Here is a 56,581-nt window from a genome sequence, read left to right as displayed (position 1 = left end):
CCGGCGACGTGGTCGCCGTCACCGGCTGGCTGGGGTGGTCGGCGGCCGGGCACGCGGTGCTCTCCCGCGGCTTCCGCTCGCCGCGCGCGTTCGTCGAGGCGCATCGCAGACCGGAGCCCCCGTACCATGCGGGTCCCGCGGCCGCCGGGCTGGGCGCGACCGCGATGTGCGACGTCAGCGACGGGCTCATCGCCGACCTCGGGCACATCGCGGAGGCGAGCAAGGTACGGATCGACATCCGCTCCGGGGCCATCGACATCCCGTCCCAGATGAACGACATCGGGCAGGCCGTGGGCGTCGACCCCATCCAGTGGGTGCTCACGGGCGGCGAGGACCACGCGATCGTGGCGACCTTCCCGCCGGACGTGAAGCTGCCGGCCCGCTGGAAGGTGATCGGCGAGGTGCTCAACCCGTCGGCGCTGCCCCAGGTGACGGTCGACGGTGCGCCGTGGACCAGCAAGGGAGGCTGGGACCACTTCGGGGACATCGAGTCCTAGGGCCCGGGCCCTTCTGACGGGTCGCCGCTCCTTGTCCCACGGAGATCCGTCAGAAGCGCCGTGGCCAGGGCCCCGGGGCGGATCCCGCCCGCGGAGCCCGCCGGGACTCTCACACGGGGTGGCGGGGCGGCTCGACGGCCGTCGCCGCCTTCTCCGTCAGTCGCTTGAAGAAGCCGGCCGGACGGCGCGAGCCGAGCAGCGGCGCATCCCGGCAGGCCATGGGTGTGTGGGGACAGCAGAAAGCCGGTCCACGATCGTGGACCGGCTCCTTGCAGCGAACCAGCGGTGGCCGCGCGCTTAACTGGGCGTCAGCGCGAGACCTTGCCGGCCTTGATGCACGAGGTGCAAGCGTTCACGCGCTTCGGCGTCCCGCCCACCACGGTACGCACACGCTGGATGTTCGGGTTCCAGCGGCGGGACGTACGGCGGTGCGAGTGCGAGATGTTGTTGCCGAAGCCCGGCCCCTTGCCGCAGACGTCGCAGTTGGCAGCCACGGGTCACTCCAAAGACTTCAGATGCACTTACGGTTGATCCCGGCATGCCGGGATCGAGATCGTAGGATCTGAGTGGCGCTGCCAGGGGGAAGGCCCGACCTGGATCGGGCAACCGGAGCAGCATACAACGGCTGCGTCCGTAGAACGAAATTACCACGGCCGTCCCCGTCCTCCTCCCGCCTCCGGGGTGGCCCACCGGGCGCCCCGTGCCGGGAGCGCCCGAGCGCCTGTCCCGGGGGTCCGCCCGGCCCTCTTCCGGGCCGTACCCCCTCTGGGTCTACGCTGCGTCCCACGTCCAGCAGCTCAAGGAGGCGCAGGTGGCGCAGGTGCCGCAGCCATTGGATGCTCTCGCGGTGCGCACCTGGTGCGGTCTCGCGCTTCAGGCGCTGGGCCGGGCACGCGAGGAGATCGACGCGATCAACGTCTATCCCGTGGCCGACGGGGACACCGGCACGAACCTGTATCTGACCGTGGAGTCGGCCGCCGCGGCCGTCGAGGCGGTCTTCGCCGGATACGAGGCGGGCGGCGCCGACCGGCCGACGCTCGCCGCCACCGTGCGGGCCATGGCGCACGGCGCACTCATCGGGGCCCGTGGGAACTCCGGGACGATCCTCGCCCAGCTGCTGCGGGGCATGGCGCAGGTGCTCGCCGCCGACGGTGAGACCGCCGACACCGACGCACAGGGACTGCGGCTCGCCCTCCGGCAGGCGGCCGACGCCGCCCGGGACGCCGTCGAACATCCTGTGGAGGGCACCGTCCTCAGCGTCGCCTCCGCCGCCGCCGACGCGGTCACCGGCGCCGAGGGCGACTGCGGCGGGGTCGCGCGGGCGGCGTACGAGGCTGCCCGTACGGCCCTGGCGGCGACGCCGGGTCAGCTGCCGGTTCTACGGCGCGCCGGTGTGGTCGACGCGGGCGGCCGGGGGCTGGTGACGGTGCTCGCGGCCCTGGTGGAGACGCTCACCGGAGAGGCGCCGCGAACGACCGTGGAGGCGCCTGCCCCCTCCGAGGGCCCGGCGAGGATCCGCCACGCGCGCGTGCCCGACGGCCCGGGAGACGAGTGGTTCGCCGCACGGGAGTGCGCGGACGCCGCGCCGGCCCCGAGCGGGCCGGCCTACGAGGTGATCTATCTCCTGGAGGCCGACGACGCGGCCGTGGCGCGACTGCGGGAGCGACTCGACGCGCTCGGCGACTCGCTCGTGGTGGTCGGCGGGGACGGGCTGTGGAACGTCCACGTGCACGTCGACGACGCGGGCGCCGCCGTCGAGGCGGGGGTCGAGGCCGGGCGGCCGCACCGGATCCGGATCACCCACTTCGCCGCCGGGGACGTGCACACCACGGGCGCCGCACGGCCGCCGCGGGAGCGGGTCCAGCGCGCTGTGGTGGCCGTGGTGCCGGGGGAGGGCCTGGCCGGGCTGTACCAGGAGGCGGGGGCCACCACGGTGCTCGCCCGGGCCGGGGAGCCACCGGCGAGCGGGGAACTGGTGGAGGCGGTGCGGCGGGCGCACGCACGCGAGGTGGTGCTGCTGCCGAACGACGCGGACCTGCGCCACACCGCGGCCGCCGCGGCCGAGCAGGCGCGGACGGAGGGCGTGCGGGTGGCGCTGATCCCGACCCGCTCCGCAGTGCAGGGAATCGCGGCGCTGGCCGTGCACGAGCCGGAGCGGCGCTTCGACGAGGACGTCGTGGCGATGACGTCGGCGGCCGGGGCGACCCGGTACGCCGAGGTGGCCGTCGCGGAGCGGCAGTCCTGGACGATGGCCGGCATCTGCCAGGCCGGGGACGTCCTCGGACTGATCGACGGCGACGTCGCGGTCATCGGCTCCGACGTCACGGCCACGGCGGAGACGGTCCTGGACCGTATGCTCGCGGCGGGCGGCGAGATGGTCACCCTGGTCCTGGGCGACGAGGCCCCGGAGTCCATCGCGGCGCACCTGGAGTCCCGAGTGCGTGAGTCGTACCTGGCGGTCGACACGGTGGTGTACCGGGGCGGCCGTCAGGGGTCGCTGCTGCTCATCGGCGTGGAGTGAGCCGGAACCGGGCGGTGTGCCGCCGGGTGCCCGCCCGCGGCGGCGGGCACCCGGTGTGCCGTCAGCCTTCCCGGCGCGCCCCCAGCCGCTCCAGCAACCGTTCCGCCTCCGCCCGCCGCGCCCGGGCCGCCTCCGCGCCGCCCGCCGTGTCCCCGTCGTAGCCCTCGTACGCCGACAGCACCGCACGCGCGCGTGCCGACGCCGCGTCCGGGCGGCCGAGGTCGGCCTCCAGCCGGCCCGCCGTCAGCTCCGCTCCGGTGCGCGGGTCGAGTGCGTCCGCGCCGAGGGACTCGAAGGTGGCGATCGCCTCCGTGAGGTGCGTCAGCGCCTCCTCGAAGGCAGTGCGCATCGCCTCCTCGTCCGGGTCGTCACCGGCCGACCGGGCGACCAGCTCGCCGAACTGGCAGTGCGTCTGGCCGAGTTCGGCGATCAGCTGGCTCCGCGCCTCGGTGTCCTCCGAAGAGGCCGCCGCCGAGGCGCACTCCCGTGCCGCCTGCGCCATCAGCTCCCGCGCGGCGTCCAGACCCGTCCCACCGTCCGCCGCCAGCCACGCGCGCGCCCGCAGGGAGCGCACCAGCCCGTGCGTGTTGCCCAGCTCGCGCCACAGGTCACCGGCGCGGGCGTACGCCCGGTCCGCCTCCTCGGGCAGGTCCGCGTGGCCCAGTGCCTCGGCGGCCAGGTGGGCCAGCATGGCGTGGTCGCGCTGCTCCGGCCAGTGCCGGGCGATCTCAGCCGCCCGCAGCCACCGCTCGGCCGCCGCCCGGTGCTCGCCCAGCTGTGTGTGGCAGTCGCCGAGCCACCACTGGGTCTGCACGATCGCCCCGTCGCCGTGTGTCTCGGCGGTCAGATCCGGCAGCGCCGACTCCAGCACCTCGGCCGCCTCGGCGAAGCGCCTCTGCTGGAGCAGCAGACCGCCCAGCTGGTGCCGCGCCCACGCGCCCAGCGTCGGGCCCTCACCCGCCTCGTCGGCCCAGTGCGCCGCCTCCAGGGCGTGCTCGGCCGCCTCCGGGAACCGTCCCGACGCGGCCAGCACCTCCACCAGCTGCAGGTGCAGCTGTGCCTGTCCGACGGGCTCCAGATGCCCCTGGCCGTGCTCCAGCGCCGCCCGGGCCGCCCGGTGCGCCGTCTCCGTGTCGCCGAGCTGCCGCGCGATCCGGGCCAGCCGCACCTCGTGCTCCACCGCGAACCACGCGAGGCCCGCCGTCCCGTACTCCTCGGCCGCCCGCGCCAGCAGTTCCGCACCGGCCTCCGCGTCCCCGGCGTGCACCGCCAGCTCCCCGAGCATGGCCGTCGCCTCGGCGGCCCGGGCGGCCAGGCGCACCTCGGCCGTGTGCGGCCCGGCCAACGCCAGCAGCTCCCGTACGGCCTCCTCGGCGGCCTGAGCCGGGCTCTCGCCCTCCTGCAGCCGGTGTATCAGGATCCGGGCCCGCCCGACGAGCACGGACGCCGTCTGCCGTACCCCCGTCCCGCCCTCCTCGTAGAGGGCGAGCACCTGCGCGCGCAGCCCGTCGATCGTCTGCAGAGCCTCCTCGGAGTGGCCCGTCAGGGCGCGTACGAACGCTCCACGCGCGCGTGCCGCCAGCGCCTCACCGGGGTCGCCCGCCGCCGCGTACAGCTCGGCCGCGCGCTCGAAGAACGAAGCGCCCTCCGGGCCCCGGCTCAGCGCCTCGTGGTCGGCGAGGTCCGCACGGTCCCGGGGGTCCAGTTCCTCCTCGTGCGTGGCGCGCGCCACCGCGGCCCACGCGTCCATGGCGTCGGGGTGCAGGGCGTCCGACAGGCGCCGCGCCTCGGCGAGCAGAGCCGGAAGGTCGCGCGGTGCGGGCTCCTCGACCACCGTGGGGCGCGGCACCACCGGAGCCGGGCGGGCCGCCGAGCGCACACCCAGCGGCAGCCGGTCCACCAGCGGGCGGCGGTCCATCCGCTCCCGGGTGCGCTCACCGACGTACGACGTCCCGTTGCGCGCGTCGAAGCGGGCGGCGAGCGCGAGTGCCTCCTCGCGCGCGTGGCGGGCCAGTTCGCGCGCGGTCCACTCCCGGCCGTCCGGTCCCGGCACGGGTCGGTCGCCGTGCCCCAGGGCCACCAGCCGGTCCGTCAGCAGCGCCACCACCGCCAGGAAGTCCAGCTTGCTGCGCGGGTCCCCGGAGTCCGTGAAGTACGTCGGCCGCTCGGCCAGGAGTTCGAGGCCGCGCGCCTCGTTCCCGGTCAGCGCGCAGAACTCCACGTGGTCCGCGTACGAGCCGCGCATGCTCTCCATGGCCCGTACCAGCCGGAAGCCGCGCAGGTGGTGCGCCCGGGCCTGGTCCAGCCGCCCCAGACGCAGCAGCGGCAACAAGGAGGAGGCCAGTACGGCGTGCGGCTCGTGCGCACAGACGTACTCACCCTCCAGGACCGGACGCCACAGCTCCAGCGCCCGCTCGTCCTCGCCCTTGCGGGCCTGCCACCACCCCTGGTCGTGCAGTTCGCACGCATGGCAGTCGGCCATCTCGTCGCGGTCGGCGGCCAGCCACGCGGCATACGCCCGCTCGGCGCGCGCCAGGTCGCCGATGTGCGCGGCGACGCTGAACTCGGCGCTGCGCACGGCGCGTTCGGAGTGCCCGGCCAGCCGGTAGCGGTGTTCCATCTCGCCGAGCCACTTGTCCATGGAGGCGAGCGGGATGTGCGGCTGGCCCAGCATGCCCGCCGACATCCACTTGAAGACCCAGTGCAGCGAGTGGGTCTCGTACTCGTCGAAGTCCTCGGGGTGTTCGTCCCACATGCGCAGCAGACGCGCGAAGGGGACGAACATCTTGTCCTTCTCGGAGCTGTAGTTGTAGACCTTCAGCTGGTGCCCGAGGGCCTCGATCACGGCCAGCGGGATGTTCAGCCTCTCCGCTTCCACGAGCAACTGCTCCGCGCGCGCGTTGCGCGCCGGACCCTCCGGCTGCTCGTAGTTGTCCGCCATCGCCCGGCGCAGCGAGTCGAAGTCCATCACCCGGCTCATCGCGGGCCGTCCTCGGGGGAGTTGGTATGGGTGGCCCATTCGAGGAGGCCGATGAACGCGCGGTTCAGGAGTGCCGAGTCGGCGGGCCGCAGCGGGCGCTGGGCCATCAGCAGGGCCTGCCCGTAGAGGGACTCCGTGGCGGTGCCGATCAGCGTCGGATCGTTCAGCGAACCGATCCTGCGGATCAGCGGGTTGAGGTGGTTGAGGACCAGCCGCGCGCGGGGAGCGCTGCCCCGCAGCGAGCCCAGGATCCCCGCCCACAGGTCGTCGGCCTCCTCCTCGGCCTCCGCGCGGGCCTGCTCGTGGCGGGCCGCCCGGTCGTCCAGGTGCAGGGCGGGCACGGAGAGGGGATGGAAGGCGCGCAGCACGACATCGCAGCCCAGGGGGTCGAGCGCGGCGCGGGCGGCTCCGAGGAAGGCCGACAGGGCGAGCTCCTGCGCCGGGTCGACCGCGTCCAGGTGCGCGGTCACGGTGTCGGCGTCCAGCTCGGCGACCACCGTCCCCGGCCGCACCGACGGCAACGCCTCCACCAGTTCGCTGTCGTACATATAGCCGCCGTTGACCACACCGACGCCCTGCGCGGAGGCGATCGGCGCGACCTGCCGGTACTCCTCCACGGTCCGCGTGAAGTGCACCACCGGGTGCCGCTGCGCGAACTCCTCCAGGGACAGCCGTCCGTCCGTCGTCTCGAAGGGGAGCCACGGCAGCATCGTGCGCAGCATCTCCTTGTCGTGCCGCGCCAGCGACTTCACGCCCAGGTGGTGCACGGACAGGAAGGCGGCGAGGCGCTCGGGGTCACCGGCCGCGAGGCTTGTCAGCCAGGACCGTACGCGCTCGCCCAGGGCCTCGCGCACGGCGGCCAGGGTCTCGTCCTCGTACAGCGACTCGCGTGATGCCGTGGGCCGCAGGCTGTCCGTGTCCAGCACGCAGCGCACGAAGAACGCCCAGTCCGGCAGCAGCTGTTCGGCCCGCTCGGTCAGCAGCATGCCCTTCAGGTGCACGCGATGGCTCGCCCGCTGGGCCGGGCTGACCGCGGTCGGCAGCACGTACGCCACACCGCGGACCCCGGCGAGCGGCACGTCCAGGTCGATCGTGTCCAGCGGAGTGAATCCGAACAGGTCGTGGCAGTGGCGCGCCAGGGCCATCCTGCGGGTCGTGGGCGAGGGGTACGCCCGCTCCCAGGGCGCCGGCAGATCCGTGATCGCCTCGTCGCCGACCCGGACGTCGTACGGCAGCAGCGACCCGAAGTCCCGTGCGAGGGACCGTACGCGGTCGGCGCGGAGCCAGTCGGCGGCGCCCGGACGCGCCACCAGGTGCACGGTGGTGCCGGGCTCGGGCCGGGCGTCATGCGGCAGCGTGCGTACGGCGTACGACCCGTCGTCGGTGGCCGTCCACTCCACCGGCGCCGCGTCCGGCGTACGGGCGCTGCGGCTGACGACCCGGATGCGCTCGGCGACGACGAAACAGGCCAGCAGACCTATGCCGAACTGGCCCAGGAAGTCGGAGCGGGCCGCCTGGAGTCCGTCGCCGCGCTTGGAGCTGCGGCCGATGGTGGCCAGCAGGCTGTGCACATCGGACTCGGTGAGCCCGATGCCCGAGTCCTCGACGCGCAGGGTGCCGCCGTCCGCGAACAACCGGACCGTGGCGGGCGCCTCCGGCTGCTCGGCACGGCGTGCGGTGATCGCGTCCACGGCGTTCTGCAGCAGCTCGCGCAGATAGACCTTGGGGCTGGAGTAGAGGTGATGGGAGAGCAGGTCCACCAAACCGCGCAGGTCGACCTGGAACGTATGAGGTGACTGAGGTGACTGAGGTGCCTGGGATGACTGCGAGGTCTGGGAATCCATCGTCACGGCGCCGTCGGTGGGGGACGGTCGACGGCGCGGGGTCGGGCGGTCCCGGTGGGGCGGTGACCGCGGGGCGATCCGGGGGTGCGCCATCGTAGGCCCGGAGCCACCCTCCTGACCAGCGGCTTTGCAAGACGTATACGGCATTGTCAGTGGGGTGGTGTGCAATGGATCTCGTGCCCGCACTGAAAGAACCGCTGAAGAAGGTGCTCGGCCCCGCCACCGCGAAGGTGATGGCCGAGCACCTCGGCCTGCACACCGTCGGAGACCTCCTCCACCACTACCCGCGCAGATACGAGGAGCGCGGTCAGCTCACCCACCTCGCCGACCTCCCCATGGACGAACACGTGACGGTGGTCGCCCAGGTCGCCGACGCCCGGCTGCACACCTTCGCCTCGGCCAAGGCGCCCCGCGGCAAGGGGCAGCGGCTCGAGGTCACCATCACCGACGGCAGCGGCCGTCTCCAGCTGGTCTTCTTCGGCAACGGCGTGCACAAGCCCCACAAGGAACTCCTGCCGGGCACCCGGGCCTTGTTCGCGGGCAAGGTCTCGGTCTTCAACCACAGGCTCCAACTGGCCCATCCGGCCTATGAGCTGCTGCGCGGCGACGACGTGTCCGAGACGGTGGACAGCTGGGCGGGCGCCCTCATCCCGATCTACCCGGCCACGGCCAAGCTGGAGTCCTGGAAGATCGCCAAGTCGGTGCAGACGGTCCTGCCGAGCGCCCAGCAGGCGATCGACCCGCTGCCGGACTCGCTCCGCGACGGCAGGGGCCTGATCCCCCTGCCCGAGGCCCTCCTGAAGATCCACCGCCCGCACACCAAGGCGGACATCGCCGACGCCCGCTCCCGCCTCAAGTGGGACGAGGCCTTCGTCCTCCAGGTCGCCCTCGCCCGCCGCCGCCACGCCGACGCCCAGCTCCCGGCGGCACCCCGGGTCCCCGGTCCGGACGGCCTGCTGGCGGCCTTCGACGCCAGGCTCCCCTTCACCCTCACCGAGGGCCAGCGGAAGGTCTCCAAGGAGATCTTCGACGACCTGGCGACCGAACACCCGATGCACCGGCTGCTCCAGGGAGAGGTGGGCAGCGGGAAGACGATGGTGGCGCTGCGCGCCATGCTCGCCGTCGTCGACGCGGGCGGTCAGGCCGTCATGCTCGCGCCCACCGAAGTGCTCGCCCAGCAGCACCACCGTTCGATCGTCGAGATGATGGGGGAGCTGGCCGAGGGCGGGATGCTGGGCGGGGCCGACCAGGCCACCAAGGTGGTGCTCCTGACGGGGTCAATGGGAGCGGCCGCGCGGCGCCAGGCGCTGCTCGATCTGGCGACCGGCGAGGCCGGGATCGTCATAGGCACGCATGCGCTGATCGAGGACAAGGTGCAGTTCCACGACCTCGGTCTCGTCGTGGTCGACGAGCAGCACCGGTTCGGGGTGGAGCAGCGGGACGCTCTGCGCGGCAAGGGCAAGCAGCCGCCCCATCTGCTGGTGATGACCGCCACGCCGATTCCCCGGACCGTCGCCATGACCGTCTTCGGCGACCTGGAGACCTCCGTCCTCGACCAGCTCCCGGCCGGGCGCTCGCCGATCGCCAGCCATGTGGTGCCCGCCGCCGACAAGCCCCACTTCCTGGCGCGCGCCTGGGAACGGGTGCGCGAGGAGGTCGAGGGCGGCCATCAGGCGTACGTCGTGTGCCCCCGGATCGGTGACGACGACGAGCCCGCCGATGCGAGGAAGAAGAAGTCGCCGGAGGACGAGGCGGAGAAGCGGCCCCCGCTCGCCGTGGTCGACGTGGCCGACCAGCTCGCCCAGGGGCCCCTGAAGGGGCTCAGGGTCGAGGTGCTGCACGGGCGCATGCCGCCCGACGACAAGGACGCGGTGATGCGCCGGTTCGCCGCCGGCGAGACCGACGTCCTGGTCGCGACGACGGTCATCGAGGTCGGCGTCAACGTCCCGAACGCCACGGCGATGGTGATCATGGACGCCGACCGCTTCGGGGTCTCGCAGCTCCACCAGCTGCGCGGCCGCGTCGGCCGGGGCTCGGCGCCCGGGCTCTGCCTCCTGGTCACCGAGATGCCCGAGGCGAGCGCGGCCCGCCAGCGGCTGAACGCCGTGGCCTCCACCCTGGACGGCTTCGAGCTCTCCCGCATCGACCTCGAACAGCGCCGCGAGGGTGACGTGCTCGGCCAGGCCCAGTCCGGCGCCCGCTCCTCGCTGCGCATGCTCGCCGTCATCGAGGACGAGGAGATCATCGCCGAGGCCCGCGAGGAGGCCGCCGCGGTGGTCGCAGCCGACCCGGACCTGGAGCACCTGCCGGGCCTGCGCACGGCTCTGGACGCCCTGCTGGACGAGGAGCGGGAGCAGTACCTGGACAAGGGGTGAGCGCGGACGGCACGCCGACTGAGAGACTGGAGGCGCACACCGGCCCCACCGGGGGCGCCGCCCGCACACCGACAAGGACCGAAGAGATGACCCGCGTGATCGCCGGCCGGGCCGGCGGACGCCGCTTGGCCGTCCCGCCGGGGAACGGCACCCGCCCCACCTCCGACCGGGCGCGCGAGGGACTCTTCTCCACCTGGCAGTCCCTCCTCGGCGGCCCGCTGGACGGCGAGCGGGTCCTCGACCTGTACGCGGGCTCGGGCGCCGTCGGGCTGGAGGCCCTGTCCCGCGGGGCCGGCCACACCCTGCTGGTCGAGGCCGACGCCCGGGCCGCCCGGACCGTCCGCGAGAACGTCAGGGGGCTCGGCCTGCCCGGCGCCGAGGTCCGGGCGGGCAAAGCGGAACAGATCATCCAATCCCCGGCGCCGGCGCAGCCGTACGACATCGTCTTCCTCGACCCGCCGTACGCGGTCTCGGACGACGATCTTCGCGAGATTCTGCTCACACTCCGCTCGGGGGGCTGGCTCGCGGCCGACGCCCTCGTCACCGTGGAGCGGAGCACCAGAGGCGGAGACTTCCGTTGGCCGGACGGCTTCGACGCGATCCGGGCCCGCCGCTACGGCGAGGGGACGTTTTGGTACGGTCGCGCCGCCTCTACGTGCGAAGACGCACGATGACCGGACCGGAGAGCGAGGGATCACAAGTGCGCCGCGCCGTCTGTCCCGGGTCGTTCGACCCGATCACCAACGGACACCTAGACATCATCGCCCGTGCCTCCAAGCTGTACGACGAGGTGTACGTCGCGGTGATGATCAACAAGGCCAAGAAGGGCCTGTTCGAGATCGACGAGCGGATCGACCTCATCCGACAGGTCACCGCCGAGTTCGGCAACGTCGAGGTGGAAGCCTTCCACGGCCTCCTCGTCGACTTCTGCAAGCAGCGCGACATCCCCGCCATCGTCAAGGGTCTGCGCGCCGTCAGCGACTTCGACTACGAGCTGCAGATGGCCCAGATGAACAACGGCCTCTCCGGTGTGGAGACCCTCTTCGTCCCCACCAACCCCACGTACAGCTTCTTGTCCTCCTCGCTCGTCAAGGAGGTGGCGGCCTGGGGCGGGGACGTCTCCCACCTGGTGCCGCCGGTCGTCCTGGAGGCCCTCAACAAGCGCCTCAGGAGGGACTGAGCGGGTCCGCCGCGGCCCCTCGGAAGCTGACGGCCTGTCATCCGGTGTCGGTCGGGGCAGGAGTGGTCGTACAGTCGACTCGTCCGTCTCCAACACAGCTGTAGAGAGTGGCGAGCACACGGTGGACGTGCAGAAGAAGCTCGACGAGATCGTCGCGATGGTCACCAGCGCCCGGTCGATGCCCATGTCGGCCTCGTGCGTGATCAACCGCGCCGAGCTGCTCTCGATGCTGGAAGAGGTACGCGCGGCGCTGCCCGACTCCCTGGCCCAGGCCCAGGAGCTGATCGTCGACCGTGAGCAGATGGTCGAACGGGCCCGCCAGGAGGCCGAGCGGATCATCGAGCACGCGCACGCCGAGCGCGGCTCGCTGGTCTCCGGCACGGAGGTCGCCCGCCGTTCCCAGGACGAGGCCGACCGCATCCTCACCGAGGCCCGGCAGGAGGCCGAGGACATCCGCGCCGAGGCCGACGACTACGTCGACTCCAAGCTCGCCAACTTCGAGGTCGTCCTCACCAAGACCCTCGGCTCGGTGGGCCGCGGCCGCGAGAAGCTCCTCGGTACCGGTCCCGGCCTCGACGAGCACGGCTACGAGGACGAGGACGCCCCCGAGCGCAGTCACGACCCGCAGACGCTGCGCCGTGACGCCGACGCGTACGTGGACGCCAAGCTCGGCGCCTTCGAGGCCGTCCTCGCCAAGACCCTGGAGGCCGTCGGCAAGGGCCGCCAGAAGCTGCACGGCCGGATCGCCAGCGACGACCTCGGCGCTCTGGCCGGCGACCCGACGACCGTCCAGCACTCCAGCGACGCCGACTACCTCGCCGACCTCGCGGCCCTGGCCGACACCCCGGATCCCCGGCCCGCGGCATCCCAGCCCCCCGCCGTCCCCGACCAGCAGACCCAGCCGGCCTACGCGCAGCAGCAGGACCCGTACGGGTACCAGCAGACGGACCAGTACGGCTATCAGCAGGCGTACGTCCAGCCCGACGCGTACGGCTACCAGGGGGCCGACCCGTACGCCGCCTACCAGCAGGCGGGGACCTACGACCAGCAGGCGGTCTACGACCAGGGGCATGGAGGGCACTACCCCCAGGACAACGCCCTCGACGAGACCAGCCTCTTCGACACGAGCATGATCAGCGCCGAGCAGCTGAGGGCGTACGAACAGGGGCGCGGCGGTCACTGAGCGTTTCCGCGCGCGGACCCCGGGGTGTCCCGGGCGCACCGGATTGGGCCGAGAGCGAAAGGTCCAGTATCCTGGCTCTTCGGTCGCGCGTACCCTCCGCGATCAGCGCTGCCCGGAACCCCACCGGACGGCGTCCCCCTCTGAGCTTCCAAGACCGAAAGCAGGAACGGCTCTGAACGCCCGCCTCGACCATCGCAACCCCCTCGTGTTCGACACGCACGAGCTGGGTCGGCGTCCTGGTGCGCTGCAGCGCCTGACCCGCACGGTCGACACGCCGGGGGACTTCGGTATCCAGGGCGTCATCGGAGTGCCGGAAGGCGCGCCGATGGAGCTCGAACTCCGGCTCGAGTCGGTCATGGAAGGGGTGCTCGTCACTGGCACCGCCCGTGCATCGGCCGAGGGGGAGTGCGTAAGGTGTCTGGAGCCGCTCGGGCTGGAGCTCGAAGCGGACTTCCAGGAGATGTTCTCGTACCCTGACGCCGACGACCGGGGCCGTGCCATCACGGAACCCGGCGACGACGCCGAGGACGACGAGGACAGGCTCTTCCTCGAGGACGGCCTGTTCGACCTCGAACCTTTGCTGCGTGATGCGGTGGTGCTCGCACTGCCGATGCAGCCGGTGTGCCAGGAAGACTGCCCGGGCCTGTGCTCCGAGTGCGGAGCGCGGCTCGCGGACGACCCGGACCACCACCACGACGCCGTCGACATCCGTTGGGCGGCACTGCAGGGACTCGCCGATTCACTCGAACCCGGCGATAAGGACGAGAAGAGCGGCGCCGAAGCGGGCGTCGACGAGAAGCAGGAGAAGTAGCCGTGGCTGTTCCGAAGCGGAAGATGTCGCGCAGCAACACGCGCCACCGCCGGTCGCAGTGGAAGGCTGCGGTCCCCACCCTGGTTGCGTGCGAGCGCTGCCACGAGCCCAAGCAGCAGCACATCGCGTGCCCGTCGTGCGGCACCTACAACAAGCGCCAGGTCCTCGAGGTCTGAGCGGCTGGTGAGAGGTCTGATGTCTGACGCCAAGGCGGATCCACACGCCAGGAAGAAGGCGGACAACACAGCCTCGTCCCACACGCTTCTGGAAGGGCGGCTCGGCTACAAGGTCGAGTCCGCCCTTCTGGTGCGTGCGCTGACCCACCGTTCGTACGCGTACGAGAACGGCGGTCTGCCGACGAACGAGCGCCTGGAGTTCCTCGGGGACTCCGTCCTGGGCCTCGTCGTGACGGACACGCTGTACCGCATCCACCCCGACCTGCCCGAGGGCCAGCTGGCCAAGCTGCGGGCCGCGGTGGTGAACTCGCGTGCGCTGGCGGAGGTGGGCCGCGGGCTCGACCTGGGCTCCTTCATCCGGCTGGGCCGGGGCGAAGAGGGCACGGGCGGCCGGGACAAGGCGTCCATCCTCGCCGACACCCTTGAAGCGGTGATCGGCGCTGTCTATCTCGATCAGGGCCTGGACTCGGCGGCGGAGCTGGTGCACCGCCTGTTCGACCCGCTGATCGAGAAGTCCTCGAATCTCGGTGCCGGCCTGGACTGGAAGACCAGCCTCCAGGAGCTGACCGCGACCGAGGGGCTCGGCGTGCCCGAGTACCTGGTCACGGAGACCGGCCCGGACCACGAGAAGACCTTTACTGCTGCCGCCCGCGTCGGAGGCGTCTCGTACGGCACCGGCACCGGCCGCAGCAAGAAGGAGGCGGAGCAGCAGGCCGCGGAGTCGGCCTGGCGCTCCATCCGCGCCGCCGCGGACGAGCGCGCGAAGGCGGTGGCCGAAGCGGGTTCCGCCGACATCGCTTCGGCCCCGGCGAGCGGCACGGCCACGGCCTGAATCCTTCACCCGGACCGCGCCCCGGCGACTGCGCCGCGGCGGGGTCCGTCGCATGGCAGACCACCGGGGTGGGTGGCGCGGGCCTGCGCCGGCCGTATCGCCGGCCCACCATGATCACGAGGTACCCTGCGGACGTCACCGCCGTCACCCTTCCGGAGGAGTCCGTGCCCGAGCTGCCCGAGGTCGAGGTCGTGCGGCGGGGCCTGGAGCGCTGGGTCGCCCACCGGACCGTCGCCGACGTCGAGGTGCTGCATCCGCGCGCCGTCCGCCGGCACACCGCGGGCGGCGAGGACTTCGCACACCGCCTGAAGGGGCAGCTCCTGGGCGCCCCGAGCCGTCGCGGCAAGTACCTCTGGATCCCGGTCGAGACCACCGGCACGGCGATCCTCGCCCACCTCGGGATGAGCGGCCAGCTCCTCCTCCAGCCGCAGGGTGCACCCGACGAGAAGCACCTCCGCATCCGTCTGCGCTTCGACGACGCCCTCGCCACGGAGCTCCGCTTCGTCGACCAGCGCACCTTCGGCGGTCTCTCGCTGCACGACACCAGCCCCGACGGACTGCCCGACGTCATCGCGCACATCGCCCGGGACCCCCTCGATCCGCTCTTCGACGACGAGGCGTTCCACCAGGCGCTGCGTGGCAGGCGCACGACCATCAAACGGGCCCTGCTCGATCAGTCGTTGATCAGCGGTGTCGGCAACATCTACGCGGACGAGGCGCTCTGGCGCGCCCGTATCCACTACGAGCGCCCCACCGCGAACTTCACACGTCCGCGCAGCGCCGAACTCCTCGGCCATGTACGGGAGGTGATGAACGCCGCGCTCGCCGTCGGGGGCACCAGCTTCGACAGCCTCTATGTCAACGTCAACGGGGAGTCGGGCTACTTCGACCGGTCGCTGGACGCCTACGGTCGCGAGGGACTGCCCTGCCGACGCTGCGCCGCGCCCATGCGCCGCCGCCCCTGGATGAACCGGTCCAGCTACTACTGCCCGAAGTGCCAGCGAGCGCCTCGCATCCACCCGTGACAGCCCACCTCCGGCCCCCACGCCGTCCTCTGGGAGACACCTGGTCGGCGCGTCCTGGGCTGGGAGGCCTGTGCCCAGCGGGGCCCGTGGCGGGGCCGGCTGTCTCGCCCGTCCTGTCCTGGGCGGAACGGCCGGTTGGGGCGCCCCGTCGTGAGGGGAGCCGCTAGCTTGCGCGTCCCGTGGCCGGGGACGGGCCGCTCGCGCGTGCCTCGTCGTAGCGGCTGCGGGCTTCCAGGACGTCGTCCATACGGCCCTCCACGAAGTGGATGAGGGCCAGCAGCCGCTCGGCGACCTCGCGGCCCAGCGGGGTCAGTTCGTAGTCCACGCGGGGCGGGTTCGTGGGCTGTGCCTCGCGGAGCACCAGGCCGTCGCGCTCCAGCGCGTGCAGGGTCTGGGACAGCATCTTCTCGCTCACGCCGTCGACACGGCGCCGCAGCTCGTTGAAACGGAACGAGCCCTGGTACAGCGCGCCGAGCGTGAGCGCACCCCAGCGTCCCGTCACGTGCTCCAGCGTGACCCGCGACGGGCACGCCTTGGAGAACACGTCGTAGGGGAGGTCCTGCTCGGGCGCGGTGGTCATACCAGAAGCGTACGTGACCATGGCGCTCACCGACAGATTGCACTAACCATGAGTAAGCACCATCTGTCGGCAGCCCCTCCCTCTAGCCCCTCCCACCAGGCCCTCTCAGCGCCCTGGTCAGTAGCCGAAGAAGTGAAGGCCAGGGTCTCTGACCTGCGACCGCGTGATTGGCCAACGCTGCGACCTGCGACTTAGCCGTGGGCGGTTGTCAGCGTTGGTCGTTGTTGAGCGCCCCCGCACGGCCCAGGGGCGGCCCAAGCGGGGGCGTCGCGTGTTGCTGAGGCGTGCCGGGCATGTCAGACGATCTACTCAGGGCGGTGACGGCTCAGGGCCTGTCCGACGGATCGCGTCACCGACCCCGCACCCGACAGCCCTGTCACCCGAATGGCGCAACATCACGTGCCACCCACATGGGTGAGGATCAAGCTGGCTAGTGCCCCAACCGAGGCAATCCGCGAAAGGGGAACCACATGCGCAGTCGACGAATCCTCGCCGCCGTCATCGCCACGGCAGCCCTCGCCGGACTCGGCCTCGCCGGCGCCGCCACCGCCACTGCCGCCCCCGCACAGGTCAGCCCTAGCCAGTGCCGGGACGGCGGCGGAACGCCCCGGATCGACTTGCCGGGCAACCCCTGCGTGGGCGGTGAGTACAACGGGCAGTCGGTCGACTAAACCCCCCAAGGCGCCCCGCAGCCACGCGCCGCGGGGCGCTCCCGCGCGAGCGTAGCCGGGAGAGTCGCAAGGACTGTGCCGACCCGTCGGCACGCTGCACGGGGGGACTATCGACTAGGCCGTTTCTGATGGCTCTTGCTGGGCTGGGTGGATCAGCTCTTGGGCTGGGCAGGTGCGTGTCATGGTGCGGCGACATGAGCTCACGGACGCGCAGTCGCAGAAGATCTTGTTTCTGCCCGCGAACGGCAAGCCTGGCGGGCAGTGGTCCGATCACTGCACGCTCGCGCGGGAGCGCCCCGCGGCGCGTGGCTGCGGGGCGCCTTGTGAGGTCTAGTCGATGAGATACCGCCCGTTGTATGTACCGCCCTTGCAGGTGAAGTCCTGAAAATCGGGCGTTCCGCCGCCCTGCCTGCACTGAGCAGGGCTGATTGCGCCACTCTGTGCGGTGGCGGCGGTGGCGCCTGTGAGGCCGAGTCCGGCGAGGGCTGCCGTGGCGATGACGGCGGCGAGGATTCGTCGACTGCGCATGTGGTTCCCCTTTCGCGGATTGCCTCGGTTGGGGCACTAGCCAGCTTGATCCTCACCCATGTGGGTGGCACGTGATGTTGCGCCATTCGGGTGACAGGGCTGTCGGGTGCGGGGTCGGTGACGCGACCCGTCCTAGAGCCTGTGCGTGGGCACGCGGTCGGCGTAGCGGCTTTGGGGTGGCGCTGCTTTGGCGCGAGTGATCATGGCCCCGTAAGCTTCCGGCGCGTCGGGCAGTCTGTGGACCTGCCCGGTAAAGCACGACGTTGGGGCCATGATCTGCGAGGCTCGCGCCAAAGTGGCTCCGTAAAGCCGTGGAGCCGACCGCCCCAGCCACGACGTGTTCTGACCTCATGCTCCGTGTGCCTGCCTCTTGGGCGGGAGTGGGCGGCCGGCGGTGCCGAGCGGGGCGGAGACATGAGCGCGGGCGCCGCCGGCCGCCCGCGCCCGCCCGGAGGAGCGAAGCGACGACGGGTGCTTGATGAGGTAGAGAAACCTGTAACCGGCGCCCTAGCACGGAGCGCTCTTACTGCGTGGACTCCTGCCAGAAGCCCGGGGTATAGACGTCCTCCCAGAGTTCAATGGGGCCGTCTTCGTCGTAGAACGTGGTGTGAAGGACAAGGACGGGCACGGCCGCGTTGGGAGGAGCAGGTACCTCTAGGGCTTCGAGTTCGTAGCCTGCGGCAAGGCGTGCGGTCCGCCGTTCGGGGGAGCGAGTGATCTCTTTGCCGGTGCGCTCCGTGTAGGTCTTCTGCCAGAACGGTTGCAAGGGACCGCTCTGGGCGATCTCCGGCACGTCCCGCAGCGCACGCGGATGGATGAACGACAGCCCCAATGCATAGGGAACGTCGTTGCGTCGAAAGGTTCGCCGACGGATCACGATCTCTTCGTACGGCTCGATGCGAAGCTGCTCGATGATGTCGTTGTCGTTGCAGCCCCGGATCATGGCCATGTGATCGGTGGCAGTTTCCTCAGGTACAAAGGGGCTGCCTGTGGCGTTAAGGCGGTCAAGCCGTGCGGCTCCAGTAGCAGCCGTGCGGGGCCGTGCGGCTACGACGGTGCCAACTCCGGGCTTAGCGTAGGTGAGCCCTTCGGCTTTGAGCTGCTTGAAAGCTCGGTTCGCGGTGGTGACGGTGACGCCGTACCGCTCTTGGATCTCCGTGAGTGAGGGGATCTTGTCTCCAGGGCGGAGCGTGCCGTTTTGCATCTGTTTCCGCAGATCAGCGGCGATGTCTGCATATCCGATCTTTGCCATGTTGCCCCGACCTCCCTTCGAGTTGAGGTTTCTTAGTAGAGTACCTTGTACAGGACTACATGTAGTGCTCTACTTAAGGAGCCAGAACACGCGAGAGCGGCGCCCAACCGCCAAGTCAGATCGCCGCTCCCGTCCCTCGAAGGGAGCTTCCATCATGCCTGCTTCCCCCCTCACGGTGCAGATCTCGCTTCAGCGCGGGTGCCCGGCCTGCATGGGCGTTCGGTGCGCCGACCCGGCCGAGTGTCTGTACTTCCTGACTTCCCGTCCGTGGGCCGACTGCGTCAAGTGCGACGGCTCCGGCTTCGCGGGCGAATCTGAGCCGCTGGCCGTCTTCTGCGGCTACTGCGACGGCTCCGGCCTCAACGAGTACACCCCCGGTGGGATCACGCCGGACCAGATCAGCGACCGTGCCAAGGAGCGGCACGCGGAGTACGTCGCCCGCCTGACCGCGCTCGTGTCTACGGCCCCCGTGGCGGTGGCCGCGTGACAGCCTTCCCTGTCGCCCCTGAGGTCGTGGCTGGCGCTGCGGCCTCTTTGGGCACTGACCCGATCACCCTTGCCGACTTGCTGCGGGTGGCGAACTCGCCCGGCTTCGACCGCTGGCAGGAACAGATCCGCCGTACCGGCGGCTGCGCTCACCCGATCCGCCTGCGGGGCGAGACGGTCACCCGTGACCGCGCCACCGGTGATGTCCTCTACTCGTATAGCACCGACCAGGAGCCGGGCGGGATGCTTCGGGTCGCCTGCGGCAACCGGCGGGCCTCCCGCTGCCCGGCCTGCGCCTGGACCTACGCGGGGGATACCTACCACCTGATCCGGGCCGGGATCACCGGGGATGAGCGCAAGGACGTGCCCGAGACGGTTCGGGATCACCCCCGCGTCTTCGCCACCCTCACCGCGCCGTCGTTCGGCCCGGTCCACAACCGGCCCGACTCCGGCTGCTGCCGCTGCGGGAGCTCCCACGCCGAGGACGACCCGGCCTTGGGCACGGCCCTGGACCCGGAGCGCTACGACTACGCGGGCGCGGTGCTGTTCAACAACTACGCCGGGGACCTGTGGCGGCGCTTCACCATCTACCTGCGCCGGGAGATCGCCGCCCGTGCGGGCCTGACGCAGACGGCGTTAACCGAGGTGTGCCGGGTCTCCTTCGGCAAGGTCGCCGAGTTCCAAAAGCGCGGCTCGGTCCACTTCCACGCAGTGGTGCGCCTCGACGGCGCGGACGGCCCGGACACCGCCCCGCCGACCTGGGCCACGGTCGCTCTCCTGGACGACGCCATCACCGCTGCCGCCGCTCGCGTCTCCGTCCCCGTAGCCGCCTCCGGTGACCACCCGGCCCGCACCCTGCGCTGGGGCTCACAGGTGGACGTGCAGCCGATCGGCGCTCTGGAGCACGAGGAGCTGACCGAACAGGCCGTCGCCTCCTACGTGGCCAAGTACGCCACCAAGGCGGCCGAGACCACCGGCACGGTAGACCACCGCATCGGGGAGCTATCAGAGCTGGACCGTCTGCCGCTGCCCGCTCACACGCGGCGGCTGATCGAAGCGTGCTGGGACCTGGACGACGCCTACCCGGAACGGCTGCTGGCGCGATGGGCTCACATGCTCGGTTTCCGCGGGCACTTCTCCACCAAGTCCCGCCGCTACTCCACGACCCTCGGCGCGCTCCGCCAGGTCCGCGCCGACTACCGCGCCCGGCAGGAACGCCGCGAACGCGGGCTCTCCGAAGACCTCGACGACACGGAGGGCTCCACGCTCGTGCTCGCCCACTGGACCTACGCCGGGCAGGGCCACACCCCCGGTGAGTCCTGGCTCGCCGCCTCGATCGCTCAAGACATCCGGCTGAACCGAGAGACGGCGCGCGAAGCTCTCGCCGAGCTGCCGGACACGGACGACTGGGAGGCGTCGGCATGAAGCGCACGCTGCCTGATCGCTACCTGACGCCCGTGGATCTCGCTGACCTCCTGGGCGTTCCCGTCGAAACCGTCTACCAGTGGCGGCGCAAGGGAACCGGGCCTCGCGGCTTCCGCGTTGGCCGGCATCTCCGCTTCGACCCCGAAGACGTGCGGGCCTGGGTCAACAATCTGATGGAGGCCGCCTGATGGCTGGGCACATTCAAGACCGCTGGTACAAGGTCGAGACCGGCCCGGATGGCAAGCCCGTGAAGGTTAAGACTGCCCGTTACGGAGTCGGCCTGCGCTACCGAGCCCGCTACATCGGCCCGGACGGGTCCGAGAAGTCCAAGAGCTTCCCGGACAAGCAGAAGCGCAAGGCCGAGCAGTGGCTCGCCCACATCGAGGCCGACATGTCGCGCGGCGACTACGTTGACCCCGACGCTGGCAAGGTGACGTTCGAGCAGTACGCCACAGCGTGGATGGCCACGCAGATCACGGACCCGCTGACCCGTGAGTCGGTGGAAAGTCGTCTGCGGCTGCACGCGATCCCGTATCTGGGCACGCGGCCGTTGGCGTCTTTCACACCGTCGCATCTGCGGCTCTGGCTGCGGACCTTGGAGGATCGTGGGCTTTCCGCCGGGTACCGGCGTGGCATCTTCGCGCATGTCTCCACGGTCTTCACCGCTGCCGTCGAGGACCGGATCATCCGGGCCAACCCGTGCAGCGCCCGGTCCGTGCGGGCGCCGCGCCTGGAGCCTCGCAAGGTCAAGCCGTGGTCTGCCGAACGAATCAAGGCCGTGCGCTCGGCGCTACCGGACCGCTATCAGGCCCTCGTCAACCTCGCGGCCGGGTGCGGTCTGCGCCAGGGTGAGGCCTTCGGCCTGGCCGTGGAAGACGTGGACTTCCTCGGGGGAGTGGTGCACGTCGTACGGCAGGTCAAGTTACTGCGGCTGTCCCGGCCGGTGTTCGCCCCACCGAAGGGTGGCAAAGAGCGTGAGGTTCCTCTGCCTGAGTCCGTCGCCTTCGCGCTGGCTGGTCACCTCAAGCGGCACCCGGCCACGAGGATCACACTGCCGTGGAAGACCCTCGACGGTCCGCCCGTCACGGCATCGCTGATCTTCACCGGACCCATGGGGCTGCCGCTGGATCGGAACCGCTTCAACGACCGGGTATGGCGGCCGGCACTTCGGGCCGGGGGCGTCGAGACCGGACGGGACAACGGCATGCACGCGCTGCGGCACTTCTACGCCTCGGTGCTGCTGGACGCGGGGGAGAGCATCAAGGCTCTCAGCGAGTACTTGGGCCACCATGACCCCGGCTTCACGCTGCGGACGTACACGCACCTGATGCCGTCTAGCGGGACCCGGACCCGGGCCGCCGTGGATCGCGTCTTCGCGGACGAGGAACCCACGGCTGACGGCCCGGACACGGCCCAGGAGGGTGCTTAACCGCCTGACCTGCGGTTATCTCAATAGCCGAAGTCCTGCGTCCACCAGGGGCCGCCGGATCCGAAGTGCACACCGACGCCCAGCGTCCTGAAGTTGCAGTTCAGTATGTTCGCCCGGTGACCGGGGCTGTTCATCCAGGCGTCCATCACGTCCTGGGCGGTCGTCTGGCCGCGGGCTATGTTCTCGCCGCCAAGGCCGGTTATCCCGAGCGCGGCCGCACGGTCCCAGGGCGTCTTGCCGTTGGGGTCGGTGTGGTCGAAGAAGCTCCGCGCGGCCATGTCCTGACTGAACGCCTCCGCCAGCTTCGTCAGAGCGTTGCTCGCGGTCACCGGGCTGCAGCCCACCTTGGCCCGCTCCTGGTTGACGAGCTGGAGCACCTGGGCCTCCACCGCGGTCGGCCCGGACGCGTGCACCGGCGGGGTGGCCGGCTGCTCGGTGGTCTTCTGCGCCGGCGGCGCGGCCGTCGTCGTCTTCGTGGCCGTCGGGGTCGGCGTCCGCGTGGGTTGCTGCGGCACCGACGGCGAGGACGCCGAGGGCGAGGGGTTCGAGGGGGTGGCGGCCGGCGTGGCCGAGCGGTCGGAGTCACGGCTCGTGGAGGTGGACCCGCGGTCGTTCGCGGTGCCGCTCGTGCCGCCCTGCTCCGTCGCGAAGCCCGACGGGGTCGTGCCGCCGGCCTGCGCGTCGCCGGCGTCGCCGCTCACCGTGAAGTGGTTACCGCCGGGCAGCACCCCGGTGGCGACGGCCACCGTGCCCAGCGCGACGGCCGCGGAGACGCCCAGCAGGCCCGTGCGCACCGGGGTGGCGGCCTTCTTCCTGCGGTGCGGGCGCGCCGCGCGCCGCTCGGCCTCCAGGACGGCGGCGAAGCCGTAGAGGTTTTCCGGTCCGTAGCCCTCCGTGGGAGTCTCACGCTTCTGTGTGACCCCGGTGGCGCGGCCCGAGGCGGCGCGTCCGGCGGCGGCGCGTCGGTGGCGTCCCATCTGCTGGCCTTCCTGGTCTTGCGGTCAGCGCAACTCACTCGATCGAGTGAGTTTCACATGAGATTCATTGGGTCGGGACGGTACCGCATGGCGCCAGGGGAGGAAGTGCCCACAGGGACATTGGCCGGTTAGCGTGCACCCATGAACGACGATGCACGGCTCATCGCCTGGGTACGCGGACGTGTCCAAGGTGTGGGTTTCCGCTGGTTCACCCGGGCCAAGGCGCTGGAGATCGGCGGCCTGAGCGGCTTCGCCCTCAATCTGGACGACGGACGGGTCCAGGTGGTCGCCGAAGGCTCCCGGGAGGGGTGTGAGGGCCTCCTGGACTGGCTCCGGGGCGACGACACACCCGGGCGGGTAGAGGGAGTCACTGAGATTTGGGACACGCCCCGGGGCGGGTATGACGGCTTCGGCGTCCGCTGAGCCGGAGCCGCGAAGAGGCCCGGCGGAAGCGGAGGGACCTGCCACTGGCACCTGCCCGTAGCGGAAAGGGCCTGGTGGTTGCCAAGAAGCGCTCGTCGTGGCAGGCTCCGCGGCAAAGGATGATCTCCGCGTCCACAGGGGCCCGCAGGAGTCGCGGCGCCGCCCGTCCAGGGCCGCGCGCCCCGGGTTGCCCGCCAATGCGGGGCGTGATCGTGTTGACCGTCAAACTTTTTGGTGAGACGCTGAAAGCCCCGCGCACCTTAGCTGTTTGGCATGTAAGAACGGCGCAAAACTCCAGAGTGCCAAGCACCGCGGGTGCGAATCCCTCACGACCCACACCGCTTCGGTCGGTCACTCAGTGTGGAGGACCATCCATCATGGCAAAGGCGCTTCTCGGTTACGTCGGCGGCTCCGACCCGCGACTCCTCGCCGAGATGCGACGGCTCCAGCAGCGCGTTCAGGAACTCGAGTCCGAGCTCGGACGAATCCAGGCGGAGAACGACGCGCTGACGGCTGCCGCTTCTCACGACAGGATCATGGAGAGCATCGACGCACACCAGGCGGAGCCTGCGCTCACCTGATCACTGCATCGCTCCACAAAGGCATGAGCAGTGGTTGGGCCGCCCGTATCAACCGCTCAGTGTCAGAGTTGCAAGGGACGCCTCGGCGTCCCTTCTTTCTTTGCCCCGCGCACCCTTTCACACTCTTTAACGGATGGTGTGCCCTGCGCGTTCAGCGGTGAAACCGCGGGTTCATGGAGTGAGATACCGGCGGAAGGTAGAGTCCAGCGGCGTGCACCTCAAGGCCCTGACCCTCCGCGGGTTCAAGTCGTTCGCCTCGGCGACCACACTCCGGTTCGAGCCGGGGATCACGTGTGTCGTGGGGCCGAACGGCTCGGGCAAGTCCAACGTCGTGGACGCCCTCAGCTGGGTCATGGGCGAGCAGGGCGCGAAGTCCCTGCGCGGCGGCAAGATGGAGGACGTCATCTTCGCCGGCACCACCGGGCGCCCGCCGCTCGGCCGCGCCGAGGTGTCCCTGACCATCGACAACACCGACGGGGCCCTCCCGATCGAGTACGCCGAGGTCACCATCACGCGGATCATGTTCCGCAACGGCGGCAGCGAGTACCAGATCAACGGCGACACCTGCCGCCTCCTCGACATCCAGGACCTCCTCTCCGACTCCGGCATCGGCCGCGAGATGCATGTGATCGTCGGCCAGGGCCAGCTCGACTCCGTCCTGCACGCCGATCCCATGGGCCGCCGCGCCTTCATCGAAGAGGCCGCCGGTGTCCTCAAGCACCGCAAGCGCAAGGAGAAGGCGCTCAGGAAGCTGGACGCCATGCAGGCGAATCTGGCCCGCGTCCAGGACCTCACCGACGAGCTGCGCCGCCAACTCAAGCCGCTGGGACGACAGGCGGCGGTCGCCCGCAGGGCCGCGGTGATCCAGGCCGACCTCCGGGACGCCCGGCTGCGGCTGCTCGCCCACGATCTCGTACGGCTGCGGGAGGCGCTGCGGGCCGAGATCGCGGACGAGGCCGCGCTCAAGGAACGCAAGGACGCCGCCGAGGCCGAGCTGAAGAAGGCGCTGCAGCGCGAGGCGCTCCTGGAGGACGAGGTCCGGCAGCTGACGCCGCGTCTCCAGCGCGCCCAGCAGACCTGGTACGAGCTGTCCCAGCTCGCGGAGCGGGTGCGCGGCACGGTCTCGCTGGCCGACGCGCGGGTCAAGAGCGCCACCTCGGTGCCCCCCGAGGAGCGGCGCGGACGAGACCCCGAGGACATGGAGCGCGAGGCCGCCCGCATCCGGGAGCAGGAGGCCGAGCTGGAGGCCGCCCTGGAGGCCGCCGAGCGTGCGCTGGAGGACACCGTCGCCCACCGCGCCGAGCTGGAGCGCGAACTGGCGATCGAGGAGCGGCGGCTGAAGGACGCGGCCCGCGCCATCGCCGACCGCCGTGAGGGCCTGGCCCGGCTGAACGGTCAGGTCAACGCCGCTCGTTCCCGTGCCGCCTCCGCCCAGGCCGAGATCGACCGGCTCGCCGCCGCGCGCGACGAGGCGCAGGAGCGCGCCGTCGCCGCCCAGGAGGAGTACGAGGCCCTCAAGGCCGAGGTGGACGGTCTCGACGCGGGCGACGCGGACCTCACCGAGCGGCACGAGGCGGCGAAGCGGGCCCTCGCCGAGGCCGAGGCGGCCCTGTCGGCGGCCCGCGAGGCGGCCACCGCGGCCGAGCGCAAGCGCGCCGCGACCCAGGCCCGCCACGAGGCCCTGGCCATGGGGCTGCGCCGCAAGGACGGCACGGGTGCCCTGCTCGGCGCCCGGGACCGGCTCACCGGTCTGCTGGGTCCGGCGGCCGAGCTGCTCACGGTGGCCCAGGGACACGAGGTCGCGCTCGCGGCCGCCTTCGGTATCGCCGCGGACGCCGTCGCCGTGACGAGCCCGGCCTCGGCGGCCGACGCGATCCGGTTGCTGCGCAAGCAGGACGGGGGGCGGGCCGCGCTGCTGCTGAGCGGCGCCTGCGACGACGTACCGGAGCAGGCGTCGGCCGCCGGTGTCCCGTTCGCCGCCGATCTCGTCCGTGGTCCCGCCGAGCTGATGCCCGCCGTACGGCGGCTGCTGCGGGGCATCGTCGTGGTCGGCACCCTGGAGGACGCCGAGGAACTCGTCTACGCACGCCCCGACCTGACCGCCGTCACCGCCGAGGGCGATCTCCTCGGGGCGCACTTCGCGCACGGCGGGTCGGCCGGGGCGCCGAGCCTGCTCGAGGTGCAGGCCTCCGTCGACGAGGCCGCCGCCGAACTGGAAGAACTCGCCGTTCGGTGCCAGGAGTTGGCCGATACCCAGCGGCTCGCGGGCGAGCGCCGCAAGGAGTGCGCCGCCCTCGTCGAGGAGCTGGGGGAGCGGCGCCGGGCGGCCGAGCGGGAGAAGTCCGCGGTCGCGCAGCAGCTGGGACGGCTGGCCGGGCAGGCGCGGGGCGCCGCCGGGGAGGCCGAGCGTTCCACCGCGGCCGCGGCCCGGGCGCAGGACGCCCTGGACAAGGCCCTGCGGGAGGTCGAGGAACTCGCCGAGCGGGTCGCCGTCGCCGAGGAGATGCCGGTCGAGGAGGAGCCCGACACCTCCGTGCGCGACCGCCTCGCCGCCGACGGAGCGAACGCCCGGCAGACCGAGATGGAGGCCCGGCTCCAGGTCCGTACCCACGAAGAACGGGTGAAGGGGCTGGCCGGACGCGCCGACTCCCTCGACCGCGGTGCCCGCGCCGAACGCGAGGCACGCGCGCGTGCCGAGCAGCGGCGGGCCCGGCTGCGGCACGAGGCCGCCGTCGCGGAGGCCGTCGCCTCCGGTGCCCGGCAGTTGCTGGCCCACGTCGAGGTCTCGCTGAGCAGGGCGGAAGCCGAGCGCACCGCGGCCGAGGCGGTCAAGGCCCGCCGCGAGCAGGAGCTCACCGCCGCCCGCACCGAGGGCCGCGACCTCAAGGCCGAGCTGGACAAGCTCACGGACTCCGTCCACCGCGGTGAGGTGCTCGGCGCGGAGAAGCGGCTGCGCATCGAGCAACTGGAGACCAAGGCGCTGGAGGAACTGGGTGTCGAACCGGCGGGGTTGATCGCCGAGTACGGTCCCGACCAGCTCGTGCCGCCCTCGCCGCCCGCCGAGGGCGAGGAACTGCCCGAGGACCCCGAACACCCGCGCAACCAGCCGCGGCCGTTCGTACGCGCCGAGCAGGAGAAGCGCCTCAAGGCCGCCGAACGCGCCTACCAGCAGCTCGGCAAGGTCAATCCGCTCGCCCTGGAGGAGTTCGCGGCGCTGGAGGAACGCCACAAGTTCCTCAGCGAGCAACTGGAGGACCTGAAGAAGACCCGTGCCGACCTGCTCCAGGTGGTGAAGGAGGTCGACGAGCGCGTCGAGCAGGTCTTCACCGAGGCCTACCGGGACACGGCCCGCGAGTTCGAGGGCGTCTTCAGCCGGCTCTTCCCGGGCGGCGAGGGACGGCTTGTGCTGACCGATCCGGACAACATGCTCACCACGGGCGTCGACGTCGAGGCGCGGCCCCCGGGCAAGAAGGTCAAGCGGCTCTCCCTGCTCTCCGGTGGTGAGCGGTCACTGACCGCCGTCGCGCTGCTCGTGTCGATCTTCAAGGCGCGCCCCAGCCCCTTCTACGTCATGGACGAGGTCGAGGCGGCTCTCGACGACACCAACCTGCAGCGGCTCATCCGCATCATGCAGGAGCTGCAGGAGGCTTCGCAGCTGATCGTGATCACGCACCAGAAGCGGACCATGGAAGTCGCCGACGCGCTGTACGGCGTCTCCATGCAGGGGGACGGTGTGTCGAAGGTCATCTCCCAGCGGCTGCGCTGATCCCGGCCCAAGCCGGCCGTCATCCCCATCCTGGTCGTGGCTGGTTTCATCCCCGTCCTGGTCGTGGCTGGTCGCACGGATTCCGGGCACCCGTAGGTAGACCTCAAGCCACAAGTTCAAGAAGTGAACGAAGAGTGAAGCCCTCAGGTCTCAAAGGTCACAGGCGCTGGCCTATTGACTTCGAAACTTGAAGGCATAGTCTCTGCAACGTTGCTTTTACCTTCAGGTGTCGCCACCTGAGAGGGCTCGCCCCCCACCCCCGGCAGCGTTGCCGGTGGCCCGAGGAGTTACACACGTGACCAGCACAGCGCAGGCACCCAAGTCAGGAGCCGGGACGGCTCACCCCGATCATCTCGGGCACGTCATCTTCATCGCGGCGGCGGCCGCGATGGGCGGCTTCCTGTTCGGCTACGACAGCTCCGTGATCAACGGCGCCGTCGAGGCCATCCGGGGCCGCTACGACATCGGCTCCGCAGCGCTGGCCCAGGTCATCGCCATCGCCCTGATCGGCTGTGCGATCGGCGCCGCCACGGCCGGCCGCATAGCCGACCGTATCGGCCGCATCCGGTGCATGCAGATCGCCGCGGCCCTCTTCACCGTGAGCGCGGTCGGCTCCGCCCTGCCCTTCGCCCTGTGGGACCTCGCCTTCTGGCGGATCGTCGGCGGCTTCGCCATCGGCATGGCCTCCGTGATCGGCCCCGCCTACATCGCCGAGGTCGCCCCGCCCGCTTACCGTGGCCGGCTCGGCTCCTTCCAGCAGGCCGCGATCGTCGTCGGCATCGCCATCTCGCAGCTGGTCAACTGGGGTCTGCTGAACGCCGCGGGCGGCGACCAGCGCGGCAAGCTGATGGGCCTCGAGGCCTGGCAGGTCATGCTCGGCGTCATGGTCATCCCGGCCGTGCTCTACGGTCTGCTCTCCTTCGCGATCCCCGAGTCCCCGCGCTTCCTGCTCTCCGTCGGCAAGCGTGAGCGCGCCCGGGAGATCCTCGCCGAGGTCGAGGGCAACGGTGTGGACCTGGACGCCCGTGTCGCCCAGATCGAGCAGGCCATGACGAGCGAGCACAAGTCCACCTTCAAGGACCTGCTCGGCGGCGGCTTCTTCTTCAAGCCGATCGTCTGGATCGGCATCGGCCTGTCGGTCTTCCAGCAGTTCGTCGGCATCAACGTCGCGTTCTACTACTCCTCCACGCTGTGGCAGTCGGTCGGCATCAACCCGACGGACTCGTTCTTCTACTCGTTCACGACGTCGATCATCAACATCGTCGGCACCGTGATCGCGATGATCTTCGTGGACCGCGTCGGCCGCAGGCCGCTCGCGATCATCGGTTCGGTCGGCATGGTGGTCGGCCTGGCGCTGGAGGCCTGGGCGTTCTCCTCCCACCTGGTCGACGGCAAGCTGCCCGCCACCGAGGGCTGGATCGCGCTGATCGCCGCCCACGTGTTCGTCCTCTTCTTCGCCCTGTCCTGGGGTGTGGTCGTCTGGGTCATGCTCGGCGAGATGTTCCCGAACAAGATCCGTGCCGCCGCCCTGGGCGTGGCCGCCGCCGCGCAGTGGATCGCCAACTGGGCCATCACCGCGAGCTTCCCGTCGCTGGCCGACTGGAACCTCTCCGTGACCTACGTGATCTACACGGTCTTCGCCGCACTCTCCGTCCCCTTCGTCCTGAAGTTCGTGAAGGAGACGAAGGGCAAGTCCCTGGAGGAGATGGGCTGACCCGCCCACCCCGAGCTCGAGGAGAAGGGCCAAGTCCCCGCTGCCCCTCTCCTCGTATCCCGCCGCCGCCCGGCTCGGTCACTGCCCGAGCCGGGCGGCGGTGCGTCGTACGGGCGGCGGTGCCGTACGAGGAGGATCGGGCGAGGAGGATCGGGCGAGGAGGATCGGGCGAGGGGGTCGGGCGAGGATCAGACGGCCTCCAGACGGGGCAGCACGTTCTCGCAGAACAGATGCAGACTGCGCCAGCCCTCGTCGATCGGCATCCCGCCGGCGAGCGGGTGCAGGACGTAGCTGTCCAGGCCCAGCGCCACGCACGCGTCCGGCGTCAGGATCCGGTAGACCCCCTCCGCGCGCAGCTCCGCCACCGTCGTGGCCGCCGACCTCACGGCCGACCGGATGTCACCGGACTGCCAGGAGGCGTACGTCCGTGCCTCGTGCAGGAAGTGCTCGCCGTAGCGCGCCCACGCCCGGTCCGGGTCCTCGGTGATGTGCAGCAGCGGGGTCTCGGCGGCCGGCATCAGCGTCCAGCCCTCGGTGCCGTACTCGACGAGCCGCTCCTTGTAGTGCGCCTCCAGCTCCGGCAGGTGCGCGCTGGGGAAGAAGGGCAGGCCCAGCCGCGCGGCGCGACGGGCCGCCGCCCTGGAGGAGCCGCCGACCAGCAGCAGGGGGTGCGGCTGGGTGCCGGGGCGGGGGCTGACGCGTACGGTACGGCCCCGGTACCGGAACTCCTCGCCGGTCCACGCCCGCAGCACGGTCTCCAGGAGCTCGTCCTGGAGCCTTCCGCGTGACGTCCACTCCACGCCGAAGAGCGCGTACTCCTCCGGCCGGTAGCCGATGCCCGCGACGGTGACCAGCCGGCCGCCGCTGAGCAGGTCCAGTACGGCGATGTCCTCGGCCAGCCGCAGCGGGTCGTGCAGCGGTCCGATGACCGCGGAGACGGTGACCGCGAGCCGCCGGGTCGCTCCGAAGACCGCGCCGGCGAAGGCGAACGGCGACGGCAGCCAGTTGTTCTCGACCCCGTGGTGCTCCTCGGTCTGCACGGTGGTGATTCCGCGGCCGTCGGCGTACGCGGCCATCTCCACGGCCGCCCGGTAGCGGGCGCCGAGCGAGGCGGGGGTCGCGCCGGGCTCGACCAGGTTGAAGCGTACGACCGTGACGGGCATGGACGGGCCCCCCTCACCTTCGCCGGGCGGGTGTGCAGAGGGACGTTAGCTGACGGGGCGTCAGACAACCAGGGGTGCGGCCCCGGAGCCGCCGCCGAACCGGCCGGTGCCCGGTCGCGCATACTGGACCCGTTATGGAAATCGTCATCCTTGCTGTAGTCATCGCCGTGGTAGTGCTCACCGCGCTCGGTGGGCTCGTCGTCGGCAGTCGCCGGAAGAAGCCGCTGCCACCGGCTCCCCCCACGACGCCCGACATCACCGCCCCTCCGGCCGAGCCGCACGTCGGCGACGAGGCCGAGACGCCGCGCGACGAGGAACGCCGGACGATCGAGGAGGTGGACCTCCCGGCCGGTTCCGCTCCCGTCGTCGTCGAGGAGCCGCCCGTCGTCGAGGCGCCTCCGATCGAGATCCCCGAGCCCGCCGCCGGCCGTCTGATCCGTCTGCGCGCCCGCCTCTCCCGCTCGCAGAACGCGCTCGGCAAGGGGCTGCTCACGCTCCTGTCCCGGGAGCACCTCGACGAGGAGACCTGGGAGGAGATCGAGGACACGCTGCTCACCGCCGACGTCGGTGTGCAGCCCACCCACGAGCTGGTCGAGCGGCTGCGCGGGCGCGTGAAGGTGCTCGGCACCCGCACCCCGCAGGAGCTGCGCGGGCTGCTGCGCGAGGAGCTGCTCAAGCTGGTCGGCACCGACATGGACCGAACGGTTCACACCGAGCCCGAGACCAGCAAGCCCGGCATCGTGATGGTCGTCGGCGTCAACGGCACCGGCAAGACCACCACCACCGGCAAGCTCGCCCGCGTCCTCGTGGCCGACGGCCGCACCGTCGTCCTCGGCGCCGCCGACACCTTCCGTGCCGCCGCCGCCGACCAGCTGCAGACCTGGGGCGAGCGGGTCGGCGCCCACACCGTGCGAGGTCCCGAGAACGGCGACCCCGCCTCCGTCGCCTTCGACGCGGTCAAGGAGGGCAAGGAGATCGGCGCCGACGTCGTCCTCATCGACACGGCCGGACGCCTGCACACCAAGACCGGCCTCATGGACGAGCTGGGGAAGGTCAAGCGCGTCGTCGAGAAGCACGCTCCGCTGGACGAGGTGCTGCTCGTCCTGGACGCCACGACCGGACAGAACGGTCTCGTCCAGGCCCGTGTCTTCGGTGAGGTCGTGGACATCACCGGCATCGTGCTCACCAAGCTCGACGGCACGGCCAAGGGCGGCATCGTCGTCGCGGTCCAGCGCGAGCTGGGCGTGCCGGTGAAGCTGATCGGTCTCGGCGAGGGCGCCGACGACCTGGCGCCGTTCGACCCGGAGGCGTTCGTGGATGCGCTTATCGGCGACTGACGGCACGCGACGAGCCGTACGGCGTCGCCGGCGGCGTAGGAGGAGAAGGGCCCCCATCACACGGTGCAGATGTGATGGGGGCCCTCGGCTGTCGCCCCCTGGCAGGGCCGAGTGCCCGAGGGACTGTGCCGGGATCAGGCCCGTGAGCGGTGTGCGACGTATGCCAGGGTGCCGATCAGCAGGCGCGCGGCCGGCGGGTTCGTCGCCGAGTCGAGGGCGGGGGAGCGCAGCCAGCGGACCGGGCCGAGACCGCCGCGGGGGGAGGGCGGGGCCGTGATGTACGCGCCCGGGCCGAGGGCGTGCAGATCGAGGTCCGCGTCGTCCCACCCCATCCGGTACAGCAGAGCCGGGAGCTCGGCCGCGGAGCCCGGGGCGACGAAGAAGTGGGCGCGGCCCTCCGGGGTCGCCGTGACCGGACCGAGCGGGAGGCCCATGCGCTCCAGCCGCACCAGCGCCCGCCGACCCGCCGCCTCGGCGACCTCGATCACGTCGAACGCGCCGCCGACCGGCAGCATCACCGCGGCACCGGGGACCTCGGCCCATGCCTCGCCGGCCTCGTCCAGCGTGGCGCCGGCACGCACGACGGGCGCGAAGTCCAGCGGATGCGCGCCGGGCGCGTCACAGTCCGATCCGCCGCAGGAGCACGCCCCCGCTACCGCCCGTGCGCCGGGTACCACATCCCAGCCCCACAGGCCGGTGTACTCGGCCACGGCGGTGCACTCGGACGAGCGGCTCCGGCGCCGCGCACCGGGCCGGATCTCGCGGATCCCCCGCGTACCGCCGATCGTGAAGCCCATACCCCCTCCAACGGGTCCGACCCGCCGATGGTTACGGGACGGAATCGGAATGTGACTCTGAGTTCCCCGTCCGTCGGTCGTCACCGCGGGGCCGGGCGGCGCCCGGTTGCAACCGGGGTGGTGCGTCGCTGGTGCGCGCCCGTGAGTGCAGTGCTCCACCCACTTCCGGCCGTCATGTGTCAAGTGAATCGCGCCTGGGCCACGGTGAGTTCATTCGAAGGGGTGGCGAATGGTGGCGTTTCTGGAATCGCCATGGCTAGGCGCGTGATCGTAGGATTACTTTGAGTGCACGAGTCCTGGGGACGCACTCACTCGTGGGTATGCCGGAGGCAAGTCGATTCCCGTACGACGGCCGAGAACCGTCGGACGCGGGGCCGTGCAGACCGGCATTCTGGTAAGGCTTGGCGCACACAGCGCACAAGTGGTTTCAGGGATGGGGGCGTTCCAGTGGGCGGCAACGGCGGAAGCGGCACGAACGCTGACAAGCGCCCCAATGAGCTGCTCGGCTCTTGGTTCGTGCGCAGCGGCTGGTCGAAGGGCGAGCTGGCGCGGCAAGTCAACCGAAGGGCCCGCCAGTTGGGAGCCAACCACATCTCCACGGACACCTCACGGGTGCGCCGCTGGCTCGACGGGGAGAACCCGCGCGAGCCCATTCCGCGGATCCTGTCGGAGCTGTTCTCCGAGCGCTTCGGCTGTGTGGTCGCCATCGAGGACCTCGGGCTGCGCCCCGCCCACCAGTCACCCTCCGTGTCCGGCATCGACCTGCCCTGGACGGGCCCGCAGACGGTGGCGTTGATCAGCGAGTTCTCGCGCAGCGACCTGATGCTGGCGCGGCGCGGCTTCCTCGGGACCTCGCTGGCCCTGTCCGCGGGCCCGTCCCTCATCGAACCCCTGCAGCGCTGGCTGGTGCCGAGCTCCGCCGCCCCGCGCGAGGACCCCGAGCCCGCGCCGTTCGGGCGTGCCCGCGGCCGGCTCTCCAAGCCCGAGCTCGACCTCCTCGAAACCACGATCGTGATGTTCCGGCAGTGGGACGCCCAGTGCGGCGGCGGTCTGCGCCGCAAGGCGGTCGTCGGCCAGCTGCACGAGGTGACCGACCTCCTCCAGGAACCCCAGCCCGAGGCCACGACCAAGCGCCTGTTCAAGGTCGCCGCCGAACTGGCCGAGCTGGCCGGCTGGATGAGCTACGACGTCGGACTGCAGCCCACCGCGCAGAAGTACTTCGTCCTCGCCCTGCATGCCGCCAAGGAGGCGGGCGACAGGCCGCTCGGCTCGTACGTTCTTTCCAGCATGAGCCGACAGATGATCCATCTCGGCCGGCCCGACGACGCGCTGGAGCTGATCCACCTCGCGCAGTACGGCAGCCGGGACTGCGCGAGCCCGCGCACCCAGGCGATGCTGTATGCGATGGAGGCCCGCGCGTACGCGAACATGGGCCAGCCCGGCCGGTGCAAGCGTGCCGTGCGGATGGCCGAGGACACCTTCGCCGACGCCCTCGAGTTCGACGAGCCCGAGCCCGACTGGATCCGCTTCTTCTCCGAGGCCGAGCTGCACGCCGAGAACTCCCACTCCTACCGCGACCTCGCCTATGTCGCGGGCCGCAGCCCCAGCTACGCCTCCCTCGCCGAGCCGGTGATGCAGAAGGCCGTCGACCTGTTCGCCCAGGACACCGAGCACCAGCGGTCGTACGCACTCAACCTCATCGGCATGGCCACCGTGCACCTTCTCCAGCGCGAACCGGAACAGAGTGCGGTGCGGGCCAAGCGGGCGATGGAAATCGCCAAAAAGGTGCGGTCCGAGCGCGTCAACACTCGTATTCGAAAGACCGTCGACACGGCCGTACGCGATTTCGGTGATCTTGCCGAGGTCGTCGAATTGACCGACCATCTCGCCACCCATCTCCCCGAGACCGCGGGGGCGATCTGATCACCCCCGGGCCCGCCAGAACCCAAGGGCCCCTTGGGACCCCGGCCGCGGCCGCCATCCCGAACTGCCCGACTCGGCTCCCCCATGCCAGGTCATCGGATGGCCGTCGCGGCCGGCCTGCATACCGCGACCATTGAGCGGGGAACGCCCGCGGTGATCAGCCGTGTCCGCGAGGGCGGTGACGTTTCGGCGCGGGGGCGGTTCCGCTGCAAGAAGATGCGCCATTCATGAAAGGTTGCGTCACGATAACGATCGACGCGACCGGTATCCGGCAGTTCATCGATGCGTAACACGCACGGTGCCTTCGTCACTGCGGCGAAACATCCAGGGGCGTCGACCGAAACCGCGCTGCGCCAATCTCATGGCGCATAACCGGCCCGCCCCTCATGACCGGACCGCTCTCAGGCTTCGCCCGCACGGGGCCGTACCAACCGACGAGGAGACGCCGATGGCACCAGCCGCCATCACGCTTGCGGCGGACGCACCCAAGCTGTCGTCCGCCAACACAGGCTTCATGCTGATCTGTTCCGCCCTGGTGATGCTCATGACCCCGGGCCTGGCCTTCTTCTACGGAGGCATGGTCCGCGTCAAGAGCACCCTGAACATGCTGATGATGAGCTTCATCAGCCTCGGCATCGTCACCATCCTGTGGGTGCTCTACGGCTTCTCCATGGCCTTCGGCACCGACAAGGGCTCGATCATCGGCTGGACCTCCGACTACGTCGGCTTCAGCAACATCGGCAAGATGGACCTCTGGCCCGGCTACACCATCCCGGTCTTCGTCTTCGCCGTCTTCCAGCTGATGTTCGCGATCATCACGCCCGCCCTGATAAGCGGCGCGCTGGCGGACCGCGTGAAGTTCACGGCCTGGTCCCTCTTCCTGGTCCTCTGGGCCACGATCGTGTACTTCCCGGTCGCCCACTGGGTCTGGGGCGCCGGCGGCTGGGCCTTCAAGCTGGGTGTGATCGACTTCGCCGGCGGTACCGCGGTCCACATCAACGCCGGTGCGGCGGCGCTCGGCGTGATCCTCGTCATCGGCAAGCGCGTCGGCTTCAAGAAGGACCCGATGCGTCCGCACAGCCTCCCGCTGGTCATGCTCGGCGCCGGTCTCCTGTGGTTCGGCTGGTTCGGCTTCAACGCCGGTTCGTGGCTCGGCAACGACGACGGCGTCGGCCCGCTGATGTTCGTCAACACACAGGTCGCCACCGCGGCCGCCATGCTGGCCTGGCTCGCCTACGAGAAGATCCGCCACGGCGCGTTCACCACGCTGGGCGCCGCCTCCGGCGCCGTCGCCGGTCTGGTCGCGATCACCCCGTCCGGCGGTGCGGTCTCCCCGCTCGGCGCGATCGCCGTCGGTGCCGTCGCCGGAGTCCTGTGCGCCATGGCGGTCGGCCTGAAGTACAGGTTCGGCTACGACGACTCCCTCGACGTCGTCGGCGTCCACATGGTCGGCGGTGTCATCGGCTCCCTGCTCATCGGCCTCTTCGCCAGCGGCAAGGGCCAGTCCGACGTCAAGGGCCTCTTCTACGGCGGCGGCATGCACCAGTTCTGGATCCAGTGCGCCGGTGTCTTCGCGGTCCTCGCCTACTCCCTGGTCGTCTCCGCGGTCCTCGCCTTCCTCCTCGACAAGACGATCGGCATGCGGGTCACCGAGGACGAGGAGATCTCCGGCATCGACCAGGCCGAGCACGCCGAGACCGCATACGACTTCAGCGGCGCGGGCGGCGGCGTCATCGGGACGGCCACCGCTCCGGCCCTGGCCGCCACGCAGAGCAAGAAGGTGGACGCATGAAGCTCATCACCGCCGTCGTGAAGCCCCACCGGCTGGACGAGATCAAGGAGGCCCTCCAGGCCTTCGGGGTGCACGGTCTGACGGTCACCGAAGCGAGCGGCTACGGTCGGCAGAGGGGGCACACCGAGGTCTACCGCGGCGCCGAGTACACGGTCGACCTCGTCCCCAAGATCCGTATCGAGGTGCTGACCGAGGACGACGACGCCGAACAGCTCATCGACGTCATCGTCAAGGCGGCCCGCACCGGCAAGATCGGAGACGGCAAGGTCTGGTCCCTCCCGGTCGAGACGGCCGTCCGGGTCCGGACCGGCGAGCGCGGACCCGACGCGCTGTAAGGGATCCTTGCACTACGCCCGCCCGGGTCGCGTGGTCATAGTGCAAGGACCCCTAAGGCACCAACGGAACAGGAGTCGCTGGGTGACGAGTACGGACGTACGTACGGAAGCAGAGGGCTCGGGACCCAGCGGCTACGCGGCGGCCCGGCTGCGCCTCCTCACGGAGGGGGCGCGGTCCGGGCCGCCGCGCCGTGCGGCCCTGGCCGAACTGACGGACGACTGGCTCGCCGAACTGTTCACCGCCGGTGCCGGGGAACTGCGCGGCGTCTGCCTGGTCGCCGTCGGCGGCTACGGCCGCGGCGAGCTGTCCCCGCGCAGCGACCTGGATCTGCTGCTGCTGCACGACGGCGGCGACAGCAAGGCGGTGGCCGCCCTGGCCGACCGCATCTGGTACCCCGTCTGGGACCTGGGCCTGGCCCTCGACCACTCCGTCCGCACCCCGGCGGAGGCGCGCAGGACCGCGGGCGAGGACCTCAAGGTGCAGCTCGGCCTGCTGGACGCGCGGCACCTGGCGGGCGACCTCGGAATGACCGCCGGCCTCAGGACGGCCATCCTGGCCGACTGGCGCAACCAGGCACCCAAGCGCCTTCCCGAACTGCAGGAGCTGTGTGCCGAACGGGCCGAGCGGCAGGGCGAGCTGCAGTACCTGCTGGAGCCGGACCTCAAGGAGGCGCGGGGCGGCCTGCGCGATGCCACGGCCCTGCGTGCGGTGGCCGCCTCCTGGCTCGCGGACGCACCCCGCGAGGGGCTGGCGGACGCCCGGCGCCGGCTCCTGGACGTACGGGACGCGCTGCATCTGACCACCGGGCGCGCCACCGACCGGCTGGCGTTGCAGGAGCAGGACCAGGTAGCCGCCGAACTCGGCCTGCTGGACGCCGACACGCTGCTGCGCCAGGTGTACGAGGCGGCGCGCGTCATTTCGTATGCCAGCGATGTGACCTGGCGCGAGGTGGGCCGTGTGCTGCGCTCGCGCGCGGTGCGGCCGCGGCTGCGCGCCATGCTCGGTGGCGGCAAGTCGGTCACGGAGCGGTCGCCCCTGGCGGAAGGGGTGGTGGAACAGGACGGCGAGGTGGTGCTCGCGCGGGCCGCGCGCCCCGAGCGCGACCCGGTGCTTCCCTTGCGCGCCGCCGCTGCCGCCGCCCAGGCCGGCCTCCCGCTCTCCCTGCACGCCGTACGGCGGATGGCGGGCGCCGTGCGCCCCCTGCCCTCGCCCTGGCCCGCAGAGGCCCGGGAACAGCTCGTGACCCTGCTGGGCTCCGGCCGTCCGACCGTCGAGGTCTGGGAGTCCCTGGAGGCCGAAGGCCTGATCACCCGCCTGCTGCCCGACTGGGAGCGGGTGCGCTGCCGCCCGCAGCGCAACGCCGTGCACGTATGGACCGTCGACCGCCATCTGATCGAGACGGCCGTCCGCGCGTCCGAGCTGACCCGCCGCGTCGGCCGCCCCGACCTCCTCCTGGTCGCCGCGCTGCTGCACGACATCGGCAAGGGCTGGCCCGGCGACCACTCCGTGGCGGGCGAGATCATCGCGCGGGACGTGGCGGCCCGGATCGGCTTCGACCGCGACGACGTCGCCGTCCTCGCCACCCTCGTACGTCACCACCTCCTGCTCGTCGAGACGGCGACCCGGCGTGACCTGGAGGATCCGGCCACCGTGCGCTCGGTCGCCGACGCCGTCGGCTCACAGAGCACCCTGGAGCTGCTGCACGCGCTGACCGAGGCGGACGCGCTGGCCACCGGGCCCGCGGCCTGGTCGTCCTGGCGCGCAGCGCTGGTGACCGACCTGGTCAAGCGGGTCTCGGCGCTGCTCGCGGGCGACGAGCCCGCCGAACCGGAGGCCGCCACGCCCACCGCCGAGCAGGAGCGGCTGGCCGTCGAGGCGTTCCGCACGGGCGCCCCGGTGCTCGCCCTGCGCGCGCAGACCGAGCCCCCGGGCGACGAGCCGTCCGGCGAACCGGAACCCCTGGGCGTGGAGCTGCTGATCGCCGTACCGGACCAGCCCGGTGTGCTGCCCGCGGTCTCGGGCGTGCTCGCCGTGCACCGCCTCACCGTCCGCACGGCCGAGCTACGGGCCCTGGACCTGCCGGACGGCGTCCACGACAGCTCCGTCCTGCTGCTCGACTGGCGGGTCGCGGCCGAGTACGGCTCGCTGCCCCAGGCCGCGCGGCTGCGGGCCGACCTGGTACGGGCCCTGGACGGTTCCCTGGACATCGGGGCCCGGCTGGCGGAGCGGGACGCCGCCTATCCCCGCCGCCGGGGCGTGGTCGCGCCCCCGCCCCGTGTGACGGTCGCCCCGGCCGCCTCGCGACACGCCACGGTGATCGAGGTGCGGGCCCAGGACGCGCCGGGCCTGCTCTTCCGGATCGGGCGGGCGCTGGAGAAGTCCGGGGTACGGGTGCGCAGCGCCCATGTCTCGACGCTCGGCGCCAACGCGGTGGACGCGTTCTATGTGACGACGGCCACGGGCGCGCCCCTGCCGGGCGAGGAGGCGGCGTCGGTGGCCCGGGCGCTGGAGGAGGCGCTGCGGAACTGAGCCCCGCTTACGTACGCACCGGGCTCCGGTCCGTAAGCACGCGGTGAAGACCCCACCGCGTGCGTCCGGATACCCTTGAGGACGATTCCTTTAGACCCCGACCCCGAGGACCGACGAGCGCCGTGTTCGATACTCTCTCCGATCGCCTCTCAGCGACGTTCAAGAATCTGCGGGGCAAGGGCCGGCTGTCCGAAGCTGACATCGACGCCACCGCACGCGAGATCCGTATCGCGCTCCTCGAAGCCGACGTGGCCCTGCCGGTGGTCCGGAGCTTCATCAAGAACGTCAAGGAGCGCGCCCTCGGCGCCGAGGTCTCCAAGGCGCTCAACCCGGCCCAGCAGGTCCTCAAGATCGTCAACGACGAGCTGGTCACGATCCTCGGCGGCGAGACCCGCCGCCTCCGGTTCGCCAAGCAGCCCCCGACGGTGATCATGCTCGCGGGTCTGCAGGGTGCCGGTAAGACCACCCTCGCGGGCAAGCTCGCCAAGTGGCTCAAGGAGCAGGGCCACTCCCCGCTCCTGGTCGCCGCCGACCTCCAGCGCCCGAACGCGGTCAACCAGCTGAGCGTCGTCGCCGACCGCGCGGGCGTGGCCGTCTTCGCGCCGGAGCCGGGCAACGGCGTCGGCGACCCGGTCAAGGTCGCCAGGGACTCCATCGAGCACGCGAAGACCAAGGTCCACGACATCGTGATCGTGGACACCGCCGGCCGCCTCGGCATCGACCAGGAGATGATGCAGCAGGCCGCGGACATCCGGGACGTGATCCGCCCGGACGAGATCCTCTTCGTCGTCGACGCGATGATCGGTCAGGACGCCGTCAACACGGCGGAGGCCTTCCGCGACGGCGTCGGCTTCGACGGCGTGGTCCTCTCCAAGCTCGACGGTGACGCCCGCGGTGGTGCGGCCCTGTCGATCGCCTCGGTCACCGGCAAGCCGATCATGTTCGCGTCGAACGGCGAGAAGCTCGAGGACTTCGACGCCTTCCACCCGGACCGGATGGCCTCCCGCATCCTCGACATGGGTGACCTGCTCACCCTGATCGAGCAGGCGGAGAAGACCTTCGACCAGGCCGAGGCCGAGAAGATGGCCTCCAAGCTGGCCTCCAAGAAGGGCCAGGACTTCACCCTCGACGACTTCCTGGCCCAGATGGAGCAGGTCAGGAAGATGGGGTCGATCTCCAAGCTGCTCGGCATGCTCCCGGGCATGGGCCAGATCAAGGACCAGATCAACAACATCGACGAGCGGGACGTCGACCGCACGGCCGCGATCATCAAGTCGATGACCCCGGGCGAGCGCCAGGACCCGACGATCATCAACGGCTCCCGTCGCGCCCGTATCGCCAAGGGCTCCGGTGTCGAGGTCAGCGCGGTCAAGAACCTGGTCGAGCGGTTCTTCGAGGCACGCAAGATGATGTCCCGCATGGCCCAGGGCGCCGGCATGCCCGGCATGCCGGGGATCCCCGGCATGGGCGGTGGTCCCGGCCGGAGCAGGAAGCAGCCGAAGAAGGCCAAGGGCAAGCAGCGCTCCGGGAATCCGATGAAGCGCCGGCAGCAGGAGCAGGAGGCCGCCGAGCGCCGCGCCGCCGCCCAGAGCGGCAACGCCCTCGGCCTCCCGCAGCAGGGCGGTCAGGACTTCGAGCTGCCGGACGAGTTCAAGAAGTTCATGGGCTGATCCGCAGGGCATCCCCCTACGACGCAGGGCATCCCCCTACGACGCAGAGCATCCCGTACGACGCAGAGCATCCCCTACGACGCCGAGGGCGTCCCTCCCCGGAGGGGCGCCCTCAGCGCGTGCCGGGGCCCCTCGGGTGCCGTACCGTCCGATGTATGGGCAATTCCGCCCCACCGCGCAAGACCCCCGACCAGCCGTGGCGCACCGAGGGCACACCGGAGGCGCCGCCCAGACGGCCTGCCGGCCGGAAGCTGCCCGGTGGCTGGTGGGGCCTGGCCGTCGCGGCGCTGGTCGTCTTCCTCGTCGCCTACCTCGGGCTGTCCTACTACACCAGGGGAAACGAGCCGACGATCTCGTACACGGAGTTCAGCAGGCAGCTCAACGACGGCAACGTCACCACGGTCTACGCCAAGGGTGACACCATCCAGGGCCGGCTCAAGAACCCCCAGCCCAACCCCCAGGGCGGCGGGAAGTACACCAAGTTCAAGACGCAGCGCCCGGCCTTCGCGGACGACAAGCTCTGGCAGAACCTGACCCGGCACCATGTCACGGTGACCGCGCAGCCGGTCGTGCAGCAGCGCGGCTTCCTGTCCAACCTGCTGCTCTCGCTGGCGCCGATACTGATCCTGGTGGCGCTGTGGCTCTTCATCTCCCGGCGGGTGAGCGCGGGTCTGGGCGCCGGAGGGATATTCGGCCGCAGGGCGCCGCCGAAGCCGGTCGAGCTGCAGCCGGGCACCCCGCGCACGACCTTCGACGACGTGGCCGGCATCGACGAGGTCAAGGGCGAGCTGGCCGACGTCGTCGACTTCCTCAAGAACCCGGACGCCTATCGCAGGATGGGCGCGAAGCCGCCGCGCGGCGTGCTGCTCACGGGCCCGCCGGGTACCGGCAAGACGCTGCTCGCGCGGGCGGTGGCAGGCGAGGCGGGCGTGCCGTTCTTCTCCGCCTCGGCCTCCGAGTTCATCGAGATGATCGTGGGCGTCGGCGCCTCCCGCGTCCGCGAGCTGTTCGCCGAGGCCCGCAGGATGGCTCCGTCGATCATCTTCATCGACGAGATCGACACGATCGGGCGGGTGCGCGGCGGTGGGGCGTCGTTGGGCGGCCATGACGAGCGCGAGCAGACGCTGAACCAGATCCTCACGGAGATGGACGGCTTCACCGGTTCGGAGGGCGTGATCGTCATCGCGGCGACCAACCGCGCGGACGTCCTCGACCCCGCGCTCACCCGGCCCGGCCGTTTCGACCGGGTGGTCACCGTGTCGCCGCCGGACCGCGACGGCCGCGAGGCGATCCTGAGGATCCACACGCGCGAGATGCCGCTCGCTCCGGACGTCGACCTGGCCCAGGTGGCCCGTATGACCCCGGGCATGACGGGCGCGGAACTGGCCAACCTCGCCAATGAGGCCGCCCTGCTGGCGGTCAAGCGGGGGAAGCCGCAGGTGACGCAGTCGGACATCCTGGAGGCGCTGGAGAAGGTGCAGCTGGGCGCCGCACGCTCCCTCGTGATGCCCGAGGAGGAGCGCCGGCGCACGGCGTACCACGAGAGCGGTCACGCCCTGCTGGGCATGCTGCAGCCGGGCGCCGACCCGGTGCGCAAGATCACGATCGTGCCGCGCGGCCGGGCACTCGGGGCGACGCTGTCGACCCCCGAGTCGGAAAGGCACGCGTACACGGAGGAGTATCTGCGCGGGCGCATCATCGGCGCCCTGGGTGGCATGGCGGCGGAGCAGGTGGTCTACGAGATGATCACGACGGGCTCCGAGAGTGACCTCGAACAGGTCACCAACATCGCCCGGGGCATGGTCGCCCGCTGGGGCATGAGCGAACGAGTGGGCCGTCTGTCGGCCCTCCCGAACGATCTGCAGCAGGCGTACGGGCTGGCGGCGGCCCCGCACACGCTCGACGTGATCGAGAGCGAGATGCGCCGCATCGTCGAGGAGTGCTACGAGGAGGCACGCCACAAACTCGGCGAGCACCGGGGCCAGTTGGAGGCACTGGCGGAGGCGCTCCTGGTCAACGAGACACTGGACGAGGCGGACGCGTACCGCATCGCGGGAATCCTGCGCCCACGGAAGGAGGACTGAATCCGCGGGACGGTCGGGGGTGCGGGCGAGGCCCGGGGCACGTGCGGTCGGGAATGCAGATGAGGAGCGGTTGGCGGCGACGGCCAGGGGACGCGGGCGACGGCCCGGCCGATCCGCCGACGGCCCGGGGGACGCGAGCGACGATCGGTTGTGGGGCCTAGGGGACGCGCGCGATGAGGTAGCGGAACACGTTCGGCATCCACACCGTGCCGTCCGGCCTCAGGTACGGATGCAGCGCCTCGGTCAGCTCCTTGTCGACCTGCTCCTGGTCCGTGGCGTGGATCGCCGCGTCGAAGAACCCCGTCGACAGCATCCCCCGTAGCGCGCTGTCCATGTCGGCGTACCCGAAGGGGCAGGCGACCCGACCCGACCCGTCCGGACGGAGCCCGCAGCGCCGTGCGGCCTCCTCCAGGTCGTCGCGCCGGGCCGGGCGCCAGCCGCCCGCACCGCCCTCGGGATCGGCGGGTTTGGTGGCGACGCGCAGTACGGACGAGGTGCTGCACCGTTCCGGCGGACCCCACGCGGCGAGCACCACGAGCGCCCCGCGCTCGGCGAGCGGCGTCGCCGCGGCGAGCTGTTCCTCCAGCGCGTTCGTGTCGCCGTCCGCGCATCCGACCGGCTCGAAGGCGGTCAGCAGGTTGTACGCCGGCTCATCGGGGGCGGGCGCGGCCTGCCGTGGCGAGCCGTCCACGAGCCGGGTGCCGGTACGCGCGCGTGTGCCCCGCGTTCTGGGCAGCAGCCGTTCGCGGGCGAGGGCCAGCCGTTCCCGCGCGCCGGAGTCGACACCGGTGACCGAGGCGCCCCTCGACGCGGCCATCAGCAGGGCGAGACCCGCACCGCACCCCAGCCCGAGCAGCCGTGTCCCGGAGCCCACTTCGAGCCGCTCGTAGACGGCCTCGTACAGCGGTACGAGCATCCGCTCCTGAATCTCGGCCCAGTCACGCGCGCGTGCACGCCGGTCCGCGCGAGGAGCCGCTCCCGTGCGGGAAAGGTCCTGCCGCGCGAGCGTAGGTGTCATTCGAAAGCGCCCCAATCCGACGAGAGTTGCAGCTGTGTTCGGTTCTGTAGCCCCCGTGACGTGCGCTCGCCCTTCCGCGTAGCCCCCGTATGCCAGGAAACTCCGCGCCCGTCGTGGCGTCCAGGGGGTGTGGAGCACTCCGTGTGCGCCGTGCGTGCGCCCCGTACGTCAGCCCTGGGTGACAACGGATTCACGGTGCGTGGAGATGTCCCCGTACCATCGCGCCATGGCAAAGGCACTCGTTCTCACCCCCCGGGCGGACGACTTCCCCCGCTGGTACCAGGACCTGATCAGCAAGGCCGAACTGGCCGACAACGGTCCGGTGCGCGGCACCATGGTCATCCGGCCGTACGGCTACGCGCTGTGGGAGCGGATGCAGCAGGAGATGGACGCGCGCATCAAGCAAGCCGGCGCCTCCAACGCCTACTTCCCGCTGTTCATCCCGCAGTCGTATCTGACGAGGGAGGCCGAGCACGTCGAGGGCTTCGCCCCCGAGCTCGCGGTCGTCACGCACGGCGGCGGCAAGGACCTGGAGGAACCCGTCGTCGTCCGGCCCACCTCCGAGACGATCATCAACGACTACTTCTCCAAGTGGGTGCAGAGCTACCGCGACCTGCCGTTGCTGATCAACCAGTGGGCCAACGTGGTGCGTTGGGAGATGCGCCCGCGCGTGTTCCTGCGGACGACCGAGTTCCTGTGGCAGGAGGGCCACACCGCCCACGCCACGTACGAGGAGGCCCGGGACTACGCCGCGTACATCCACAAGGAGGTGTACGCCGACTTCATGGTCGACGTCCTCGGCATCGACGTCGTGCTCGGCCGCAAGACGGCGAGCGAGCGGTTCGCCGGCGCCGTCAACACCCTTACGCTCGAAGGGATGATGGGCGACGGCAAGGCCCTCCAGATGGGCACCAGTCATGAACTCGGCCAGAACTTCGCCAAGGCCTTCCACATCCAGTACCTGTCGAAGGAGGGCAGGCAGGAGTTCGTCTGGCAGACGTCCTGGGGCTCGTCCACGCGCATGGTGGGTGGCCTGATCATGTCCCACGGCGATGACGACGGGTTGCGGGTCCCTCCGCGCCTCGCCCCCATCCAGGCGGTCGTGCTCGCCATCAAGGGCGACGAAGCGCTTCTGGCCAAGGTCCGCGAACTGGGCGACCGGCTCAGGGCGGCCGGGATCCGTGTCCAGGTGGACGACCGCACCGACACGCCCTTCGGCCGCCGGGCCGTCGACTGGGAGCTCAAGGGTGTGCCCGTACGCATCGAGATCGGGCCCCGTGACCTGGAGAGCGGCACGGCGATGCTGGCCCGCCGCATCCCCGGGGGTACCTCCCAGGCGTCTGGCTCTGGGGGCGGCAAGCAGCCGATCGCGATCGAGTCGCTCGTCGGCGCGCTTCCCGGGATCCTCGAGGAGGACCAGGCGCTGCTGCTGCGGCAGTCACGCGAGCGCCGTGCGTCCCGCACGGCCGACGTGGCGACGATCGAGGAGGCCGTCGAGGCGGCCACCGCGGGCGGCTGGGCGCGCATTCCGTGGGCCGTGCTCGGTGAGGACGGCGAGGCCAAGCTGGCCGAGCACGCGGTGACCGTACGGTGTCTGGTCGCCGAGGACGGGTCGGTCCCCGACGCCGACGACGCACCGGGTAACGTCGCGGTCGTCGCGCGCGCTTACTGAGATACGAGGAGATCCGCCGAGAGCGGCCGAAACGCCTCTTGCGCATCTGTGGACCACAGACATCCCGGCGCGCGCACCTCTCCTACGCGCCGGCGCGTACGCGTCGCTACGCACCACCTTGGGATGAGCTGTGAGGCTTCTCCGCAGATCTGCGCACGCGCCCTCGTCAGGACACATCAGCGGCAACTGACGGGTACGTGCAAATTATTTGGGATGCCCCGGAATAGGAACACAGGGGCACTCAGGCTCGTTGTCATTACGTGAGCACGACACCACCTGTTCTCGCCGCAGAGCTGGCACAGGCGTGGGCCGACATTCAAAGGCACCACCCCGAGCTGCCGGATCTTGCCGCGCCCGAATCCCTGATCGGCGAGTCGTCGTCCGCCTGCGGGCACGAACTCTCCTTCGAGCGACTGCTCCATGAGGCAGTCCACGGCATCGCCGCCGCCCGCGGCGTACGCGACACCTCCCGCGCCGGCCGCTACCACAACCGTAGATTCCTCGCGATCGCCGAGGAGCTGGGCCTGGACCACCCCGAGGAGCCGCACCCGAGCAGCGGCTTCTCGTTGGTCACGCTCAACCCCGAGGCGAAGCGGCGCTACCGCCCGACCATCGAGCGGCTCCAGCGCGCGCTGAAGGCCCACTCGGCGGCGACGGCCGCGGACACGGCCCGTACGTTCCGCGGTCCCGCCGCCCGCCACGGTTCCTCCGGAGGCGGTGTACGCGTCAAGGCGGTCTGCGACTGCGGCCGCAACGTCCGCGTCGTACCGTCGGTCCTGGCCCAGGCCCCGATCGTGTGCGGCGGCTGCGGCAAGCCCTTCCGCATTCCGGAACCCGTGGGGGCGGCTGCAGGCTGAGAGACGGCTGCTCGTGGCAGCCGTACTCGGTGCGGCCGTGGTTCACGGCACGTAGGCACCCTGTGAGCGCCGGGTGGCGTGACCAACGCCCGGGGGTCCCGGCGCCGGGTGCCCCTCAGGTGTGCCCTGGCGTCCCTCGGCCCAGCGGAGCCCGCAGGGTATGGCACAATGGCTAGCTGTACTCGACAGCCGCACAGGACCCCTCTCTCCTCCGGCTGACGCGTCCATCGGGCACTCGGGTACCGCAACCCCACGCGGCCGTCCGCCGTGCCCAACCACGTCAAATCCAGGAGAATCCACTCCCGTGGCAGTCAAGATCAAGCTGAAGCGTCTGGGCAAGATCCGTTCGCCTCACTACCGCATCGTCGTCGCAGACTCCCGCACCCGCCGTGACGGCCGGGCGATCGAGGAGATCGGCAAGTACCACCCGACGTACCACCCGTCGGTGATCGAGGTCGACGCCGAGCGTGTGGCGTACTGGCTCTCCGTCGGCGCCCAGCCGACCGAGCCCGTGCTCGCCATCCTGAAGAAGACCGGCGACTGGCAGAAGTTCAAGGGCGAGCCCGCCCCGGCGCCGCTGCTGCAGCCGGAGGTCAAGTCCGCGCGTCCGTCGTTCGAGGCCCTGAGCGGCGAGGACGAGGGCAAGGGCGAGGCGATCACCCAGAAGAAGAAGGCCGAGAAGAAGGACGAGGCCGCCGCCGAGTCCTCTGCGTCTGAGTCGACCGAGGCCTGAGGATGCTCGAGGAGGCTCTCGAGCACCTCGTGAAGGGCATCGTCGACAACCCTGACGATGTGCAGGTGGCCTCGCGCGACCTGCGCCGCGGGCGTGTGCTGGAGGTCCGGGTCCACCCCGACGACCTCGGCAAGGTGATCGGCCGCAACGGCCGCACCGCACGCGCTCTGCGCACCGTCGTGGGCGCCATCGGCGGCCGCGGCGTCCGTGTCGACCTCGTCGACGTGGACCACGTCCGCTGAACGCTTCGCAGCACCGGCTCGGGCCGGGGAGGGCCACTGGGCCGTCCCCGGCCCGTAGTCGTTACGACAGGAGATCTTCCAAAGTGCAGCTGGTAGTCGCACGGATCGGCCGCGCCCACGGCATCAAGGGCGAGGTCACCGTGGAGGTACGTACCGACGAGCCGGAGCTCAGGCTCGCACCCGGCGCCGTACTGGCCACCGACCCGGCATCCGCCGGACCCTTGACCATCGAGACGGGCCGCGTGCACAGCGGCCGCCTCCTGCTGCGCTTCGAGGGCGTCGCCGACCGCAACGCCGCCGAGGCGCTTCGCAACACCCTGCTGATCGCCGAGATCGACCCGGACGAACTGCCCGAGGGCGAGGACGAGTACTACGATCACCAGCTGATCGACCTCGATGTCGTGACCCGGGACGGCGTGGAGGTCGGCCGGATCACGGAGATCTCCCATCTGCCCTCCCAGGACCTCTTCATCGTCGAGCGCCCCGACGGCAGCGAGGTGCTCGTCCCCTTCGTCGAGGAGATCGTCACCGAGATCGACCTGGAGGAGCAGCGGGCGGTCATCGACCCGCCGCCGGGTCTGATCGACGACCGGGCCGAGATCGCGTCCTCCCGGGACGAGGCCTAGATGCGGCTCGACGTCGTCACGATCTTCCCCGAGTACCTGGAGCCGCTGAACGTCTCCCTCGTCGGCAAGGCACGCGCGCGGGGACAGCTGAACGTGCAGGTGCACGATCTGCGGTCCTGGACGTACGACCGCCACAGCACCGTCGACGACACCCCGTACGGCGGCGGCCCCGGCATGGTCATGAAGACCGAGCCCTGGGGCGAGGCGCTGGACGACATCCTGGCCGACGGCTACGAGACCGGTTCCTCGGCGCCCGCCCTGATCGTCCCCACGCCCAGCGGCCGTCCCTTCACCCAGGAACTCGCCGTCGAGCTCTCCGAGCGCCCCTGGCTGATCTTCACGCCCGCCCGCTACGAGGGCATCGACCGCCGAGTCATCGACGAGTACGCGACCCGGATGCCCGTCCACGAGGTGTCCATCGGCGACTATGTGCTCGCCGGCGGCGAAGCGGCCGTCCTCGTCATCACCGAGGCGGTGGCTCGGCTGCTGCCCGGGGTGCTGGGGAACGCCGAGTCCCACCGGGACGACTCCTTCGCGCCCGGCGCGATGGCGAACCTCCTTGAGGGACCCGTCTACACCAAACCGCCGGCGTGGCGCGGCCGGGACATCCCGGAGGTGCTGCTCAGCGGCCACCACGGCAGGATCGCCCGCTGGCGCCGGGACGAGGCCCTGAAGCGCACGACGTCCCACCGGCCCGACCTGATCGAGCGCTGCGACCCCTCTGCCTTCGACAAGAAGGACCGCGAGATGCTCTCCATCCTGGGCTGGGCGCCGGACCCGGAGGGCAAGCCGTATGGCCGATTTTGGCGCAGGCCAGAAGGCATGGAAGAATAGGCCGCTGTTGTCCGCGTCCGGCGTGCGCCCCTGCCACAGGGGGACACGACGCCCGCCCCGATGCGGTCAGCGCTTCTTACCGAGAAACTACCTCCCGTCGATGACCTGTGGCATCGGCGAAGAAAGCAGACGAAATGTCTCACGTGCTCGACACCGTCGACGCCGCGTCGCTGCGCAGCGACATCCCGGCCTTCCGCCCGGGCGACACCGTCAACGTCCACGTCCGCGTCATCGAGGGCAACCGCTCCCGTGTGCAGCAGTTCAAGGGCGTGGTGATCCGCCGTCAGGGTTCCGGCGTGCGCGAGACCTTCACGGTCCGCAAGGTCTCCTTCTCCGTCGGCGTCGAGCGCACCTTCCCGGTGCACACCCCGATCGTGGAGAAGATCGAGCTCGTCACCCGTGGTGACGTGCGCCGCGCCAAGCTGTACTACCTGCGCGACCTGCGCGGCAAGGCGGCGAAGATCAAGGAGAAGCGCGAGAACTGAGCGCTTCCCGGGGTTCTGAGCGGGGCCGGATAGCATCTGGCCCCGATGGACACCGAAGCACAGCACACGGAGCGCGACCGCTCCTCCCACCCCGTCGACTCCGAGGAACCCTCGGACACACCGGGCACGGAGGGGCGGTCGCGCTTCGCGTTGGTGTCCCGGCTCGCCGAGTGGCTGCCCGGCGGGCGGATCACTCTGACCGCCCTCGTCTGTCTGCTGTTCGCCCTCGCCCTCGGCACGTTCGTGACGCAGCCGTTCGACATCCCCAGCAGTTCGATGGAGCGCGGATTGAGGGTTGGGGACCGCGTGCTCGTAAATAAGTTGGCGTACCGTTTCGGATCGATGCCGCAGCGGGGAGACGTCGTCGTGTTCGACGGCACCGGGTATTTCGGGAACGCCGACTACATCAAGCGGGTAGTAGGTGTCGGGGGAGACCACGTTGTCTGCTGCGACAAGAAGGGGAGGCTCGACGTGAACGGCCGGTCGGTCGACGAGTCGTCGTTTCTGTATCCCGGGAACAGGCCGTCCGATGTCCCCTTCGACGTCGTCGTGCCCGCCGGGGCACTCTTCGTGCTCGGCGACCACCGCAGTGACTCCAGCGACTCCCGCGACCACCTGGGCTCGCCGGGCGGCGGCATGATTCCCGTGGGCGCCGTGATCGGCAGGGCCGACTGGGTGGTCTGGCCCTCCGCGCACTGGAGCCACCTCACACGTCCCGGCGCCTACGCGCGCGTGCCCGCCGCGGGCGGTAACCATGGGTAACCGAGGCAAACCGCGCGGCAGCATCCCCTCCGACACCGTCACGCAGAACCTCCTGCCCACCGGCTCTCGCCGCGCCGCGACCGGTGCCCCCACCGGACGCAGCCGCGCCGAACGGCGCAAGCTCCAGCGCAAGGTCAAGCGCAAGCGGAGGCGCTCCGCGGTCAAGGAGATACCTCTCCTCATCGGCGTCGCCGTCCTGATAGCGCTGGTGCTGAAGACCTTCCTCCTGCAGGCGTTCGTGATCCCGTCCGGGTCGATGGAGAACACGATCCAGATCGGTGACCGCGTCCTCGTCGACAAGCTGACGCCATGGTTCGGCTCCAAGCCGCAGCGCGGCGACGTCGTCGTCTTCCAGGACCCCGGCGACTGGCTCGCGGGGGAGAAGACGACGAAGAAGAACGACCCGGTCGTCGTCAAGCAGGTCAAGGAGGGGCTCACCTGGATCGGTCTGCTGCCGTCCGACAACGACAAGGACCTCATCAAGCGGGTCGTCGCGGTCGGCGGAGACACCGTCAAGTGCTGTGACACGCAAGGACGCGTCACCGTCAACGGCATGCCGCTGAATGAGCCGTACATTCACCCGGGGAACAAACCTTCGGACTTCTCGTTCTCGGTGACCGTGCCGCCGGGCCGGCTGTGGGTGATGGGTGATCACCGCGCCAACTCCGCCGACTCGCGCTACCACCGCACCGAGGAGTTCAGCGGTACCGTCTCGGAGAAGTCCGTCGTCGGCCGTGCCATGGTCATCGCCTGGCCCATCGGGCACTGGACGCGCCTGCAGGAGCCGGACACATACGGGTCGGTGCCGAGCGGGTCGACCACCGCGCTCGGTCCGTCGCATAGGGTGGCCCCCGCGGATCGATACGGATTGATCCCCCTCCCGAGCCCTGCGGAACTCCCGCTCGTTATGGGAGTGGTGGGCCTGCGTCGACAGGGGCGCCGGCGGCGGTACGGAGTGAGGAGTGGATGTGGGGGATTTGGCGGTCGGCGCACGGTCCGGGCACGAGGGTCCCGAAGAGAGGCCGCAGCGACCCGACGAGGCGGCTGCCCCGGCCGCGGCAGAACACGTCGGCTCCGGGAGTGGCTCCCCGGACGGCGGCACCCAGGAGGGCAGTGGACAGGCCTCCACGCCGAAGAAGCAGCGCTCCTTCTGGAAGGAACTTCCGCTCCTCATCGGCATCGCGCTGGTGCTCGCGCTGCTGATCAAGACGTTCCTGGTGCAGGCGTTCTCGATCCCCTCGGACTCGATGCAGAACACCCTCCAGCAGGGTGACCGCGTCCTCGTCGACAAGCTGACCCCGTGGTTCGGCTCCCAGCCCTCGCGCGGCGAGGTCGTCGTCTTCCACGACCCGGACAACTGGCTGGCAGGCGAGCCCACCGCCAACCCGAACGCCCTGCAGACGGCCCTGAGCTGGATCGGGCTGATGCCGTCCGCCGAGGAGAAGGACCTCATCAAGCGGGTCATCGGCGTCGCCGGCGACACCATCGAGTGCAAGGGCACCGGCCCGCTGAAGGTCAACGGCCACGCGCTCAACGAGCCGTATGTGTACCCCGGCAACACTCCGTGCAGCGTCGACGACCAGGGCGGCCAGTTCAAGGTCACGGTGCCGCCCGACCGGATCTGGGTCATGGGCGACCACCGGCAGAACTCGCTGGACTCGCGCTACCACCAGCAGGACAAGGACCAGGGCTTCGTGCCGGTGGGCAATGTGGTGGGCCGCGCCATCGTGATCGCCTGGCCGCCCACCCGCTGGGACACGCTGCCGATCCCGGACACCTTCGACCAGGGGCTGAGCGTCACGGTCCCCCCAGCGCTCGGTCTTACGGGGGCGGCGCCGCTGGTGCTGTGGCGCCGTCGCCGGCTCGCCGCGCGCCCTACCGCCGCAAGCCCGAGGGTTTCTGGCAGCGGTACCGCCGGGTAGGGTGCCGTCCCAGATCGCCGATCTTCCGGGCCCGTCCGTGGGCCACGGGGTCGAATCTCCGACCTGGGGAGCACTGGGATGAGCAGGACTGGTCGTACGGACGAGGGCCGCGGACGGCTCGGCAGCGTGCTGTCGGGGCTGGCCGTGGCCCTCGGCTGTGTGCTCTTCCTCGGCGGGTTCGTCTGGGGCGCGATCGTCTACCGGCCCTACACCGTGCCGACGGAGTCCATGTCGCCCACCATCGTCGCCGGTGACCGGGTCCTCGCCCAGCGCGTCGACGCCGCCGACATCAGGCGCGGCGACGTCGTCGTCTTCCGGCAGCAGACCTGGGGCGGCATGCCCATGGTGAAGCGGGTGGTGGCGGTCGGCGGGGACACGGTGAGCTGCTGCACCGACGGCAAGCTGACCGTCAACGGCAGGCAGATCCAGGAGTCCTACCTGGCCAAGGGGCAGATCGCGGAGTACAGGACCATCCCCACGATCAAGGTGCCCAAGGACCGACTGTTCCTGCTCGGCGACGAGCGCAGCGGCTCCCTCGACTCCTCGGCCCACCTCACGGAGGCATTCAGCGGCACGGTGGCGCGCAGCGCGGTGGACGCCCGCGTGGACGCCGTGGTGTGGCCGATGAACGGCATGCTGGCCCGCCCGACGGGCTTCGAGGCACTGGGCCCGCTGTCCTCGCCCGGACCGCTGCGGCTGATCGTCGGCGCGATCGTGGCGGGTGCGGTGCTGGTGCTGGGCGGCGGGGCCTACGGTCCCATCGCCAAGCTGGCGGGCCGCGGGCGCGGGAACGCCGTGCGGCGGACGGAGCCGGCCGGTGCCCGCTGAGGCCCCGACGCCGTCGTCCTCGAGTCCGTCCCCATCGCCGCACGAGTCCTGCGCCTCCCACGGGGCGTACCAGTCCGAGGAGGCCGACGGGCGCGAAGGGGGTGCGCGGGACGCGAACGAGGGCGGTCTGCGCAAGGTGGCCCGGGTGGTGCTTCTCGATCCACGCGACCGCATCCTGCTGCTGCACGGCCATGAGCCGGACGATCCGGCCGACGACTGGTGGTTCACGCCCGGTGGTGGTGTGGAGGGCGACGAGACGCGCGAGCAGGCGGCGCTGCGCGAGCTGGCCGAGGAGACCGGTGTCACGGAGGTCGAGCTGGGCCCGGTGCTGTGGCGGCGAAGGTGCTCCTTTCCGTTCGCCGGCCGCCGCTGGGACCAGGACGAGTGGTACTACCTGGCCCGGACGGCCCAGACGGCCATGGCCGCGCCGAGCCTGACGGACCTGGAAAAGCGCAGCGTCGTCGGAGCACGGTGGTGGACGTGCGGGGAACTGGCCGAGACGCATGAGACGGTGTATCCGAAGAGACTCGCCGAGCTGCTGCGCACGCTGCTCGACGAAGGTCCTCCGGCCAGGCCCGAGGTCCTCGACACCGAAATCGTCTAGGGGCTCACGGGACTGGCGCACAATGGGGGGATCGCACGGCTGAAGGGGAACATGCCATGAGCGCCGAGGACCTCGAAAAGTACGAGACCGAGATGGAGCTGAAGCTCTACCGGGAGTACCGCGATGTCGTCGGTCTGTTCAAATACGTGATCGAGACCGAACGGCGCTTCTACCTCACCAACGACTACGAGATGCAGGTGCACTCGGTCCAGGGCGAGGTGTTCTTCGAGGTGTCCATGGCGGATGCCTGGGTGTGGGACATGTACCGGCCCGCTCGTTTCGTGAAGCAGGTACGAGTCCTGACGTTCAAGGATGTGAACATCGAGGAGTTGAACAAGAGCGATCTCGAACTCCCGAGCGGGTGACGGAGTTATCCACAACCGCTGAGTCATCCACCAAGATCCACTTCGTGGAGGCGGGTGCGTGACGGTGGGCACCGGAGGTGGTGCCCACATGAACACACACCAGGCACGCAGTGCACTCGGCAGGTACGGCGAGGAACTGGCCGCCCGGCGGCTGACGGCGGCCGGAATCACGGTCCTGGAGCGCAACTGGCGCTGCGGCAGGAGCGGCGAGATCGACATCGTGGCCAGGGACGGTGACGTCCTGGTCGTCTGCGAGGTGAAGACCCGCAGGAGCGGTGGCTTCGAGCATCCCATGGCCGCCGTCACGCCGGTGAAGGCGGAGCGGCTGCGGGGCCTTGCCGAGCGCTGGATCCAGGCGCACGGCGGGGCACCACCGGGCGGGGTGCGGATCGACGTGATCGGTGTCGTCCTGCCCGAGCGTGGCCCCGCCGCGGTCGAGCACGTGCGAGGGGCGGCGTGATGGGCTTCGCGCGTACGTGCTCCGTGGCACTGGTCGGCGTCGAGGGCGTCGTGGTCGAGGTCCAGGCGGACCTGGAACCGGGGGTGGCGGCCTTCACCCTGGTGGGCCTCCCGGACAAGAGCCTGACGGAGAGCCGGGACCGGGTGCGGGCGGCGGTGGTCAATTCGGGTGGCGAGTGGCCGCAGAAGAAGCTCACGGTCGGGCTCAGTCCGGCGTCCGTGCCGAAGGCGGGCAGCGGGTTCGACCTCGCCGTCGCATGTGCGGTGCTGGGCGCCTCGGAGCGGATCGATCCCCGGGTGCTCGCCGACATCGTGATGATCGGCGAGCTCGGTCTGGACGGTCGGGTCCGGCCGGTCCGCGGCATCCTGCCGGCGGTACTGGCCGCGGCGGACGCGGGGTACGAGCAGGTGGTCGTCCCCGAGTGTGCCGCGGCCGAGGCCTCACTGGTACCCGGAGTGTCCGTGCTGGGCGTCCGCAGCCTTCGCCAGCTGATCGCGGTCCTCGCCGACGAACCCGTGCCCGACGAGGATCCGGACGAGCAGGGCCGTCCGGATCCGCTCCTCGCCGGTCTGCGCGTGCCGGGCACGGGAGCCGCCACCGGGATGCACAGCAGCGGCGCCGCGCAGCACGACCAGGGCCACGACCTCGCGGACGTGGTGGGTCAGATCTCGGCGCGCACGGCGGTGGAGGTGGCCGCCGCTGGCGGGCACCACCTGTTCCTGGAAGGACCGCCCGGCGCCGGGAAGACGATGCTCGCGGAGCGACTCCCCGCCATCCTGCCCAGACTCGGCAGGCAGGAGTCGCTGGAGGTGACGGCGGTGCACTCGGTGGCGGGCCTGCTCCCGCCGGGCAAACCCCTGATCGATGTCGCCCCCTACTGCGCCCCGCACCACTCGGCCACCATGCAGGCACTCGTCGGCGGCGGTCCCGGCATCGCCCGTCCCGGCGCAGTGTCGCTCTCCCACCGGGGAGTCCTCTTCCTCGATGAGACGCCCGAGTTCAACAGCCAGGCCCTCGACGCGCTGCGGCAGCCCCTGGAGTCGGGGCACGTCGTGATCGCGCGCAGCGCGGGTGTCGTACGGTTCCCGGCGAGGTTCCTGATGGTGCTCGCGGCCAACCCCTGTCCCTGCGGCCGATTCTCGCTGCGCGACAACCTGTGCGAATGCCCGCCCTCGGCGATCCGCCGCTATCAGGCCCGGCTCTCCGGGCCGCTCCTGGACCGGGTCGATCTACGCGTCGAGGTGGATCCGGTCACGCGCGCGCAACTCACCGAGCGCGGCGCACGGGGCGAGTCCACCGCGACGGTCGCAGACCGGGTGCGCGAGGCCAGGGAGCGGGCGGCCACGCGCCTGGCGGGCACCCCGTGGCGGACCAACGGCGAAGTGCCGGGCCGGGAGCTGCGCAACCGCTGGTATGCCAGGAGCGGCGCGATGGACGAGGCCGAGCGCAACCTGGAGCGGGGCGTGCTGACGGCCCGAGGGCTCGACCGTGTGCTGCGGGTGGCCTGGACCGTCGCCGATCTCGTGGGTCACGACCGGCCGGACGCGACGGACGTCGCCCTGGCGCTGCAACTGCGCACCGGGGTGCCGAGGGGAGTGCCGATGGCCATCGGGGCGCTGACATGAGCGCGGGCGGCACCCCGGACGGTGAGTGTCTCGCCCGGATCTTCCTCAGCCGGGTGATCGAGCCCGGGGACGAGGTCGCGGGCCGCTGGGTGCGGGAACGCGGGGCCGAGGAGGTGGCCCGCCTGCTGAGGGAGGGCGGCCCGCGGCTGCCGGGGGTGTCCGAGAAGCGGTGGGCCGGGCTGAGGGCCCGGGCCGGAAGGGCCGAGCCGGCGCGGGACCTGACCGCTGCCCGGGAGGCAGGGGTGAGGTTCGTGTCCCCCGGCGCGGCCGAGTGGCCCGCCCAGCTCGACGACCTCGGGGACGCCCGTCCCCTCGGACTCTGGGTGCGTGGGCGGGCCGGTCTGCGGATGTGGGCGCTCAGGTCGGTCGCGGTCGTGGGCGCACGTGCCTGCACCGAGTACGGCGCGCACATGGCGGCCACGCTCGCCGCCGGGCTCGCCGAGCGCGGCTGGGTCGTGGTGTCGGGCGGTGCCTACGGAGTGGACGGCGCGGCCCACCGGGGGGCGCTGGGCGTGAGCGGTGCCACCGTCGCCGTGCTGGCCTGCGGCGTGGACCGGCCCTATCCGCGCGGCCACGCCGGGTTGATCAGCAGGATCGCCGAGCAGGGGCTCGTGGTCGGGGAACTGCCGCCGGGCGAGCATCCCACACCCAGCCGGTTCAT

General features: G+C 71.0%; 51 protein-coding genes and 1 pseudogene (2 of these 52 only partly in view). 42 read left to right on the top strand and 10 right to left on the bottom strand.

The genetic code is table 11. From position 1 onward, the window contains the following. Positions 1-497 carry the 3' portion of a thiamine-phosphate kinase gene (locus ASC56_RS23675; protein ID WP_055493526.1) on the top strand. The gene continues 469 nt to the left of window position 1, outside the view, so only the last 497 of its 966 coding nucleotides appear in the window; the start codon falls outside the window, past its left edge; its stop codon occupies positions 495-497. A 308-nt stretch (positions 498-805) separates the two neighbouring features. Here the strand turns inward: ASC56_RS23675 and rpmB are convergent, their stop codons facing one another. Continuing rightward, positions 806-991 (bottom strand): 50S ribosomal protein L28, encoded by a 186-nt coding sequence (gene rpmB / locus ASC56_RS23670; RefSeq protein ID WP_003993230.1) that lies wholly within the window; start codon positions 989-991, stop codon positions 806-808. A 317-nt stretch (positions 992-1,308) separates the two neighbouring features. Here rpmB and ASC56_RS23665 point away from each other — a divergent pair, with 317 nt between their 5' ends. Further along, a complete protein-coding gene (locus tag ASC56_RS23665; RefSeq protein WP_055493525.1) occupies positions 1,309-3,018 on the top strand; it encodes a DAK2 domain-containing protein in 1,710 nt (569 codons plus the stop codon). A 61-nt stretch (positions 3,019-3,079) separates the two neighbouring features. Here the strand turns inward: ASC56_RS23665 and ASC56_RS23660 are convergent, their stop codons facing one another. Continuing rightward, the gene (locus ASC56_RS23660; RefSeq protein ID WP_055493524.1) at positions 3,080-5,998 is read right to left on the bottom strand and encodes a hypothetical protein; all 2,919 of its coding nucleotides are present in this window, start codon (positions 5,996-5,998) and stop codon (positions 3,080-3,082) included. Continuing rightward, positions 5,995-7,842 carry an HSP90 family protein gene (locus tag ASC56_RS23655; RefSeq protein ID WP_055493646.1) on the bottom strand — a complete coding sequence of 616 codons (1,848 nt, stop codon included), beginning with the start codon at positions 7,840-7,842 and terminating at the stop codon, positions 5,995-5,997. The genes ASC56_RS23660 and ASC56_RS23655 overlap by 4 nt, the downstream gene beginning before the upstream one ends. 167 nt (positions 7,843-8,009) lie before the next feature. Here ASC56_RS23655 and recG point away from each other — a divergent pair, with 167 nt between their 5' ends. The 8 genes from recG to mutM all read left to right on the top strand — a co-directional run bounded on the left by recG (position 8,010) and on the right by mutM (position 15,424). Continuing rightward, the gene (recG, locus tag ASC56_RS23650; protein WP_055493523.1) at positions 8,010-10,217 is read left to right on the top strand and encodes an ATP-dependent DNA helicase RecG; all 2,208 of its coding nucleotides are present in this window, start codon (positions 8,010-8,012) and stop codon (positions 10,215-10,217) included. 86 nt (positions 10,218-10,303) lie between these two features. Beyond that, entirely contained in the window at positions 10,304-10,891 is a 588-nt protein-coding gene (rsmD, locus tag ASC56_RS23645) for a 16S rRNA (guanine(966)-N(2))-methyltransferase RsmD (protein ID WP_055493522.1), read from the top strand. 26 nt (positions 10,892-10,917) lie between these two features. Continuing rightward, the gene (gene coaD, locus ASC56_RS23640; RefSeq protein ID WP_055493521.1) at positions 10,918-11,397 is read left to right on the top strand and encodes a pantetheine-phosphate adenylyltransferase; all 480 of its coding nucleotides are present in this window, start codon (positions 10,918-10,920) and stop codon (positions 11,395-11,397) included. A 121-nt stretch (positions 11,398-11,518) separates the two neighbouring features. Next, on the top strand, positions 11,519-12,580 hold the full coding sequence (locus ASC56_RS23635; RefSeq protein WP_055493520.1) for an ATP synthase F0 subunit B: 1,062 nt from the start codon (positions 11,519-11,521) through the stop codon (positions 12,578-12,580). Between the two features lie 172 nt (positions 12,581-12,752). Next, the gene (locus ASC56_RS23630) at positions 12,753-13,391 is read left to right on the top strand and encodes a DUF177 domain-containing protein (protein WP_055493645.1); all 639 of its coding nucleotides are present in this window, start codon (positions 12,753-12,755) and stop codon (positions 13,389-13,391) included. A gap of 2 nt (positions 13,392-13,393) precedes the next feature. Beyond that, positions 13,394-13,567, top strand: a complete 174-nt coding sequence (gene rpmF, locus ASC56_RS23625) for a 50S ribosomal protein L32 (protein WP_003951102.1) — start codon at positions 13,394-13,396, stop codon at positions 13,565-13,567. A gap of 19 nt (positions 13,568-13,586) precedes the next feature. Then, entirely contained in the window at positions 13,587-14,399 is an 813-nt protein-coding gene (gene rnc / locus ASC56_RS23620) for a ribonuclease III (protein WP_055493519.1), read from the top strand. A gap of 164 nt (positions 14,400-14,563) precedes the next feature. Next, entirely contained in the window at positions 14,564-15,424 is an 861-nt protein-coding gene (gene mutM, locus ASC56_RS23615; protein ID WP_055493644.1) for a bifunctional DNA-formamidopyrimidine glycosylase/DNA-(apurinic or apyrimidinic site) lyase, read from the top strand. Positions 15,425-15,587: 163 nt separating this feature from the next. Here the strand turns inward: mutM and ASC56_RS23610 are convergent, their stop codons facing one another. Next, positions 15,588-16,004, bottom strand: coding sequence for a helix-turn-helix domain-containing protein (locus tag ASC56_RS23610; protein ID WP_055493518.1), 417 nt, complete (start codon positions 16,002-16,004; stop codon positions 15,588-15,590). A 470-nt stretch (positions 16,005-16,474) separates the two neighbouring features. Here ASC56_RS23610 and ASC56_RS23605 point away from each other — a divergent pair, with 470 nt between their 5' ends. Then, positions 16,475-16,675 (top strand): hypothetical protein, encoded by a 201-nt coding sequence (locus ASC56_RS23605; RefSeq protein WP_055493517.1) that lies wholly within the window; start codon positions 16,475-16,477, stop codon positions 16,673-16,675. Positions 16,676-17,005: 330 nt separating this feature from the next. Here the strand turns inward: ASC56_RS23605 and ASC56_RS38330 are convergent, their stop codons facing one another. Together ASC56_RS38330 and ASC56_RS23600 are read right to left on the bottom strand one after the other, a co-directional pair. Then, a complete protein-coding gene (locus ASC56_RS38330; RefSeq protein WP_079102673.1) occupies positions 17,006-17,203 on the bottom strand; it encodes a hypothetical protein in 198 nt (65 codons plus the stop codon). Positions 17,204-17,726: 523 nt separating this feature from the next. Continuing rightward, positions 17,727-18,455 (bottom strand): GntR family transcriptional regulator, encoded by a 729-nt coding sequence (locus ASC56_RS23600; protein ID WP_055493516.1) that lies wholly within the window; start codon positions 18,453-18,455, stop codon positions 17,727-17,729. A 154-nt stretch (positions 18,456-18,609) separates the two neighbouring features. On the opposite strand from ASC56_RS23600, the gene ASC56_RS23595 reads away from it, so the two are divergent. From ASC56_RS23595 to ASC56_RS23580, 4 genes are read left to right on the top strand one after another with little or no spacing between them, the layout of a single operon-like run. Beyond that, a complete protein-coding gene (locus ASC56_RS23595) occupies positions 18,610-18,942 on the top strand; it encodes a hypothetical protein (RefSeq protein WP_159039690.1) in 333 nt (110 codons plus the stop codon). Between the two features lie 26 nt (positions 18,943-18,968). Further along, on the top strand, positions 18,969-20,366 hold the full coding sequence (gene repSA / locus ASC56_RS23590) for a replication initiator protein RepSA (protein ID WP_055493514.1): 1,398 nt from the start codon (positions 18,969-18,971) through the stop codon (positions 20,364-20,366). Beyond that, the gene (locus ASC56_RS23585; RefSeq protein WP_055493513.1) at positions 20,363-20,554 is read left to right on the top strand and encodes an AlpA family transcriptional regulator; all 192 of its coding nucleotides are present in this window, start codon (positions 20,363-20,365) and stop codon (positions 20,552-20,554) included. Before repSA ends, ASC56_RS23585 begins: the two co-directional genes overlap by 4 nt. Then, complete coding sequence (locus ASC56_RS23580) at positions 20,554-21,795, top strand: site-specific integrase (protein WP_055493512.1); 1,242 nt, start codon at positions 20,554-20,556, stop codon at positions 21,793-21,795. The genes ASC56_RS23585 and ASC56_RS23580 overlap by 1 nt, the downstream gene beginning before the upstream one ends. Before the next feature lie 20 nt (positions 21,796-21,815). Here ASC56_RS23580 and ASC56_RS23575 read toward each other — a convergent pair whose 3' ends face one another. After that, entirely contained in the window at positions 21,816-22,772 is a 957-nt protein-coding gene (locus ASC56_RS23575) for a CAP domain-containing protein (RefSeq protein ID WP_055493511.1), read from the bottom strand. 141 nt (positions 22,773-22,913) lie between these two features. Here ASC56_RS23575 and ASC56_RS23570 point away from each other — a divergent pair, with 141 nt between their 5' ends. The 4 genes from ASC56_RS23570 to ASC56_RS23555 all read left to right on the top strand — a co-directional run bounded on the left by ASC56_RS23570 (position 22,914) and on the right by ASC56_RS23555 (position 29,256). Next, complete coding sequence (locus ASC56_RS23570) at positions 22,914-23,195, top strand: acylphosphatase (protein ID WP_055493510.1); 282 nt, start codon at positions 22,914-22,916, stop codon at positions 23,193-23,195. 377 nt (positions 23,196-23,572) lie between these two features. After that, positions 23,573-23,776, top strand: coding sequence for a hypothetical protein (locus ASC56_RS23565; protein ID WP_055493509.1), 204 nt, complete (start codon positions 23,573-23,575; stop codon positions 23,774-23,776). A 211-nt stretch (positions 23,777-23,987) separates the two neighbouring features. Further along, positions 23,988-27,542, top strand: coding sequence for a chromosome segregation protein SMC (gene smc / locus ASC56_RS23560; protein WP_055493508.1), 3,555 nt, complete (start codon positions 23,988-23,990; stop codon positions 27,540-27,542). A 295-nt stretch (positions 27,543-27,837) separates the two neighbouring features. Then, complete coding sequence (locus ASC56_RS23555; RefSeq protein ID WP_055493507.1) at positions 27,838-29,256, top strand: sugar porter family MFS transporter; 1,419 nt, start codon at positions 27,838-27,840, stop codon at positions 29,254-29,256. A gap of 188 nt (positions 29,257-29,444) precedes the next feature. Here ASC56_RS23555 and ASC56_RS23550 read toward each other — a convergent pair whose 3' ends face one another. Further along, a complete protein-coding gene (locus ASC56_RS23550; protein ID WP_055493506.1) occupies positions 29,445-30,419 on the bottom strand; it encodes an LLM class flavin-dependent oxidoreductase in 975 nt (324 codons plus the stop codon). Between the two features lie 134 nt (positions 30,420-30,553). Here ASC56_RS23550 and ftsY point away from each other — a divergent pair, with 134 nt between their 5' ends. Next, positions 30,554-31,756 (top strand): signal recognition particle-docking protein FtsY, encoded by a 1,203-nt coding sequence (gene ftsY, locus ASC56_RS23545; protein WP_055493505.1) that lies wholly within the window; start codon positions 30,554-30,556, stop codon positions 31,754-31,756. Between the two features lie 134 nt (positions 31,757-31,890). Here the strand turns inward: ftsY and ASC56_RS23540 are convergent, their stop codons facing one another. After that, complete coding sequence (locus ASC56_RS23540; RefSeq protein WP_055493504.1) at positions 31,891-32,553, bottom strand: bifunctional DNA primase/polymerase; 663 nt, start codon at positions 32,551-32,553, stop codon at positions 31,891-31,893. A gap of 447 nt (positions 32,554-33,000) precedes the next feature. Between ASC56_RS23540 and ASC56_RS23535 the strand changes: the two genes are divergently transcribed. From ASC56_RS23535 to ftsH, 6 genes are all read left to right on the top strand, one after another. Then, entirely contained in the window at positions 33,001-34,476 is a 1,476-nt protein-coding gene (locus ASC56_RS23535; protein WP_055493503.1) for a hypothetical protein, read from the top strand. A gap of 448 nt (positions 34,477-34,924) precedes the next feature. Continuing rightward, a complete protein-coding gene (locus tag ASC56_RS23530) occupies positions 34,925-36,268 on the top strand; it encodes an ammonium transporter (RefSeq protein ID WP_055493502.1) in 1,344 nt (447 codons plus the stop codon). Then, complete coding sequence (locus ASC56_RS23525) at positions 36,265-36,603, top strand: P-II family nitrogen regulator (protein WP_055493501.1); 339 nt, start codon at positions 36,265-36,267, stop codon at positions 36,601-36,603. The genes ASC56_RS23530 and ASC56_RS23525 overlap by 4 nt, the downstream gene beginning before the upstream one ends. Before the next feature lie 82 nt (positions 36,604-36,685). Beyond that, a complete protein-coding gene (locus ASC56_RS23520) occupies positions 36,686-39,133 on the top strand; it encodes a [protein-PII] uridylyltransferase (RefSeq protein WP_055493500.1) in 2,448 nt (815 codons plus the stop codon). Between the two features lie 122 nt (positions 39,134-39,255). Continuing rightward, on the top strand, positions 39,256-40,803 hold the full coding sequence (ffh, locus tag ASC56_RS23515; RefSeq protein ID WP_055493499.1) for a signal recognition particle protein: 1,548 nt from the start codon (positions 39,256-39,258) through the stop codon (positions 40,801-40,803). Positions 40,804-40,958: 155 nt separating this feature from the next. After that, entirely contained in the window at positions 40,959-42,887 is a 1,929-nt protein-coding gene (gene ftsH / locus ASC56_RS23510; protein ID WP_055493498.1) for an ATP-dependent zinc metalloprotease FtsH, read from the top strand. A 157-nt stretch (positions 42,888-43,044) separates the two neighbouring features. On the opposite strand, the gene ASC56_RS23505 is transcribed toward ftsH, so the two are convergent. Continuing rightward, positions 43,045-43,905, bottom strand: a complete 861-nt coding sequence (locus ASC56_RS23505; RefSeq protein ID WP_079102672.1) for an SAM-dependent methyltransferase — start codon at positions 43,903-43,905, stop codon at positions 43,045-43,047. A 226-nt stretch (positions 43,906-44,131) separates the two neighbouring features. Here ASC56_RS23505 and proS point away from each other — a divergent pair, with 226 nt between their 5' ends. From proS to dprA, 16 genes and pseudogenes are all read left to right on the top strand, one after another. Then, positions 44,132-45,577, top strand: coding sequence for a proline--tRNA ligase (gene proS, locus ASC56_RS23500; RefSeq protein WP_055493643.1), 1,446 nt, complete (start codon positions 44,132-44,134; stop codon positions 45,575-45,577). A 260-nt stretch (positions 45,578-45,837) separates the two neighbouring features. Then, positions 45,838-46,434, top strand: coding sequence for a hypothetical protein (locus ASC56_RS23495; protein ID WP_055493496.1), 597 nt, complete (start codon positions 45,838-45,840; stop codon positions 46,432-46,434). A gap of 304 nt (positions 46,435-46,738) precedes the next feature. Continuing rightward, positions 46,739-47,167, top strand: a complete 429-nt coding sequence (rpsP, locus tag ASC56_RS23490) for a 30S ribosomal protein S16 (protein WP_055493495.1) — start codon at positions 46,739-46,741, stop codon at positions 47,165-47,167. Between the two features lie 2 nt (positions 47,168-47,169). Further along, the gene (locus ASC56_RS23485; protein ID WP_005479813.1) at positions 47,170-47,409 is read left to right on the top strand and encodes an RNA-binding protein; all 240 of its coding nucleotides are present in this window, start codon (positions 47,170-47,172) and stop codon (positions 47,407-47,409) included. A gap of 83 nt (positions 47,410-47,492) precedes the next feature. Next, positions 47,493-48,035 (top strand): ribosome maturation factor RimM, encoded by a 543-nt coding sequence (gene rimM / locus ASC56_RS23480; protein WP_055493494.1) that lies wholly within the window; start codon positions 47,493-47,495, stop codon positions 48,033-48,035. After that, complete coding sequence (gene trmD / locus ASC56_RS23475; RefSeq protein WP_055493493.1) at positions 48,036-48,869, top strand: tRNA (guanosine(37)-N1)-methyltransferase TrmD; 834 nt, start codon at positions 48,036-48,038, stop codon at positions 48,867-48,869. A gap of 134 nt (positions 48,870-49,003) precedes the next feature. After that, positions 49,004-49,354, top strand: a complete 351-nt coding sequence (gene rplS, locus ASC56_RS23470; protein ID WP_055493492.1) for a 50S ribosomal protein L19 — start codon at positions 49,004-49,006, stop codon at positions 49,352-49,354. Positions 49,355-49,399: 45 nt separating this feature from the next. Continuing rightward, the gene (gene lepB, locus ASC56_RS23465; RefSeq protein WP_055493491.1) at positions 49,400-50,116 is read left to right on the top strand and encodes a signal peptidase I; all 717 of its coding nucleotides are present in this window, start codon (positions 49,400-49,402) and stop codon (positions 50,114-50,116) included. Then, a pseudogene (gene lepB / locus ASC56_RS38325) lies at positions 50,109-51,197 on the top strand (signal peptidase I); the annotation flags it as partial. The gene lepB (ASC56_RS23465) and the pseudogene lepB (ASC56_RS38325), both read left to right, overlap by 8 nt. Beyond that, positions 51,085-52,038 (top strand): signal peptidase I, encoded by a 954-nt coding sequence (lepB, locus tag ASC56_RS23455; RefSeq protein ID WP_055493489.1) that lies wholly within the window; start codon positions 51,085-51,087, stop codon positions 52,036-52,038. The pseudogene lepB (ASC56_RS38325) and the gene lepB (ASC56_RS23455), both read left to right, overlap by 113 nt. A 78-nt stretch (positions 52,039-52,116) precedes the next feature. Then, entirely contained in the window at positions 52,117-52,866 is a 750-nt protein-coding gene (gene lepB, locus ASC56_RS23450) for a signal peptidase I (RefSeq protein ID WP_055493488.1), read from the top strand. 127 nt (positions 52,867-52,993) lie between these two features. Further along, positions 52,994-53,470 (top strand): NUDIX hydrolase, encoded by a 477-nt coding sequence (locus ASC56_RS23445; RefSeq protein ID WP_055493642.1) that lies wholly within the window; start codon positions 52,994-52,996, stop codon positions 53,468-53,470. A 56-nt stretch (positions 53,471-53,526) separates the two neighbouring features. Further along, positions 53,527-53,835 carry a DUF2469 domain-containing protein gene (locus ASC56_RS23440; RefSeq protein WP_003993268.1) on the top strand — a complete coding sequence of 103 codons (309 nt, stop codon included), beginning with the start codon at positions 53,527-53,529 and terminating at the stop codon, positions 53,833-53,835. A gap of 58 nt (positions 53,836-53,893) precedes the next feature. Continuing rightward, positions 53,894-54,295: a YraN family protein gene (locus tag ASC56_RS23435; protein WP_055493487.1), complete on the top strand. Its 402-nt coding sequence runs from the start codon at positions 53,894-53,896 to the stop codon at positions 54,293-54,295. Next, on the top strand, positions 54,295-55,920 hold the full coding sequence (locus tag ASC56_RS23430; protein ID WP_055493486.1) for a YifB family Mg chelatase-like AAA ATPase: 1,626 nt from the start codon (positions 54,295-54,297) through the stop codon (positions 55,918-55,920). The genes ASC56_RS23435 and ASC56_RS23430 overlap by 1 nt, the downstream gene beginning before the upstream one ends. After that, positions 55,917-56,581 carry the 5' portion of a DNA-processing protein DprA gene (gene dprA, locus ASC56_RS23425; protein WP_055493485.1) on the top strand. 496 nt of this gene lie beyond the right edge of the window, so 665 of the gene's 1,161 nt are visible here — the first part of the coding sequence; its start codon is at positions 55,917-55,919; the stop codon falls past the right edge of the window. The genes ASC56_RS23430 and dprA overlap by 4 nt, the downstream gene beginning before the upstream one ends.

It is taken from the genome of Streptomyces sp. TP-A0356 (assembly GCF_001417775.1).
Lineage (GTDB): Bacteria > Actinomycetota > Actinomycetes > Streptomycetales > Streptomycetaceae > Streptomyces.
This window is presented reverse-complemented; position numbering and strand designations above follow the sequence as displayed.

What these genes read in the sequence shown, in the direction of transcription:
- rplS (WP_055493492.1), top strand. Translation starts at nt 49,004, where the DNA reads ATGTCTCACGTGCTCGACACCGTCGACGCCGCGTCGCTGCGCAGCGAC.
- ASC56_RS23440 (WP_003993268.1), top strand. Translation starts at nt 53,527, where the DNA reads ATGAGCGCCGAGGACCTCGAAAAGTACGAGACCGAGATGGAGCTGAAG.
- ASC56_RS23525 (WP_055493501.1), top strand. Translation starts at nt 36,265, where the DNA reads ATGAAGCTCATCACCGCCGTCGTGAAGCCCCACCGGCTGGACGAGATC.
- ftsY (WP_055493505.1), top strand. Translation starts at nt 30,554, where the DNA reads ATGGAAATCGTCATCCTTGCTGTAGTCATCGCCGTGGTAGTGCTCACC.
- ASC56_RS23585 (WP_055493513.1), top strand. Translation starts at nt 20,363, where the DNA reads ATGAAGCGCACGCTGCCTGATCGCTACCTGACGCCCGTGGATCTCGCT.
- ASC56_RS23660 (WP_055493524.1), bottom strand. Translation starts at nt 5,998, where the DNA reads ATGAGCCGGGTGATGGACTTCGACTCGCTGCGCCGGGCGATGGCGGAC.
- ASC56_RS23605 (WP_055493517.1), top strand. Translation starts at nt 16,475, where the DNA reads ATGCGCAGTCGACGAATCCTCGCCGCCGTCATCGCCACGGCAGCCCTC.
- ASC56_RS23580 (WP_055493512.1), top strand. Translation starts at nt 20,554, where the DNA reads ATGGCTGGGCACATTCAAGACCGCTGGTACAAGGTCGAGACCGGCCCG.
- ftsH (WP_055493498.1), top strand. Translation starts at nt 40,959, where the DNA reads ATGGGCAATTCCGCCCCACCGCGCAAGACCCCCGACCAGCCGTGGCGC.
- ASC56_RS38330 (WP_079102673.1), bottom strand. Translation starts at nt 17,203, where the DNA reads ATGCGCAGTCGACGAATCCTCGCCGCCGTCATCGCCACGGCAGCCCTC.
- ASC56_RS23570 (WP_055493510.1), top strand. Translation starts at nt 22,914, where the DNA reads ATGAACGACGATGCACGGCTCATCGCCTGGGTACGCGGACGTGTCCAA.
- ASC56_RS23550 (WP_055493506.1), bottom strand. Translation starts at nt 30,419, where the DNA reads ATGCCCGTCACGGTCGTACGCTTCAACCTGGTCGAGCCCGGCGCGACC.
- ASC56_RS23540 (WP_055493504.1), bottom strand. Translation starts at nt 32,553, where the DNA reads ATGGGCTTCACGATCGGCGGTACGCGGGGGATCCGCGAGATCCGGCCC.
- recG (WP_055493523.1), top strand. Translation starts at nt 8,010, where the DNA reads ATGGATCTCGTGCCCGCACTGAAAGAACCGCTGAAGAAGGTGCTCGGC.
- rnc (WP_055493519.1), top strand. Translation starts at nt 13,587, where the DNA reads ATGTCTGACGCCAAGGCGGATCCACACGCCAGGAAGAAGGCGGACAAC.
- ASC56_RS23610 (WP_055493518.1), bottom strand. Translation starts at nt 16,004, where the DNA reads ATGACCACCGCGCCCGAGCAGGACCTCCCCTACGACGTGTTCTCCAAG.
- ASC56_RS23575 (WP_055493511.1), bottom strand. Translation starts at nt 22,772, where the DNA reads ATGGGACGCCACCGACGCGCCGCCGCCGGACGCGCCGCCTCGGGCCGC.
- rsmD (WP_055493522.1), top strand. Translation starts at nt 10,304, where the DNA reads ATGACCCGCGTGATCGCCGGCCGGGCCGGCGGACGCCGCTTGGCCGTC.
- ASC56_RS23530 (WP_055493502.1), top strand. Translation starts at nt 34,925, where the DNA reads ATGGCACCAGCCGCCATCACGCTTGCGGCGGACGCACCCAAGCTGTCG.
- ASC56_RS23430 (WP_055493486.1), top strand. Translation starts at nt 54,295, where the DNA reads ATGGGCTTCGCGCGTACGTGCTCCGTGGCACTGGTCGGCGTCGAGGGC.
- ASC56_RS23600 (WP_055493516.1), bottom strand. Translation starts at nt 18,455, where the DNA reads ATGGCAAAGATCGGATATGCAGACATCGCCGCTGATCTGCGGAAACAG.
- ASC56_RS23485 (WP_005479813.1), top strand. Translation starts at nt 47,170, where the DNA reads ATGCTCGAGGAGGCTCTCGAGCACCTCGTGAAGGGCATCGTCGACAAC.
- lepB (WP_055493488.1), top strand. Translation starts at nt 52,117, where the DNA reads ATGAGCAGGACTGGTCGTACGGACGAGGGCCGCGGACGGCTCGGCAGC.
- trmD (WP_055493493.1), top strand. Translation starts at nt 48,036, where the DNA reads ATGCGGCTCGACGTCGTCACGATCTTCCCCGAGTACCTGGAGCCGCTG.
- ASC56_RS23655 (WP_055493646.1), bottom strand. Translation starts at nt 7,842, where the DNA reads ATGGATTCCCAGACCTCGCAGTCATCCCAGGCACCTCAGTCACCTCAG.
- ASC56_RS23505 (WP_079102672.1), bottom strand. Translation starts at nt 43,905, where the DNA reads ATGACACCTACGCTCGCGCGGCAGGACCTTTCCCGCACGGGAGCGGCT.
- proS (WP_055493643.1), top strand. Translation starts at nt 44,132, where the DNA reads ATGGCAAAGGCACTCGTTCTCACCCCCCGGGCGGACGACTTCCCCCGC.
- ASC56_RS23595 (WP_159039690.1), top strand. Translation starts at nt 18,610, where the DNA reads ATGCCTGCTTCCCCCCTCACGGTGCAGATCTCGCTTCAGCGCGGGTGC.
- lepB (WP_055493491.1), top strand. Translation starts at nt 49,400, where the DNA reads ATGGACACCGAAGCACAGCACACGGAGCGCGACCGCTCCTCCCACCCC.
- ASC56_RS23565 (WP_055493509.1), top strand. Translation starts at nt 23,573, where the DNA reads ATGGCAAAGGCGCTTCTCGGTTACGTCGGCGGCTCCGACCCGCGACTC.